The organism is Nonomuraea sp. NPDC001699 (assembly GCF_053596455.1).
Genome location: NZ_JBSFGF010000024.1, coordinates 55,388 through 110,549 on the forward strand (window position 1 = coordinate 55,388; position 55,162 = coordinate 110,549).

At 70.7% G+C, this 55,162-nt stretch carries 54 protein-coding genes and 3 pseudogenes (2 of these 57 cut by a window edge); 26 read left to right on the forward strand and 31 right to left on the reverse strand.

Features of this window, described 5'->3' with window-relative positions; genetic code table 11:
• A protein-coding gene (locus ACWCSU_RS42800; RefSeq protein ID WP_449942284.1) for an OB-fold nucleic acid binding domain-containing protein crosses the window boundary here: on the forward strand, positions 1-515 show its 3' portion. It extends 175 nt beyond the left edge of the window; 515 of the gene's 690 nt are visible here — the last part of the coding sequence; the start codon falls outside the window, past its left edge; it ends in the stop codon at positions 513-515.
• A gap of 71 nt (positions 516-586) precedes the next feature.
• The gene (locus ACWCSU_RS42805) at positions 587-1,711 is read left to right on the forward strand and encodes an NAD(P)/FAD-dependent oxidoreductase (RefSeq protein WP_449942285.1); all 1,125 of its coding nucleotides are present in this window, start codon (positions 587-589) and stop codon (positions 1,709-1,711) included.
• A 67-nt stretch (positions 1,712-1,778) separates the two neighbouring features.
• On the opposite strand, the gene ACWCSU_RS42810 is transcribed toward ACWCSU_RS42805, so the two are convergent.
• Positions 1,779-2,591 carry a MurR/RpiR family transcriptional regulator gene (locus ACWCSU_RS42810; protein WP_449942286.1) on the reverse strand — a complete coding sequence of 271 codons (813 nt, stop codon included), beginning with the start codon at positions 2,589-2,591 and terminating at the stop codon, positions 1,779-1,781.
• A 55-nt stretch (positions 2,592-2,646) separates the two neighbouring features.
• Here ACWCSU_RS42810 and thrC point away from each other — a divergent pair, with 55 nt between their 5' ends.
• Complete coding sequence (gene thrC, locus ACWCSU_RS42815) at positions 2,647-3,711, forward strand: threonine synthase (protein ID WP_449942287.1); 1,065 nt, start codon at positions 2,647-2,649, stop codon at positions 3,709-3,711.
• A 185-nt stretch (positions 3,712-3,896) separates the two neighbouring features.
• On the opposite strand, the gene ACWCSU_RS42820 is transcribed toward thrC, so the two are convergent.
• Both ACWCSU_RS42820 and ACWCSU_RS42825 read right to left on the reverse strand, forming a co-directional pair.
• Positions 3,897-5,564, reverse strand: a complete 1,668-nt coding sequence (locus tag ACWCSU_RS42820) for a hypothetical protein (protein WP_449942288.1) — start codon at positions 5,562-5,564, stop codon at positions 3,897-3,899.
• Between the two features lie 581 nt (positions 5,565-6,145).
• Positions 6,146-7,099: an NAD(P)-dependent alcohol dehydrogenase gene (locus tag ACWCSU_RS42825; RefSeq protein ID WP_449942289.1), complete on the reverse strand. Its 954-nt coding sequence runs from the start codon at positions 7,097-7,099 to the stop codon at positions 6,146-6,148.
• Positions 7,100-7,203: 104 nt separating this feature from the next.
• Between ACWCSU_RS42825 and ACWCSU_RS42830 the strand changes: the two genes are divergently transcribed.
• Positions 7,204-7,788, forward strand: coding sequence for a TetR/AcrR family transcriptional regulator (locus tag ACWCSU_RS42830; RefSeq protein WP_449942290.1), 585 nt, complete (start codon positions 7,204-7,206; stop codon positions 7,786-7,788).
• 78 nt (positions 7,789-7,866) lie between these two features.
• Positions 7,867-8,601 (forward strand): hypothetical protein, encoded by a 735-nt coding sequence (locus ACWCSU_RS42835; RefSeq protein WP_449942291.1) that lies wholly within the window; start codon positions 7,867-7,869, stop codon positions 8,599-8,601.
• 86 nt (positions 8,602-8,687) lie between these two features.
• Here the strand turns inward: ACWCSU_RS42835 and ACWCSU_RS42840 are convergent.
• Positions 8,688-8,885 (reverse strand): annotated as a pseudogene (locus ACWCSU_RS42840) (helix-turn-helix domain-containing protein); the annotation flags it as partial.
• 679 nt (positions 8,886-9,564) lie between these two features.
• Between ACWCSU_RS42840 and ACWCSU_RS42845 the strand changes: the two are divergent.
• Genes ACWCSU_RS42845 through ACWCSU_RS42855 form a run of 3 tightly spaced genes read left to right on the forward strand, consistent with a single transcriptional unit; the run spans position 9,565 to position 11,991 of the window.
• On the forward strand, positions 9,565-10,203 hold the full coding sequence (locus ACWCSU_RS42845) for a hemerythrin domain-containing protein (protein WP_364100634.1): 639 nt from the start codon (positions 9,565-9,567) through the stop codon (positions 10,201-10,203).
• Between the two features lie 34 nt (positions 10,204-10,237).
• On the forward strand, positions 10,238-10,642 hold the full coding sequence (locus ACWCSU_RS42850; RefSeq protein WP_449942292.1) for a DUF4267 domain-containing protein: 405 nt from the start codon (positions 10,238-10,240) through the stop codon (positions 10,640-10,642).
• Between the two features lie 38 nt (positions 10,643-10,680).
• Positions 10,681-11,991, forward strand: coding sequence for an FAD-binding protein (locus ACWCSU_RS42855; RefSeq protein ID WP_449942293.1), 1,311 nt, complete (start codon positions 10,681-10,683; stop codon positions 11,989-11,991).
• Here ACWCSU_RS42855 and ACWCSU_RS42860 read toward each other — a convergent pair.
• Positions 11,973-12,344 carry a hypothetical protein gene (locus ACWCSU_RS42860; RefSeq protein ID WP_449942294.1) on the reverse strand — a complete coding sequence of 124 codons (372 nt, stop codon included), beginning with the start codon at positions 12,342-12,344 and terminating at the stop codon, positions 11,973-11,975. The two genes, ACWCSU_RS42855 and ACWCSU_RS42860, sit on opposite strands and share 19 nt — an antisense overlap.
• Positions 12,345-13,011: 667 nt before the next feature.
• Between ACWCSU_RS42860 and ACWCSU_RS42865 the strand changes: the two genes are divergently transcribed.
• On the forward strand, positions 13,012-15,522 hold the full coding sequence (locus ACWCSU_RS42865) for an excinuclease ABC subunit UvrA (RefSeq protein ID WP_449942295.1): 2,511 nt from the start codon (positions 13,012-13,014) through the stop codon (positions 15,520-15,522).
• On the opposite strand, the gene ACWCSU_RS42870 is transcribed toward ACWCSU_RS42865, so the two are convergent.
• On the reverse strand, positions 15,499-15,699 hold the full coding sequence (locus tag ACWCSU_RS42870; protein ID WP_449942296.1) for a hypothetical protein: 201 nt from the start codon (positions 15,697-15,699) through the stop codon (positions 15,499-15,501). The genes ACWCSU_RS42865 and ACWCSU_RS42870 overlap by 24 nt on opposite strands.
• Positions 15,700-15,838: 139 nt before the next feature.
• Positions 15,839-17,188 carry an alpha/beta fold hydrolase gene (locus tag ACWCSU_RS42875; RefSeq protein ID WP_449942297.1) on the reverse strand — a complete coding sequence of 450 codons (1,350 nt, stop codon included), beginning with the start codon at positions 17,186-17,188 and terminating at the stop codon, positions 15,839-15,841.
• A 439-nt stretch (positions 17,189-17,627) separates the two neighbouring features.
• Here ACWCSU_RS42875 and ACWCSU_RS42880 point away from each other — a divergent pair, with 439 nt between their 5' ends.
• Both ACWCSU_RS42880 and ACWCSU_RS42885 read left to right on the forward strand, forming a co-directional pair.
• Positions 17,628-18,860, forward strand: a complete 1,233-nt coding sequence (locus tag ACWCSU_RS42880) for a sensor histidine kinase (protein ID WP_449942298.1) — start codon at positions 17,628-17,630, stop codon at positions 18,858-18,860.
• Entirely contained in the window at positions 18,857-19,555 is a 699-nt protein-coding gene (locus ACWCSU_RS42885) for a response regulator (protein ID WP_449942299.1), read from the forward strand. Before ACWCSU_RS42880 ends, ACWCSU_RS42885 begins: the two co-directional genes overlap by 4 nt.
• A 278-nt stretch (positions 19,556-19,833) precedes the next feature.
• Here the strand turns inward: ACWCSU_RS42885 and ACWCSU_RS42890 are convergent, their stop codons facing one another.
• The 6 genes from ACWCSU_RS42890 to ACWCSU_RS42915 are packed head-to-tail and all read right to left on the reverse strand — an operon-like array spanning position 19,834 to position 26,047.
• Positions 19,834-21,021, reverse strand: coding sequence for a GDSL-type esterase/lipase family protein (locus tag ACWCSU_RS42890; RefSeq protein WP_449942300.1), 1,188 nt, complete (start codon positions 21,019-21,021; stop codon positions 19,834-19,836).
• 11 nt (positions 21,022-21,032) lie between these two features.
• Positions 21,033-21,860 carry an endonuclease/exonuclease/phosphatase family protein gene (locus ACWCSU_RS42895; RefSeq protein ID WP_449942301.1) on the reverse strand — a complete coding sequence of 276 codons (828 nt, stop codon included), beginning with the start codon at positions 21,858-21,860 and terminating at the stop codon, positions 21,033-21,035.
• A 23-nt stretch (positions 21,861-21,883) separates the two neighbouring features.
• Positions 21,884-22,690 carry a carbohydrate ABC transporter permease gene (locus ACWCSU_RS42900; protein WP_357708137.1) on the reverse strand — a complete coding sequence of 269 codons (807 nt, stop codon included), beginning with the start codon at positions 22,688-22,690 and terminating at the stop codon, positions 21,884-21,886.
• On the reverse strand, positions 22,687-23,547 hold the full coding sequence (locus ACWCSU_RS42905; protein WP_357708138.1) for a carbohydrate ABC transporter permease: 861 nt from the start codon (positions 23,545-23,547) through the stop codon (positions 22,687-22,689). The genes ACWCSU_RS42900 and ACWCSU_RS42905 overlap by 4 nt, the downstream gene beginning before the upstream one ends.
• A gap of 29 nt (positions 23,548-23,576) precedes the next feature.
• On the reverse strand, positions 23,577-24,818 hold the full coding sequence (locus ACWCSU_RS42910; RefSeq protein ID WP_449942302.1) for an ABC transporter substrate-binding protein: 1,242 nt from the start codon (positions 24,816-24,818) through the stop codon (positions 23,577-23,579).
• Positions 24,815-26,047: a Gfo/Idh/MocA family protein gene (locus ACWCSU_RS42915; protein WP_449942303.1), complete on the reverse strand. Its 1,233-nt coding sequence runs from the start codon at positions 26,045-26,047 to the stop codon at positions 24,815-24,817. The genes ACWCSU_RS42910 and ACWCSU_RS42915 overlap by 4 nt, the downstream gene beginning before the upstream one ends.
• Positions 26,048-26,119: 72 nt before the next feature.
• Here ACWCSU_RS42915 and ACWCSU_RS42920 point away from each other — a divergent pair, with 72 nt between their 5' ends.
• Both ACWCSU_RS42920 and ACWCSU_RS42925 read left to right on the forward strand, forming a co-directional pair.
• A complete protein-coding gene (locus ACWCSU_RS42920; RefSeq protein WP_449942304.1) occupies positions 26,120-27,223 on the forward strand; it encodes an ROK family protein in 1,104 nt (367 codons plus the stop codon).
• A gap of 328 nt (positions 27,224-27,551) precedes the next feature.
• Positions 27,552-28,358 carry a hypothetical protein gene (locus tag ACWCSU_RS42925; RefSeq protein ID WP_449942305.1) on the forward strand — a complete coding sequence of 269 codons (807 nt, stop codon included), beginning with the start codon at positions 27,552-27,554 and terminating at the stop codon, positions 28,356-28,358.
• A gap of 206 nt (positions 28,359-28,564) precedes the next feature.
• Here ACWCSU_RS42925 and ACWCSU_RS42930 read toward each other — a convergent pair whose 3' ends face one another.
• Entirely contained in the window at positions 28,565-28,948 is a 384-nt protein-coding gene (locus ACWCSU_RS42930; protein WP_449942306.1) for a hypothetical protein, read from the reverse strand.
• 167 nt (positions 28,949-29,115) lie between these two features.
• On the reverse strand, positions 29,116-29,283 hold the full coding sequence (locus ACWCSU_RS42935) for a hypothetical protein (RefSeq protein WP_449942307.1): 168 nt from the start codon (positions 29,281-29,283) through the stop codon (positions 29,116-29,118).
• Between ACWCSU_RS42935 and ACWCSU_RS42940 the strand changes: the two genes are divergently transcribed.
• From ACWCSU_RS42940 to ACWCSU_RS42955, 4 genes and pseudogenes are all read left to right on the forward strand, one after another.
• Entirely contained in the window at positions 29,276-30,664 is a 1,389-nt protein-coding gene (locus tag ACWCSU_RS42940) for an MFS transporter (RefSeq protein WP_449942308.1), read from the forward strand. The genes ACWCSU_RS42935 and ACWCSU_RS42940 overlap by 8 nt on opposite strands.
• Before the next feature lie 38 nt (positions 30,665-30,702).
• Complete coding sequence (gene soxR / locus ACWCSU_RS42945) at positions 30,703-31,191, forward strand: redox-sensitive transcriptional activator SoxR (RefSeq protein WP_357708147.1); 489 nt, start codon at positions 30,703-30,705, stop codon at positions 31,189-31,191.
• A gap of 128 nt (positions 31,192-31,319) precedes the next feature.
• The gene (locus ACWCSU_RS42950; protein WP_449942309.1) at positions 31,320-31,862 is read left to right on the forward strand and encodes a DUF3841 domain-containing protein; all 543 of its coding nucleotides are present in this window, start codon (positions 31,320-31,322) and stop codon (positions 31,860-31,862) included.
• 218 nt (positions 31,863-32,080) lie between these two features.
• Positions 32,081-32,575: pseudogene (locus ACWCSU_RS42955) on the forward strand (IS5 family transposase); the annotation flags it as partial.
• Between the two features lie 15 nt (positions 32,576-32,590).
• Here ACWCSU_RS42955 and ACWCSU_RS42960 read toward each other — a convergent pair.
• Both ACWCSU_RS42960 and sigJ read right to left on the reverse strand, forming a co-directional pair.
• Positions 32,591-33,529, reverse strand: coding sequence for a hypothetical protein (locus ACWCSU_RS42960; RefSeq protein ID WP_449942310.1), 939 nt, complete (start codon positions 33,527-33,529; stop codon positions 32,591-32,593).
• Between the two features lie 49 nt (positions 33,530-33,578).
• Positions 33,579-34,466, reverse strand: coding sequence for an RNA polymerase sigma factor SigJ (sigJ, locus tag ACWCSU_RS42965; protein WP_449942311.1), 888 nt, complete (start codon positions 34,464-34,466; stop codon positions 33,579-33,581).
• Between the two features lie 143 nt (positions 34,467-34,609).
• Here sigJ and ACWCSU_RS42970 point away from each other — a divergent pair, with 143 nt between their 5' ends.
• The 4 genes from ACWCSU_RS42970 (at position 34,610) to ACWCSU_RS42985 (ending at position 38,214) form a co-directional block, all read left to right on the forward strand.
• A complete protein-coding gene (locus ACWCSU_RS42970; protein ID WP_449942312.1) occupies positions 34,610-35,773 on the forward strand; it encodes a serine hydrolase domain-containing protein in 1,164 nt (387 codons plus the stop codon).
• 9 nt (positions 35,774-35,782) lie between these two features.
• On the forward strand, positions 35,783-37,222 hold the full coding sequence (locus ACWCSU_RS42975) for an MFS transporter (protein WP_449942313.1): 1,440 nt from the start codon (positions 35,783-35,785) through the stop codon (positions 37,220-37,222).
• 86 nt (positions 37,223-37,308) lie between these two features.
• On the forward strand, positions 37,309-37,806 hold the full coding sequence (locus ACWCSU_RS42980; protein ID WP_449942314.1) for a carboxymuconolactone decarboxylase family protein: 498 nt from the start codon (positions 37,309-37,311) through the stop codon (positions 37,804-37,806).
• A gap of 201 nt (positions 37,807-38,007) precedes the next feature.
• On the forward strand, positions 38,008-38,214 hold the full coding sequence (locus ACWCSU_RS42985; RefSeq protein ID WP_449942315.1) for a hypothetical protein: 207 nt from the start codon (positions 38,008-38,010) through the stop codon (positions 38,212-38,214).
• A gap of 45 nt (positions 38,215-38,259) precedes the next feature.
• On the opposite strand, the gene ACWCSU_RS42990 is transcribed toward ACWCSU_RS42985, so the two are convergent.
• A complete protein-coding gene (locus ACWCSU_RS42990) occupies positions 38,260-39,138 on the reverse strand; it encodes a sigma-70 family RNA polymerase sigma factor (protein WP_449942316.1) in 879 nt (292 codons plus the stop codon).
• Between the two features lie 135 nt (positions 39,139-39,273).
• Here ACWCSU_RS42990 and ACWCSU_RS42995 point away from each other — a divergent pair, with 135 nt between their 5' ends.
• Together ACWCSU_RS42995 and ACWCSU_RS43000 are read left to right on the forward strand one after the other, a co-directional pair.
• On the forward strand, positions 39,274-39,732 hold the full coding sequence (locus ACWCSU_RS42995) for a carboxymuconolactone decarboxylase family protein (RefSeq protein WP_449942317.1): 459 nt from the start codon (positions 39,274-39,276) through the stop codon (positions 39,730-39,732).
• Between the two features lie 28 nt (positions 39,733-39,760).
• Complete coding sequence (locus ACWCSU_RS43000; protein WP_449942318.1) at positions 39,761-40,225, forward strand: DoxX family protein; 465 nt, start codon at positions 39,761-39,763, stop codon at positions 40,223-40,225.
• 50 nt (positions 40,226-40,275) lie between these two features.
• Here the strand turns inward: ACWCSU_RS43000 and ACWCSU_RS43005 are convergent, their stop codons facing one another.
• Together ACWCSU_RS43005 and ACWCSU_RS43010 are read right to left on the reverse strand one after the other, a co-directional pair.
• Entirely contained in the window at positions 40,276-40,665 is a 390-nt protein-coding gene (locus ACWCSU_RS43005) for an antibiotic biosynthesis monooxygenase family protein (RefSeq protein ID WP_449942319.1), read from the reverse strand.
• A 31-nt stretch (positions 40,666-40,696) separates the two neighbouring features.
• On the reverse strand, positions 40,697-41,368 hold the full coding sequence (locus ACWCSU_RS43010) for an NAD(P)-dependent oxidoreductase (RefSeq protein WP_449942320.1): 672 nt from the start codon (positions 41,366-41,368) through the stop codon (positions 40,697-40,699).
• Between the two features lie 425 nt (positions 41,369-41,793).
• On the opposite strand from ACWCSU_RS43010, the gene ACWCSU_RS43015 reads away from it, so the two are divergent.
• Together ACWCSU_RS43015 and ACWCSU_RS43020 are read left to right on the forward strand one after the other, a co-directional pair.
• A complete protein-coding gene (locus ACWCSU_RS43015; RefSeq protein ID WP_449942321.1) occupies positions 41,794-42,024 on the forward strand; it encodes a transposase in 231 nt (76 codons plus the stop codon).
• A 198-nt stretch (positions 42,025-42,222) separates the two neighbouring features.
• Positions 42,223-42,426, forward strand: coding sequence for a hypothetical protein (locus ACWCSU_RS43020; RefSeq protein WP_449942322.1), 204 nt, complete (start codon positions 42,223-42,225; stop codon positions 42,424-42,426).
• Between the two features lie 47 nt (positions 42,427-42,473).
• On the opposite strand, the gene ACWCSU_RS43025 is transcribed toward ACWCSU_RS43020, so the two are convergent.
• The 11 genes and pseudogenes from ACWCSU_RS43025 to ngcE form a co-directional block, all read right to left on the reverse strand.
• On the reverse strand, positions 42,474-43,271 hold the full coding sequence (locus ACWCSU_RS43025; protein WP_449942323.1) for a maleylpyruvate isomerase family mycothiol-dependent enzyme: 798 nt from the start codon (positions 43,269-43,271) through the stop codon (positions 42,474-42,476).
• Positions 43,272-43,382: 111 nt separating this feature from the next.
• Positions 43,383-44,819 (reverse strand): hypothetical protein, encoded by a 1,437-nt coding sequence (locus ACWCSU_RS43030; protein ID WP_449942324.1) that lies wholly within the window; start codon positions 44,817-44,819, stop codon positions 43,383-43,385.
• Positions 44,820-44,830: 11 nt separating this feature from the next.
• Positions 44,831-45,430, reverse strand: a complete 600-nt coding sequence (locus ACWCSU_RS43035) for a hypothetical protein (RefSeq protein ID WP_449942325.1) — start codon at positions 45,428-45,430, stop codon at positions 44,831-44,833.
• Positions 45,430-48,567 (reverse strand): ATP-binding protein, encoded by a 3,138-nt coding sequence (locus tag ACWCSU_RS43040; protein ID WP_449942326.1) that lies wholly within the window; start codon positions 48,565-48,567, stop codon positions 45,430-45,432. Before ACWCSU_RS43040 ends, ACWCSU_RS43035 begins: the two co-directional genes overlap by 1 nt.
• Entirely contained in the window at positions 48,564-49,001 is a 438-nt protein-coding gene (locus ACWCSU_RS43045; RefSeq protein WP_449942355.1) for a hypothetical protein, read from the reverse strand. The genes ACWCSU_RS43040 and ACWCSU_RS43045 overlap by 4 nt, the downstream gene beginning before the upstream one ends.
• A 147-nt stretch (positions 49,002-49,148) precedes the next feature.
• A pseudogene (locus ACWCSU_RS43050) lies at positions 49,149-49,271 on the reverse strand (double zinc ribbon domain-containing protein); the annotation flags it as partial.
• Positions 49,272-49,543: 272 nt separating this feature from the next.
• Positions 49,544-49,798: a hypothetical protein gene (locus ACWCSU_RS43055; RefSeq protein WP_449942327.1), complete on the reverse strand. Its 255-nt coding sequence runs from the start codon at positions 49,796-49,798 to the stop codon at positions 49,544-49,546.
• 201 nt (positions 49,799-49,999) lie between these two features.
• Positions 50,000-50,845 (reverse strand): SAM-dependent methyltransferase, encoded by an 846-nt coding sequence (locus tag ACWCSU_RS43060; RefSeq protein WP_357708167.1) that lies wholly within the window; start codon positions 50,843-50,845, stop codon positions 50,000-50,002.
• Between the two features lie 423 nt (positions 50,846-51,268).
• On the reverse strand, positions 51,269-52,171 hold the full coding sequence (locus ACWCSU_RS43065) for a carbohydrate ABC transporter permease (RefSeq protein ID WP_357708168.1): 903 nt from the start codon (positions 52,169-52,171) through the stop codon (positions 51,269-51,271).
• Entirely contained in the window at positions 52,171-53,082 is a 912-nt protein-coding gene (locus ACWCSU_RS43070) for a carbohydrate ABC transporter permease (protein ID WP_357708169.1), read from the reverse strand. The genes ACWCSU_RS43065 and ACWCSU_RS43070 overlap by 1 nt, the downstream gene beginning before the upstream one ends.
• A 12-nt stretch (positions 53,083-53,094) precedes the next feature.
• Entirely contained in the window at positions 53,095-54,483 is a 1,389-nt protein-coding gene (ngcE, locus tag ACWCSU_RS43075; protein WP_449942328.1) for an N-acetylglucosamine/diacetylchitobiose ABC transporter substrate-binding protein, read from the reverse strand.
• Positions 54,484-54,549: 66 nt separating this feature from the next.
• On the opposite strand from ngcE, the gene ACWCSU_RS43080 reads away from it, so the two are divergent.
• A protein-coding gene (locus tag ACWCSU_RS43080; RefSeq protein WP_449942329.1) for a hypothetical protein crosses the window boundary here: on the forward strand, positions 54,550-55,162 show its 5' portion. It continues 425 nt past the right edge of the window; 613 of the gene's 1,038 nt are visible here — the first part of the coding sequence; its start codon is at positions 54,550-54,552; the stop codon falls past the right edge of the window.

The following is a 55,162-nucleotide window of genomic DNA, read 5'->3' on the forward strand; positions in this document are numbered from 1 at the left end:
GCGAGCCCGGCCGGAGCAGCGCGTTCTCGACCGCGATCCCGCAGGGGGAGTGGGATCGCGCCACCCTGCTCGCCTTCGAACGCGAAATGCTGGGCCTGTACGTCAGCAGCCATCCGCTCGACGGAGTCGAACACGTCCTGGACGCCAACCGCGACACCACCATCGCCGAGCTGCAGTCCTCCGGGCGGCAGGACGCGACCGTCCGCGTCAGCGGCATCGTCTCCGGTCTGCAGCGCAAGATCACCAAGCAGGGCAGCCCCTGGGCGATCGTCACCCTCGAAGACCACGACGCCGCCGTCGAGTGCCTCATCTTTCCCAAGACCTACACCCTGTACGGCGAAGCGCTCGCCGAGGACCAGGTGATCTCCGTGCGCGGACGAGTCAACGTCCGGCTGCACCGCCAAGGAGCCAAAGGGCTGCTGCTGAACCTGCGGCCCTTCCAGGTCACCCTCGAGCCGGCCTTGTACAGCGAAGTCAAGGCGCTGCTCGGCCCCGGCGCCATTTGGGAGGACTGAATCAAGTGGTGCGGTAGGCCCCGGCATCGCATGGACGAGCGGAGGTCATCCGTTCATGAGAGAATCGGACCGTGGAGCAGCCTGGACGTGTTGCTGTCATCGGGGTGGGCGTTCTCGGAGCCTGTGTGGGCTGGAGTTTGGCACGGCACGGCGTCAAGGTCGTCTTCCTCGACGCGGGCCGGCCGGGTGAAGGGGTCACCGACTGGTCGTTCTCGTGGGTCAACGCCAGTGCCAAGACCGCGAGCAGGCCCTACTTCGACCTGAACGTCGCGAGCATGGCGGCGTACCGCGAGCTTGCCGGGATCATCGGGCCTGACCCATGGTGGCACCCCGACGGCCACCTGCGCTGGGCGGACGACCCCGCGGCGGAGGCGAGCCTCCTGGAAACGGCCGGGTTGCTGGCCGGCTGGGGCTACCGGGCCGAGGTGCTCACGGGAGCCGAGGTACGCCGCCACCTCGAACCCGCGCTCACAGTGTCCGACGAGGTTCCGGTCGTGTTCTTTCCCGACGAGGCCTGGGTGCACGGACGCCATCTCGTCGGCCGCCTGGTCGGTGAGGCCGTCGCGACCGGCGCCGAGCACCGGTTCGGCACCACGGTCCACGACGTCGGCACCGGCGCCGACGGCAGCGTACGGACCGTCGCCCTGTCCGACGGCAGCCGTCTCGACGTCGACGTCGTCGTGAACGCCGCGGGACCCGGCGCCGCCCACGTCGCCGGGCTCGTCGCGCGGCACCTGCCGATGCGCCGGGAGCCCGGCCTCGTCACCCGGATCGAGTGTGCTCAGGTGCCGATCCGCCGGACCATGCACGCGCCTCGCGTCGCGATCCGTCCTGACGGAGACGCTTCGGTGGTCCTCCACAGCCGCGAGGTCGACGCGCTCATCGACACCGGCGAGGATCCGGCGGCGCTCCAGCGGCTGCTCCACGAATCGGCGCGGTACGTCGTTCCCGGGTTCGTGGACTCCCGCATCGTCGGGACACGGGTGGTCGACCGGCCCATCCCGGGCGATGGATACCCCTCGGTGGGAGCGGTGCCTTCCGTGCCGGGCTACTACGAGGCCGTCTCCCACAGCGGCATCACGCTCGGGCCGGTGATCGGCCGGCTGCTCGCGTCGGAGATCGTCAGTGGGAGGAGGGACGAGACGCTCGCCGACTTCCGCCCGGAACGGTTCTCCCATGACCACCCGGCAAGTTGACGGTACGACCTCTTCGGCATCGTGCCCAGCCTCACACTGCTGGACTGCAGCTTCTTCTGCAGGCGGTTCACAACATCTCGGTGAGCGCGTCGAGGTCGGCCAGGCGTCCGGCCGGGTCGAGGCGGGCCGCCACGGCGACCAGCAGCAGCTCGGTGACGGCGATCTGGTGCGCGAGCGGCGCGATCGGCCCGGCGGCCTCGCGCGGCAGCCTGATCAGCACCTCTGCCCGTGTCGCGAGCGGCGACTCCCAGGCGTCGGTGATCAGCGCCAGCCGCGCCCCGCGGGCGCACGCGGCCTCGGTGAAGCGGGCCGTCGTGGGGGAGTAGCGCCGGAAGTCGTACGCGACCACGGCCGCAGAACCGCCCAGGTCGAGCAGCGTACGGGCACGCGCGGACGCCGAGTCGGGCACCCGATGCGCCCCCGGACGCAGGCCGGCGAGCTGCCTGATCAGGTATTCGGCGGCCAGCTCGCTGATCGGCCCGCCGAGCGCCCAGACCGACGTGGCTCCGGCCAGCAGGTCGCCGACGGCGTCGAGCAGGGGCTCGGTGACGGCGGCGAGGGTGCTGTCGAGCCCGGCACGCAGGTCTTCGGCGGCCCGCTGGGTGCCGGGCGGACGGGCGACGAACTCGCGTAGGCGCGACCGGTCGCGTACGCCGTCGCGCACGGCCGCCTGGAACCCGGCGAATCCCGCGTACCCGAGCCGGTCGAACAGCCGGGAGGCGGTCGGCGGGCTGACCCCGGCACGCTCGGCGAGCGCGCGCAGCGAGCCGAGCGCGGCGAAGGGGTGGTCGTCGAGCAGCGCACGAACGACGGCCCGCTCGCCCGGTGGCAGCTCGGGGTAGACCGCGCTGAGCCGGTTCGTCACCGGATCCTCATCCATGCTGACAAATGTTACACATGGCGGAGAACATGAAACGAATGTTACGGTCGCCGGTATGAGTTCCTGGAACGGACTGATCGACAGCGGGTACCGGCGCTGGCTCCCGGTCACCCCCGACACGCCCGCCGTCTCGCTCAACGAGGGCAACACCCCGCTGCTGCGCTCGGCGCACCTGTCCGCGGTGACCGGCTGCGAGGTATGGCTGAAGATCGAGGGCGCCAACCCCACGGGGTCGTTCAAGGACCGCGGGATGACCGTGGCGATCAGCAGGGCCGCCGAGGCCGGGGCCGAGCTGGCCGTGTGCGCCTCCACCGGCAACACCAGCGCCTCGGCCGCCGCCTACGCCGCGCGCGCCGGGCTGACGGCCGCCGTGCTCGTGCCGAAGGGGCGGGTCGCGCTCGCCAAGCTGGGGCAGGCGGTCCGTTACGGCGCGCGGATCGTCGAGATCGACGGCACGTTCGACGACTGCCTGCGCGTCGCCCGCGAGCTCGCCGCCCACCACCCGATCGCGCTGGTCAACTCGGTCGGCAACGAGCTGCGGCTCGCGGGGCAGCGCACGGTCGCCTACGAGATCGTCGACGCGCTCGGCGACGCGCCCGACATCCACTGCCTGCCGGTCGGCAACGGCGGCAACATCACCGCCACCTGGGGCGGCTACCGGGCCTACGAGCAGGAGGGGCTGTCCGGCCGGTCGCCGCGCATGTGGGGCTTCCAGGCGGCGGGGGCCGCGCCGCTCGTCCACGGCACGCCGGTCGCCGATCCCGAGACCGCGGCGAGCGCGATCCGCGTCGGCAGCCCGGCCACCTGGGACGGAGCCCTCGACGCCCGCGACTCGTCCGGCGGGCTGATCGCCGCGGTGACCGACGCGCAGATCTTCGAGGCGTACGAGCTGGTCGCGCGGCGCGACGGCGTCTTCGCCGAGCCCGCCTCGGCCGCCGGGATCGCCGGCCTCCTCGACCAGCACGCCCGGGGCAACCTCGCGCCGGGCCGGCGGATCGTGATCACGCTGAGCGGCAACGGCCTGAAAGACCAGGACGCCTCCCTGCGCGGCGGCTACACCGCCACGGAAACCAGTTCGGCCACCTCGGCCGTGGCCCAGGCCCTCGGCCTCGCCGCCTGATCCCAGGCATGTCCCATGCGTTGACGAGGTCCAGAAGACTCCAACGACAGGGGTTCACTGACCTGGGCGAATTCCGCTTCCGCTGGTCTGGGGCCTTTCGAGGATTTCGTGGTACTCGGGTGGCGGGGCGGCCCCGGCCGGCATCGCCGGGGCCTACGAGAGGCAGGCCCCGGCTCCCTGGGACGCTATCCCGCCGGCTCGACGACGGTGACCACGTGCTCGGTGCTCGTTCCCTTGACGGTCGAGCTCCCGACCAGCGTGACGGTGTAGGTGTGCTTCCCGGCCGTGGCCGGCGTGTCGGTGAAGGCGAACGTCCCGTCGGGGGCGGCGGCCAGTTTCTGACCCCTGGTGGTGACGGTGCCGTCCGGTGCGACGGCCCTGCGGCTGACGGTGACCGTCGTGCGCGGGTAGACGACGCCCTCGGCGGCAAAGGTGCCTCTGAACTCCAGCAGCTCACCGACGGCGCCCGTCGCGGGCCCTGTCACGGTGAGTGCCGGTTCGTACCTGGCCACCGCGACGGTCGCCGTCGCGTAGGCCCCGTAGTACCAGGAGTTGCCCGGCCAGGACAGGCGATATCTGAACGCCCCGAGGCCCGGTGGGGTGTCGGTGAACTCGTAGGTCCCGTCGGCCGCTGTGGTGACCTCCCGGAAGGGCCGGTCGGTGCCGTCGGGGAGCCAGCTGTACAGTTCCAGCGTCTGCGCGCCGGGGGTCGCCCCGGTGCTGAGCGTGAGTCGTCCGCTGATGGTCAGCGGCTTGAGCGCGTTCGCCTCGGCGGGCGCCGTCAGGGTCAGGGTCGAGGAGTGGTAGGGCGCGGGCGGCAGCCGCCAGAGGTGCATGCGCCCGGTGCCGGGCTCCTTCAGCACCGCGAAGGTGTAGATGCCGTAGAAGCCGATGCTGCCCGGCACCAGCGCCTTTCCCTGGTGGCCGGCCGTGTAGATCACCTCTCTCGTGGTCGCGTCGTAGACCACGAGCTCCGCCGCGTCACCCGCGGCGGAGTTCCAGCCGCCCACGACGTAGTAGCCGTCCTCGCTGGCCGCGACGGTGGCGGCCAGGTCGTGCCCGGCCGGCCCCTTCTGGTCGAAGGCGTGGGCCCGGTCGAAGGTCGTGGTGTCCCAGGCGTCGAAGCGGTGGGCGCCGGACGGCACTGGCAGCACCGCCGACCCTTGGTAGGCGAGGGCCAGGTCCTCCAGGGGCGGCAGCCCGTCCGCGTCGCCGACGATCTCGCCGACCGGGTTACCCGGGTCGCGGTTGACGTCGTACAGCCTGACGGTGGCGGGGCTGACTCCCGGCTCGGACACGGCGAGGAAGGCGCCGGCGACCGCGACCAGCGGAGGCAGGGTCGTGGCCGGCCCGACCTTGACGAGGGTGGGGGTCGCCCGCACCTCGAACGCGACGACCCCTCCCTCGCCCGCCCCGCCGCAGCCGTATCCGATCCACAGCCGGTTGTGGGCCTGCGCCAGCGTGGACGGGCACGGATACGCGGAGAGATCGATGCGCCGGGTGACGGCGACCGTGGCGGTGTCGATCTCGATCACCTCATGCGTGCCACTCAGCGTCGCGTACACCTTCCTGGCGCCGTCCGGCGCGGACAGGGCGGTGACTCCCGACAGGCCGCCGATCGTGGTGACGGCCTCGCCGTCCAGGTCCGTGACCACGATCCGGTCGTCGGCGGCGACGAAGACCCTGCCGTGGCCGGTCACCAGGTCCCCGCCCTTGCCCGCGACCCCGAGGTCGGCGACGAGGTCGGCGGCCGCGGCGGCGGGGGCTGGGGCGGCGAGCAGGCTCGCCGCCAGGAGCAGGGACCCGGCCGAGGCGACTAATCGGCCGATGCGTTCAGAGGCTGATGGACGCACATGCACTCCGTTCCGAAAGACGATCTCCATTCTTCGAACGTATATTCGCATATTGCGGCATCGCCGTGAAGGGCTGGTCGTAAGGCCGTGTAGTCAAGGTCCTGGCGGCGGAGTCCGGTGGCCGCAGCCCGGGCGCAAGCTGCAGGACATCGCGTGCCGGGCCCCGAACCGCTGGCGCCGCAACGCGCGACACACCAGGTCCTCACCGTGATCCGCCGATCCTGCGGCGCGTCACCAACGGCGAATACTCGGCCGAGTACTACACCGGCTTCCGCCGCCACCGGTGCGACCTCATCGAAGACTCGCATCCGGCCCGGATGGGCCTGGTCGACCCCGCCGCCTTCCGCGCCGCCCTGCTCGCCCCGCAGCGCGACCCCTCCGACGTCGCCGTCCCACAGATGCAGACGCTGGCCTGCGGGACATGGCTACCCGCCACGGACCCTGAACACCCGCAGACGCTGGCGGCTCAACACCACCGCGGCCACCATCCTGCGCGCCCTGCCGGCCGGCACCACCCCAGAGCGGTGGTCCATCCCGGTGCGGGGGACGAGCACAGGCGGGTTGCACCGGGCAATCGCGGGTCAGCGCTGCATGTCGATGATGAGCTTCCCGCGGACTCCGCCGGCTTCGAGTCGCCGGTGAGCCTCTGTGACGTCGCCGATCGGGTAGACGGTGTCGATCACAGGGCGGATGCTGCCCGCCTCGGCGGAGGCGGTGAGCTCGGCGATCCGCGCGGGGGAGGGGTTGTTGCTGAAGAGTTTCATGCGCCTGGGCGAGAGGGCGGCTCGCAGTCCCGTGGTGACCATGGAGGCCAGGATGCGGTCCTGGTCGAAGGCGAGCGCGACCATGCGTCCACCCCGGGTGAGCCGGGACCGGTAGGCCCCGAGGTCGGTGCCCACGACGTCGAGGATCACATCGTAATGACCGAGGTCCCGCGGCCGGGTCGTGCGGTAGTCCAGGGCCGCGTCGGCGCCGAGTTCGGTGACCCAGCCGAGATTGCGTGCGCCGGCGAGCGCGGTGACGTGGGCGCCGAGCGCCTTGCCCAGTTGCACGGCGATGCTGCCGACGCCGCCCGTGGCGCCGCGGACCAGGAGCCGTTCACCGCCGGCCAGGCGGGCCTTGTCGGTCAGGGCGGTCAGGGCGGTGGTGCCCGACGAGGGCAGGGCGGCGGCGTCCAGCAGGCTCAGGTTCTCGGGTGCTCGGGCGAGCCGCTGTTCGGGGACGGTGACGTAGTCGGCGATGGCGCCGAAGGCGAAGTGCGGCATCAACCCCCACACCTCCTCCCCCTCTCTCCAGGCGTGCACTCCGGAGCCCAGGGCCGCGATGCGGCCGGTGAAGTCGCCTCCCAGGCCGCGGGGGAAGCGGGCTCGGGCGACGCCGCGGAGTCTGCCTGCGCGGAAGGCGAGTTCTCCGGCGTCCACGCTCGCGGCGCGGACCTCGACGAGCACCTCTCCCGGCCCGGGCTCCGGCGTGGGCACGTCGTTGACGCGCAGCACCTCGGGAGGGCCGAAACGGGTGTATTGGACGGCACGCATGATCTCTCCCAGTCGTTCCGAACATAAGTGGGCTGGCGGCCCACTTACGGTTCGGCTACTCTAACCGGAGCGCCAGCCCACTTGTCAAAAACCTGGAGGAGGCCATGCCCCACACCACCCGGCGACGGCCCCTGCGTGCGGACGCCCAGCGCAACTACGACCGCATCGTCAGCGCGGCCCGGGACGTCTTCGCACGTGACGGCGCCGGCGCCGCCCTGAAGGAGATCGCCCGTCAAGCCGGGACGGGATCGGCGACGCTGCACCGCCTCTTCCCCTCCCGTCGAGCTCTGCTCGAAGCCGTCTTCCACGACCGCGTCGAGGAGTTGTGCGCCATGGCGGCACAACGCGCCGAGGAGAGCGAGCCGGGCCCCGCGCTCCTGGCCTGGCTGGGGGACCTCAACACCTACGCGGGCACCAGTCGCGGTCTGGCCGCCTCGCTGCTGCACGACGGCCGGGATGCCGACCTGCTGGAGCAGAACGAGGGCTGCCAGGCGATGATCACAGATGCGGCGCGCGAACTCCTGCGACGAGCACAACAAGCAGGCGCCGTACGCCCAGGGATCCGCGCCGAGGACCTGCTCGCGCTCATCAACGCCATCTCACTGGCCACCGAGCATCACGAGGACGACGATCAGGGAGACCGGCTGCTGGACATCGCGATCAAGGGCATCAGCGGCCGGCCGGCATGACGGATCAGGTGGGTCCGCACCCGGCCGGGGCGCAGGGTGTCAGTGGCGCATGGCACTGTGACGTCCATGAAGGTGAGCGTGCGTGAAGCCGTCCTCGACGCCGGACGGGCCCTTGACCTACCCGAGCCGGTGGCCGAGGCGTTCATCCGCCTCCTGCGCCCCTGTGTCTACCTCTGCCCCCATGACGAACTGCCGGAAGAGCTGAAGAAGAATGCCCGTCCGGCCGCTCGGGCCCTCGGGCTTCCCCATCTGCCCGAGGACCTGGAACTGCCCTCATACGTGCCGCACGTGGTGACCATCGACTGCGCCGCCCTACCCGCCGGCGTCCTCGACATCGACTTTCCCGCCGACGGCCACCTGGTCGTCCTCGCCGAGATCACCGACCTCGACGAAGGCGTCATCGTCCACCTGCCGCCAGGCACCGAGACCGTCGAACGCCACACGCAGGCGAAGGCTCACGAGTCGTTCCCGCTCTACGCGGTTCCTGGCACCACCTGGTCTGCCGATCTCCGCTGGTCCGACGTTGCGGAAGCGGCCGACTACGCCGAGGGGGACGCCGAGCGGGCCCGCCTGGTGGCCAAGTTCATCGATGACATAGGGGAGATTCCCGACGTCCGATGGAGATTTGACATCCAGCTCGGCGGCTACTCCCGCGCCTGGCACAACCCGGTGGAAGAGCGCGGGAAGGTGCTGTTCGCCTCCATCCCGGAAAGTGCGCTCTTCGGGGACGGCTGCATCACCCTCATCTCGGGGACCCGGGAGCAGATCGCGGAGTTCCGCTACAACGAGCTCGATTTCGACGTCGAGTGCTGACTTCCAAGTCGTGGGCTCAACCAGGCTGATCAAACATGCGGTCAGCGGCGGACGACGCGACGACCGCGCCGTTGCAGCCGTACGGTTCACGAACCTTGCGCCAAGGACGCGGAGGCGGCCTTGAGGAGGGTTTCGGCGGCGGCGGTGCGGGCGTAGAGGACGGAGCGACCGGCGCGATGCGCGCTGACCAGGCCCGCGTCGCGCAGCGCGGTGAGATCGCGGGAGACCCCGGACGCGGAGAGCCCGGTGCGGCGGGCCAGTTCGGTGGTGGAGGCCGGGGCCGGTGAACGCCGAAGGGATCAGCAGCAGCCCAGGGCCCGCTGCCTCCCGGGGCAGGGGTGAGGTGGCGAGGTCGAGCGCCTCGCGGGCCGCCGCCAGGGCGGTGGGGTCATCCTCGCCGACCAGTTCTTCGGCGTAGGCGGCGAGGAAGTGGCTGCGTGCCTCCGGGGCCAGGTCGGTGTGCTTGAGCAGGCGGCTCAGCCTGTCGACGATGGGCCGGTCCACCGTCCCGTACTCGCGGGACTGCCATGGTGCCGGCTCGGTCCAGGCCGTGAACGCGGCGATCATCAAGTCGTCGCGTCCCCGGGACTCGGCGTACTCGACGGCCCGCAGGCGGGTCTGGCGCGCGGCAGGCAAGGCGCCGGACCGGATCCGCGCCCGCAGCAGCCTGCCAGACAGGTCTATGCGCTCCTCCGGATCGTCGAGTTCGCGACCGCGTCGATGAGGAGATCGGCCGGCACGACCTGCCCGCGCGCCGCCACCAGCAACGCCGGCACGCCCCGCTGCCCGAGGCCCGCCCAGGGGCACGGGCTCGCCGCAGACCTCGGCCCCGAACGAGCCCAGCACCCGGACGAAGACCATGATCCGCACATCCCGCGTGGACGTTCCAAATCGCTTCCAAATGCCTTCCAAACACCCAGGAGCAGCCTGAACACATCGCAACCGACGAAGGAGCGGGAACAGATGAGCGTCAACACCCAGGACATGGAGATCGTCCACCGCGTGCTCCGCCGTGAGTCACGGCTGCTGGTGGAGCTCGTCGCGGCCGTCGCCCCGGGTGACACCGCTCGCGCCAAGGTGATCGCCGGCCACTTCCGCGTCTACCGGCTGGGCCTGCACAACCACCACGAGGGCGAGGACGAGCTGCTGTGGCCGCCGCTGCTGTCCCGGGTGGACCTGGAGGCCGACATCGTCCTGCGCATGCAGGCCCAGCACGAACGCGTCGCGGCCACCCTGAGCAGGCTGGACGCCGCGCTCCCCGCCTGGGAGGCCACCGCGGGCGCCGACGAACGCGACACCCTGGCGGCCGCCCTCTACGAGCACCGCGCGGTCCTGCTGGAACACCTCGACGACGAGGAGGCCACCCTCCTCCCGCTCGCGGCCAAGCACATCACCCAACAGGAGTGGGCCTCCCTGGGCGACCACCTGGTGAACAACACCCCCAAGCTCACCCTGCTCACGCTCTTCGGCGCCGTCCTGGAGGACGCGAACCCGGCCGAGCGCGCCCTCGTCCTCGGCGGCCTGCCCGCCCCGGTCCGCGCCATCTGGCACGTCATCGGCCGCCCCCGCTACGCCCGCCACATCCGCCGCGTCCGCGGCTGAACCCTGCCCGTCCGAACAACCAAGGAGAACGACCATGTCGCTGAAGAAGCTCAACACCGTCCTGGCCGCCGTCGTCGTCCTGTTCACCCTCTACCTCGGGTTGTCCTTCGTCCTGCCCCTAGGGACGACCTTCCCGGGGCTGGCGAACTGGCCCTCGGACGGCAGCGGCTTCTCCATCGTGAAGGGCAGCCGCGAGATCGGGATGGGCCTGGCCATGGGCATCCTGCTGGTGACAGGCCACCGCCGCCCGTTGGGCTGGGTCCTGCTGATGACGGCCGTCACCCCGTTCGGCGACATGGTCAACGTCCTGGCCCACCACGGATCCACGGCCGCCGCGCTCGGCGTCCACGGCCTGACCGCGGCGCTGATCGCGGTCACGGGGTTGCTGATCCTCCGGGAGACCAGCACCACCCCGGCGACCGCCGCGCAGCGCGCCTGACCTCCGCATTCTCTGACAACTCGAAAAGGGAGACGACAATGACGATCAACGATCTGCGCGGTGTCCTGAAGGGCCGCGTGCTCCTGCCCGGTGACGACGGCTTCGAACAGGCGGCCACCGCGTGGAATCTCACCGTCAGGCAGCCGGTGGCGGCCGTGGCGGAGGCCGCGGACGCCGACGATGTGGCGGCGCTCGTGCGTCACGCGCGGCGGGCAGGTATGACGGTGACCGCGCAGCCGAGCGGGCACGGCGCCTCGGGTGACGTGGACGGCCTGATCCTGTTGCGTACCGGCCTGCTGAACGAGGTGGAGATACGCGCCGAGGAGCGCGTGGTCCGGGTGGGCGCGGGTGTGAAGTGGGGGCAGGTGCTGGCGGCGGCCGGTCCGCTGGGTCTGACCGGCCTGTCCGGCAGCGCGCCGGGGGTCAGCGTGACCGGCTACACGCTGGGCGGTGGGGTCGGCTGGTTCAGCCGCAAGCACGGCTTCGCCTCCGACAGCGTCCGGGCCTTCGACATCGTGGACGCCGACGGCGAGCCGGGCCGGGTGACCGCCGAGTCCGACCCCGACCTGTTCTGGGCCCTGCGCGGCGGTGGCGGCGACTACGCGATGGTGACCGCCCTCGAACTCGACCTGTATCCCGCTCCGGCCCTGTACGGCGGGCGCGTGATCTGGCCGGAGCACCGCACCAGGGAGGTGTACGACGCGTTCCTGGAGATCACCGCCGAGGCGCCGCGTGAACTCAGCGTCTGGATCAACCGGTTCCAGCCGCCCGGCGCGCCGCCGATGGTGACGCTGGATCTGGCCTACCTGGGCGAGGCGGCTCAGGCTGAGGAGCTGCTGGTGCGCGTCGACAAGATCGGAGGCGCGGTCTTCGACAGCCGAGGCGTCGTCCCGGTCGCCGAACTGGGTGGCATCGCCGCCGAGCCGACCGATCCGGCCCCGTCCATCACTCGTGCGGAGCTGCTCACCGGCCTGGACGCGGACGCGGTGGAGCTGCTGCTGGCCAAGCCGGTCGAACCGCTCATCAACGTGCAGATCAGGCACCTGGGCGGGGCGCTGGCCGAGCCGGGCGGCGCGGCCGGTGCGAGCGGCGCGGTGGCGGAGCCGTACCTGCTCGGACTGGTGGGTCTCGGCCTGCCGCACACGGCCGACGCGACCCGCGCCAAGCAGGCCGAGATCGTGGCCGACCTGGACGCCTACATCGGCGGCCGCAAGCCGTACACCTTGCTGTCCCCCGGTGACACGGCGGCGCAGTCCTTCTCCGGCGGCACGCTCGCGCGGCTGCGGGAGATCAAGCGGGCCCGCGACCCGCACAACGTGTTCCGCGCGAACTACCCGGTGCTCGGATAGATCGGCTCCCAGCAGGTCATGGCCCCTCCGCCCGCCACGGCGGCGGGGCCGTACCGCACCCGCTCCCGCTCCACCGACAGCGCGGCCGGCAACGTCACCGCGGACGCCTGCGAACCGCGCGCACGGCGCCGCAGATGCGACGGCAACTCGACCGCAGCCCGCGCCCGCCAGCACCAAGGCATGGAACAACGAGGACGCGCAGGCCCTGGTGGCACGGTCCGGCCGGTGGCCCGCACCACCGCCTTGGCGATCACACAGCAGCGCGAGTGGTCGTCGACGCCGGTCACCACCTTGACCTCTCGCCCGTCAGCCGGCAGCACGCCACTGACGACGTCCGTCTGCCACAACTCCATCGGCGCCTCACGCCGCCAACGGCGCAAGACCCTCGCACCCGGCTCGACCAGCCCGTGACGCACCAGCGCCCGATGCACGCCACGGCGCCCGGCCTCGTGCGCCAGCCGGACCGGTCCCCAGCGCGCATGCTGACGCCGGAACTCACACACCAGTACCTCCACCTCCGCCCGCATCTGCGACGGAGACGAACGCGGCCGCCGCGAACGGTCCACCAGCCCGCCGAGCCCCGCATGGACAGCGCGACACCCAGCCCGACAACGTCTGCCGCGCCACCCCACCTGCCGGGCGACGCCGCAACGACGCAGGACAGACGGGCCGAAGACAGCGCCTGTCACCCAGGTCTTGGGATCGACGTGTCAAGCATGTCCCGGGACAGGACACGGATGAAACATGACACAAGGCGTCGGGTTTCAGAGTGATCATCAATGCACCGGTCGGCGCCGATGTGGGTGTGGACCGGGGGCCTCATGGATAGACAAGGACCTCAATGCGCGAAACGCCCGAGGAGCACAAGGAGCTTGAGACTCTCCTCGAAGCCTCCCGCAAACGGCCGCGTAGTGGCGGAATCAACTTGTTCGACATGGGTGGGAGTCCGTCCGCCCGTGTTCTGCTGTGTTGCGAGAGGGTGGATCAAGGTTGACTGCGTTCGTACGGGACGTCGCCAGTATGGGGCGAGAGGCCATCGAGGTGGTGGGGGCTCGTACCAACAATCTGCGGGACGTGTCGGTGAGCATCCCCAAAGGGTGGCTCACCGCCTTCACCGGGGTGAGCGGCAGCGGCAAGACCTCGCTGGCCATCGACACCCTGCACAACGAGGCCCAGTTGCGGTACCTGGAGGGGCTTTCGCCGTTCGTGCGGCAGTACATCACCCAGCGCAATCGGCCGAAGGTCGACCGCATCCTGGGACTCGGCGCGACGCTCGCAGTCGACCAGCGCCGCCTGAACCGCAACCCCCGGTCCACGGTCGCGACGATCACCGGCATCGACGGGCATCTAGGACTGCTGTACTCGCGCCTTCCGGGGATCGGCGCGGACCCGGCGGCGCAGAGCGTCAACGGGCCTCTGACAACCGCTCATTTCGATCGCAACTCCCCGGAAGGCGGCTGCGCGGACTGTCACGGCGTGGGCGGGCGCTGGCGGGCGCAGGAGGACCTCATCATCACCCATCCGGAGCTTCCCCTCTTCGAGGGGGCCTCGCCCTGGTACGCCAAGTGGCGGTCGGGGGAGCACGCGTTCGTACCGGCGCTCGCCGACAAGCGCGGCGTGGACCTCGGCCTGCCATGGCGGTCGCTGCCGGAGGAGTTCCGCCACTGCGTGCTGTACGGCACAGGTGAGGAGAAGGTCGAGGCGACCGTCGACATGACCAGCAAGAAGGAGACGGTCTCGGTGACCTACACCTCCAGCCAGCCGCTGCGGGGGGCGCTGGCCGAGGTGGAGCGGGTGTTCCTGAACGCCCAGACCGCCAGCGCCAAGCAGCGCTACCTGCCGTACATGCGCAAGCAGCCGTGCGGCACCTGCGGCGGCAGCGGGTACGACCAGGTGGCCCGGTCCGTGCGGCTCGGCGGGCTGACCTTTCCCGACCTGCTCCAGGTGGACGTACGGGAGGTACGCAGCTGGGCCGAGCGGGTGGCCGGCGACCTGGACGCCCGGCAGCGCGAGGTGGGTGAGCCGCTGCTGCAGGACCTGGGCCGCAGACTCGGGATCCTCGACCGCCTAGGCCTGGCCCATCTCCAGCTGTCCCGGAGCGCGGCGACACTGTCCGGGGGCGAGTTGCAGCGAACCCGGCTCGCCGCGCAGCTCAGCACCGAGCTGAGCGGCATCGTCTTCGTCCTGGACGAGCCCGGGACCGGGCTGCATCCGGCGGACAAGGCGCACCTGCTCGACATCGCCCTGGAGCTGCGCAAGGCCGGCAACACGGTGCTCCTGGTCGAGCACGACCCCGAACTGATCGCCCGGGCCGACTGGGTGATCGACATGGGGCCCGGAGCGGGCCGCCTCGGCGGTGAGATCCTGGTGTCGGGGCTTCCCTCCGACGCGGCCGCCCACCCCACGTCACTGACCGGACGCTACCTGGCCGGTGAGGGGCCACGGCTGCGCCGGACCTGCCGTCCGGCCGGGGATGACACCGGCTGGGTGGAGCTGCACGGCCTGCGTGCGCACAACGTGACCGCAGAGGTGGTGCGTTTCCCCGCCGGCCGGCTCACCTGCCTGACCGGGGTGAGCGGCAGCGGCAAGAGCAGCCTGCTCGGCGCGCTCGCGGCGAGCGTGGAGGCGGCTCTGAACGGGACGACGATCGACGCCGTGCGACAGGTGACCGGCCTGGAGGGGTTCGACTGGGTCGCCGTCGTCGATCAGGAACCGCTCGGGCGCACGCCGCGATCCAACCCGGCCACCTACAGCAAGGCGTTCGACGTCGTCCGTAAGCTGTTCGCCGAAACCGACATGGCACGCGCACGTGGGGTCAACGCGTCCTGGTTCAGCTTCAACACCGCGGGCGGTGGCCGCTGCGAACCCTGCACCGGCTATGGCCGCAAGCTGGTCGACATGCACTTCCTGCCGGATGTGTGGGTGGTCTGCGACGCATGCCAGGGGCGGCGCTACACGCCGGAGGCCTTGGAGATCAAGTACCAGGGATTGGCCATCGATCAGGTGCTGGAGCTGACCGTCGCCGAGGCGGTGGAGCAGTTCACCGAACCCCGGCAACTCGCCGAAACCCTGGGAGCCTTGCACCAGGTCGGGCTCGGCTATCTGCAGCTCGGCCAGAGCGCCACGGAGTTGTCCGGCGGCGAGGCGCAGCGGCTGAAGCTGGCGTCCGCCATCCAGCGCGGTGCCGCGGGCCGCAAGGCCGGTCTTGTCGTTCTCGACGAACCCGTCTCGGGCCTGCACCCCTCTGACATCCAGCGTGTGGTGGATGCGTTCGACGTGTTGCTCGACTCGGGCAACACCGTCGTCGTGGCCGAACATGACATCCCCGTCGCCGCGTCCGCGGACTGGGTGATCGACCTGGGGCCGGGAGCCGGTCCGGACGGGGGCGCGGTGGTCGCGGAGGGCACCCCGGACGCCGTCGCGACCGCGAACACCCCGACCGCCGGTTTCTTGCGGCGGTACGCGGCGGGCCTGCCGCTCCTGGAAGGGCCGCGGCTCGGGACCGTGTCACCAGACGCACAGTGGTTGTGAGGGACACCAGGCCGCGATGCCGTGCTGGAACAGGTCGTCGAGGACGATGAGCCCTTCCAGGAGGTTGCGGCCGAGCCGGCCGGGGGCGTTGGAGTTCTGCCACACGGCACCGGCGCGAAAGGCTTCCCCGACGAGTCGATCGGGGTGCGCGTCGGCCCCGGCGCGGATCTTGCGCACCGTCGTCGCCGGCTCCCAGGGGGCGCGACGTCGTCCACGACGGCGCGAGGGATCTCGTGCAGCCGGTTCAGCGAGGTCAGCGTAGAGAGCTTCGAGGCCCGGTTCCGGCAGGGACGGCTGGTGGTGGGGCGCGAACGTGTCAGACGTCCGGGCGGCCGCAGGTGACGTCCTCACCGGGCAGGACACCGTCGACCAGGTAGCTGGTGACCTTGGTGTCGACGCAGGCGTTGCCCGCCGCGAGGTAGACGCCGTGGCGGAAGGCGCCGTTCAATGTGATCAAGCGGGAGCCGGTCAGCGCCCGGTGCATGGCCTGCTGGCCCGGATAGGGCGTCGCGGGGTCGCCGGCCGCGCCGACGATCAGCGCCGGTACGGAGTTGCCGATCCTCGTGGGCGCTTCAAGCGGCTTGACCGGCCAGAACGCGCACGGGGAGATGTTGCGGACGAGCGGTCCGAACAGTGGTTCGGCCGTGCGGTGCCGCTGGATGTCGCGGTAGTAGGTCGCCGGGTCGCGGGGTGCGGCCCGGTCACCGCACAGGATCGCCGTGCCCGCCCGGTCCGAGGCATCTCCGGCGCCGGTGAACAGGCCGTCGAGGAACTCCTTCAGCGAGGCGGGCGGCGGTGTCTCGCCGCCGCGGCTCAGCGCCCGCGCCTCCTCGGCGAGGACGGCAAAGGACTGCGGGCCGTCGCTGTAGAGGCGTGCGAACAGCCAGTACGGCACGACATGGGCATCGACGCGGTATCCGCTGATCTTCACGGGATGCCGGTTGATCTTCTCTACGGTCGCCAGGACGGCGTCACGTGTCCCGCCCAGCCCGTACTCCTTGTCATGTGACGCGGCCCAGGACGCCCAGCGCCGCAGCGCGGCGTCGATCGCGGGGGCGGCGCGTGAGAACATGCGCGGGCCGTACACCCGCGGGTCGACGGCGCTGTCGAGCACCACCCGGTCGGCCCGCGAGCCGAACATCTGCAGGTAGGTCGCGCCCAGGTAGGTGCCGTAGGAGTAGCCGAGGTAGGACAGCTTCTGCTCGCCGAGCGCGGCCCGGATCACGTCCATGTCGCGGGCGGTGTTCCTGGTCGTGGCGTACGGCAGGGTCTGGAGATTGCCCTTGGCGCAGCCCGCCGCCAACTGTTCGGCGAGGCGCACCCCCTCATCGAAGGCACGCCGGTCGGGTCCCGCCGAGCGGAGGAAGGTGTCGGTCTGCCACCGGCAGCTGATCGGCGTGCTGCGGCCGACGAATCGAGGGTCCATGCCCATCAGGTCGTAACGGGCCGCGACCTCGGGCATCTCCTTGCCCAGGAGCGTCATCGGGAGGCCGGAGCCTCCCGGCCCGCCGGGGTTGAGCAGCAGGACGCCGCGGCGCCGGGAGGAATCGGTGGCCTTGATCCGGGAGAGCGCGATGGAGAGGGTCCGCCCCTGCGGTCTGCGGTAGTCCATCGGGACCAGGACGGTGGCGCATCGAGCACCGGCGGCGTCCATCTGTTCGCCCATCTGATCGCCGGGTCCGGTTGCGCAGGCGCGCCAGGTGATCGTCTGATGATGGAAGCGGTCCAGGGGGGTGGCCGCCTGCGCCGGTCCGGCGGCGCCCAATCCGATTCCGGCCGTGAGTGCTACTGCGGCAGCCGTTCCACTCTTGATGAGGAGCATGGGTCATTCCTTGGTGAAGGGGTTGTTTTCTGCGGATCCGGCACGCGTCGAATTCCGACGCTCCGGTCATGATGTGTCCGGTCTCAGGGGTGCCCCCTGTTGATCATTGATCACCGGCTGTATCCAAACTAGGGGCCTGACCAGCCCCTGGACATCGTGCGGAAGGTCGATCCGGGCCCTGCCACCGGCACACCAACCGCCCGCTTCTCTGCAACCGCTGCCCTAACGACGACTCCTCCCAAAGGAGGACAAAGCGGGTCACGCTGGCGGCTACCTTCGTCTCATGAACGTGGTGCGACGATGGGGCCGCTGGTGGCGCGGCTTGCCGGTGATGGTCGCCGACAGCCTGCTGGCCGGTGTGTCGACCGCGCTGGCGGTGACGCAGGCCGCCTCGTCCGCCCATGACCCGGTCGTGCTGGCGTACCTGCTGGCGGTGCTCACCAGCGCGCCGCTGGTGCTGCGCAGGCGCCACCCCGTCCCCGTCCTCGCGGTGATCGCGGCGGGCCTGATCGGCTGCGGCCTGGCCGGCTACCCCAACGGATTCCAGGCCCCGCCGGTGCTGGTCAGCCTCTACACCGTCGCGGCCTACCGCCGGGAGGGCTACCGCGACGGCGTCCTGGCCCTGGTGTTGATGGCGGGCATCCTCGTTCCCGACCTGATCAGGTCCGGACTGACCTTCGCGATCGTCAAAAGCCTGGTCGAGAACGCGCTTCAGCTCGGCGCGGCCTGGGCCATCGGGGAGGGGGTGCGCAGCCGCCGGCTGCGCCACCAGGACCTCATCGAGCACGCCCGCCACCTGGAGATCGAACGCGAGGAGAAAGCCCTGCGAGCGGTCGCCGAAGAACGCGTGCGCATCGCCAGGGAACTGCACGACGTGGTCGCCCACCACCTGTCGGTCGTCTCGATCCAGTCCGGTGCCGGCGGCCGCCTGATCGACACCGAGCCCGACGCCGCACGCGAAGCGTTCACCGCGATCGCCGCCACCACCCGCGAGGCACTGGCCGAACTCCGGAACATGCTGTCGGTACTGCGCCTCACGTCCGACACCGGCGAGGACTCCTACGCCCCGCAGCCGGGGCTGGCCCAGCTGGACACGCTGCTGGAACGCTCCCGCCTGTCCGGCCTGTCGATCCGGCGGGAAACCTCCGGTCAGGTACGCCCGCTGCCGCCCGGCGTGGACCGGTGCCTGTACCGCATCACCCAGGAATCATTGACCAACGTGCTCAAACACGCCCCACACGCCGACGTGACCCTCACCCTGAACTACCAGCCCGCCGCGGTCACGCTGCAGGTCGGCAACAACGGCCCGGCCACCACCGGGCGCAGCGCCGACGGGCACGGCCTGATCGGCATGCGCGAACGAGTCACCCTCTACGGCGGCACCCTCACCGCCGGCCCACGTACGGACGGCGGCTTCACCGTGACCGCGCACCTGCCCGCCTCCCCACTCGCCGAGCCCGCTTTCGCCACGGCCCACCCGCAGCAGAGCGCACCACGACCCGGGGCACCCCGATGACCGGCCCCGACACCGACCGCGGGATCCGCGTCCTGGTCGTCGACGACCAGGCCCTGGTCCGCGCGGGCCTGGTCGCCCTCCTCCGCACCGACGCCGCTCTCGCGGTCGTCGGCGAGGCCGCCGACGGCCACGAAGCCATCGCCCAGGCCGCGGCGACCGCCCCGGATGTCATCCTGATGGACATCCGCATGCCCAACCTGGACGGCGTCGCCGCCACGCGCCACATTCTCGCCCACGCCGCCGGCCCGGCACCGAAGATCCTCATCCTGACCACCTTCGACCTGGACGAACACGTCTTCGCCGCCCTGCGCGCCGGCGCCTCGGGATTTCTGCTCAAGGACACCCCCGCCGACCAGATGCTGGCCGCGATCGCCACGGTCGCCCGCGGCGAGGTGCTGCTGGCGCCCAGCGTCACCCGGCGCCTGGTCCACCATTTCGTCACGGCGCCCGAACCCGACCGGCGCCGGCCAGAGGAACTCGCCCGGCTCACCAGCCAGGAAACCGCCGTGCTCCACCTGGTCGGCCAGGGCCTGACCAACCAGCAGATCGCCACCCGCCTGAACATCGCCGAGGCCACCGTCAAATCCCACCTGGGCCGCCTCATGGCCAAGCTCAAGCTGTCCAGCCGCGCCCAAGCCGTGGTCATCGCCTACGAGACCGGCTTGATCGTCCCTGGAGCCGGAGACCGCACCTGATGCCCCGCAACTCACCGGTTCGAGGCCCCCTCAAGTGAGGCACTTCCCTACGGCTTCCCGCCCCCCAGGCGCCGGAACCCAGCGTGGGGATCACCGACCCGCAGTCACTGCGGGCCGCGGAGCCGTCGCCACCGGCTCCGGCCTGCTCAGCCCCGAGCTTTACCCGCTGTTCGTCCAGGCGCGTGGCTGGCTGCGCGAGGGCCGCCGGACCGGGCGGGGCGCGGTGTGCGCATCCCGCCCGCCGGTGTTCAGCGCGGCTGTGTTCAGCGCGGCCGGGTTCAGCGCAGCAGGTCGAGGTCCACGGCGGCGGCCATGGCCGCGAAGCCCGCGGCGTTGGGGTGGATGTGGTCGCCCCGGTCGTAGGCGGGCAGGTAGCGCAGTGGGTCCGCGGGGTCGGCCAGCGCGCTCGCGAAGTCCACGACCCCGTCGAACGCGCCGCCGGTGGTGATCCAGGTGTTGACGGCCTGGCGTTCGGCCTCCAACGCCTCGTCGTACCCGGCGCTGCCCTTCAGCGGCGGGAGCGTCCCGCCGATGATCCGCGCGCCCGCCGCGTGCACCCGGTCGGCGATCTGGCGGTAGGCGGTGACGAGCCGGCCGGCTGTGGCACGGTTGCGCAGGTCGTTCGTGCCTTCGAGGAGCAGCACGTACCTCAGGCCGTCGCGGGTGAGCACGTCGTGCTCCAGCCGGTTCAGCACGCTCAGGCCGTCCTGTGCGGTGTCGGCCAGCACGCGGTTGCCGCCGATGCCCACGTTCACGACGGCGGGGTCGCGTCCGGGGACGGCGGCGAGCCGGGCCGCCAGATGGTCCGGCCAGCGCTCGAACCCGTCGACGGCCGTGCCGGAGCCGTCGGTGACGGAGTCGCCGAGCGCGACCAGCGTCTCGTGCGTGGGACCGTGGGTGACGGCGACCGCGTTGAGGAAGAGCCAGCTCCTCACCGTGGTGGTGAACGAGCCGCCGTCCTCGTCGGCGGTGTGGTCGCCGGTCGTGAGGTAGTTGGTCTGCACGGCGGAGCGGTGCCAGGTGGCCGGCCCGGTGGCGTCCGGGAGGTAGATGCTGACGGCCAGGTCCTGGCCGCTCCTGACCTTCAGCTCCACCGGGTCGCTGGAGACGTCCTGACCGGCGGGGACCGTCACCGAGGGCGCGCCGCCGAAGGCGAGCCGCCTCAGTGTGCCCTCGGCCAGCGCCGGGCCGGAGCTGCGCAGTGCCACGGTGGCGGCGCCGAAGGTCACCGGCCGGTCGCCATGGAGGTTGGAGAGCCGGACGCGCACCTGGTCGCCGTCGCCGCGCATCCGTACGACCATGCGGATGCTCTGGTTCTCGTACGCGGGCGGCACGACGGCGGCGGCCGAGGAGTGCAGGGAGGTGGCCCAGGCGTCGGCCCAGTGCCCGCCGGCCCGCGCGGGAAGCGCGATCGGCGCGGTCAGCGCGACGCCGAGCAACGCGGTGAGCAGGCGCCGGGGGGTCATGGAGGCGTTCTTCACGGGAGCAGAAGGTCGGTGACCAGCGGCAGGTGGTCCGAGGCGTCGGTGCTCACCAGCCAGGCCGAGCGCACGTCGGAGCCCTTGGGCACGAAGACGTAGTCGAAGCGCCACGTGTTCGCCGCCGACAGGCCGGGGCCCACGCCGACCCGTGCCCACACGTCGTCGTACCGGTCGGTGAAGGTCTTGATGCCGGGGAAGGACGGAACGGCGTTGGTGTCGCCGAGCAGGATGACCGGCTGGGCCGACTGGGCGAGCCGGGCCGTGATGGCGTCGGCCTGCTCCTGCCACTCGGCGTCGCTGGTGTGCTGCATGTGCGAGTTGCCCAGCCGTACCTGCTTGCCCTGGATGTCGACGACGACCTCCAGCAGGCCGCGCGGCTCGCTGCCGGTGTACTGCGGAAGGCGGGTGTTGCTCGATTCGAGGATCGGCCAGCGGGACAGGAACGCGGTGCCGTACTGCCTGCGCGGCCGGCCCGGCTCCAGCGGGTCCAGGTCGTAGTTGGCGCCGTACGCCTGGTGCATGCCGAGCATGCCGGCCAGCTCGCCGGCGGTGTCGAGCCACTCGCTGCGCGCGCGGAAGTGCTTGTCGACCTCTTGGAGGCCGATGACGTCCGGGTCGATGGCCTCGATCATCTCGGCGGTGTGCCGGAGGTCGAAGACGTTGTCGGGACCGGCGCCGTAGTGGATGTTGAAGGTGGCCACGCGGATGACCCCGCGCCGGATCCTGCGCTTCTCCACGGTCGCGGAGGCGGGCATCGCGGCCAGTCCGACGCCGGCCGCCGCCACGGCGCCGGCGCCGAGCAGACCTCTCCTGCTGATGCTCATGATGGGGGGTTCCTTTCCGGGGGTTACTTGAGCGCGCCGGACGTGAGCCCGGCGACGATCCTCTTCTGGAAGACCAGGACGAGGATCACGAGGGGGATCGTGACGACGACCCCCGCGGCCATCTGGGTGCCGAACGGGGTGTCGAAGTCGGAGGCTCCGCCGAACTGGGCCACCCGCACGGTGGCGGTCTGCATGTCCGCCTTGCTGATCATGGTCAGCGCGATCATGAACTCGTTCCAGGTGGCGAAGAAGGCCAGGATGGCCGTGGTGAACACGCCCGGCGCGGCGATCGGCAGGATCACCCGCCGGAACGCGCCCCAGCGGGTGCAGCCGTCGATCGTGGCGGCCTGCTCCAGCTCGTGCGGCATCTGGCGGAAGAACGCGGTGAGCGTCCAGACGGCCAGCGGCAGCGCGAACGACATGCTCGGCACGATCATCGCGTGGTAGGTGTTGATCCAGCCCAGCTCGGTGAAGAGCTTGAGCAGCGGCACGATCAGCAGCGCGCCGGGGAACATCGAGGTGCCCATGATCAGGCCGAGCACGAGGTTCTTGCCGCGGAAGGTGAGCCGCGCCAGCGCGTAGGCGCAGCAGACGCCGAGGACCAGCGTCAGCGCGGTGGTGCCGGCCGACACGATCAGGCTGTTGAGCAGTGCCCGGCCGAAGTCGCTGTGCCCGGAGAACACCGCGGTGTAGTTCTCCAGTGACGGCGGCGACGGCCAGGGCGTGGTGGAGAAGATGTCGCCGGTGCGCCGCAGGCTGGAGACGACCATCCAGTAGAACGGCGCCAGACAGTACACCACGACGAGCCCGGCCCCCAAGGCCCTCTTCATGCCGTCCTCTTCCTTGATCGTGCGTCGGCGAGCAGGTCGGCGCCGAGCAGGCGGACGAAGACGAACACCACCACGGCCACGTACGAGATGAGCACGATCCCGTAGGCGGCGGCCGACCCGTATCGGAGCTGGGTGGCCTCGTCCCAGACCAGGGCCGACAGGGTCTCCACGGACAGCTTGCCCCGGCCGATCATCACGAACGGCAGGTCGAACATGGCCAGCGCGTCGAGGATGCGGAACAGGACCGCCACCACCAGCGCGGGCCTGACCAGCGGCAACGTGATGCGCCAGAACGTCTGCCAGGCCGAGGCGCCGTCCACCTTCGCGGCCTCGTACACCATCGTGGGGATGATCTGCAGCCCGGCGAGCACCAGCAGCCCGACGAACGGCGCGGTCTTCCACGTGTCGGCGATGACGACGGCGAGCTTGGCCTGGACGCCCTCGGTGGTCCACAGGATCTTCTCGCCGATGACGGCGTTGGCCACGCCGTCGGCCTGGAACACCCACCGCCACATCAGGCCGGAGATGGCGGTCGGCACCGCCCAGGGGATGAGGATGCTGGCCCGCACCAGGCCGCGGCCGCGCAGGACGTTGTGCATGACCAGCGCCATCGCGACGCCGAGCACGGTCTCCAGCGAGACGGTGACGACGGTGAAGACCGTGGTGTTGGCCAGGGCGTTGAGGAAGCGCTCGCCGACCAGCTCGGCGTAGTGCGCCAGGCCGACGAACCGTTCGCCCTCGACGACGAAACCGTCGGCGTCCAGGCCCTCGCCCCGGACGTACATCGACTCCCGCGCGGCCGCGACCAGCGGGTACAGGACCACCAGGGCGAGGGCGAGCAGTGTCGGGGAGATCATCAGTGCGGTGAACCACCGCGAGCCGCGCCTCATTGCTTGAGCAGCCCCGACAGTTGCTGCTGCAGCCCGGACAGCGCCTGGTCGACGGCCACCTCGCCGGACAGCGCCGGGTAGACGGCGTTCTGGATCGCCGCGGTCACGTCCCCGTACTTGACGGCGACCGGCCGGGGCTTGGCCGCGACGATGCCGTCCTTCAGGGAGGGCAGGTACGGGTACTGCTTGACGAGCTCCGGGTCGTCGTAGAGTGCCGCGCGGGCGACGGGTGTGCTGTTGACCGTGGCCCAGGTCTTCATCTGCTCGGGCGAGGTGAGGAAGGCCAGGAAGTCCTTGGCGGTCTCCTTGTGCTTGGAGAAGGCGGAGATCGCCAGGTTCGCCCCGCCGAGGGTGCCGCTGCCCAGGCCGTCGAGGCCGGGAATGGGGGCGACCCCGACCTTGCCCGCCACGGGGCTGTCGGCGGCGTTGGCGGTGCCGTACAGCGAGGCCCAGCTGCGGGCGAAGAGCACCTTGCCGCTCTGCAGGGCGTTCTTGACCTCGTCCTCCTTGAAGGTGATGCCCTCCTTGGGGATCAGGCCGCTCTTGAGCCCGTCGACGAGGAAGGCCAGTCCCGCCTTGGCGGCGTCGGTGTCCAGGTGCGGCACGCCGGACTCGTCGGCCACGGTGCCGCCCGCGGACTGCACGGCCTCGGAGAAGGAGACGGTCAGGCCCTCGTACTTGTCGAGCAGGCCCGCGTAGCAGGACATCTCCTTGTGTCCGGGCAGCACTTCGTCGCAGGTCTTCTTCATCTCGGCCCAGGTCGTGGGGGCCTTGTCGACCAGGTCGCCGCGGTAGTAGAGCAGGCCGGTCCCGGTGAGCCAGGGCATCGCGTACAGGGTGCCCCGGTAGGTGGCGGTCTGCAGGGTGGGGGCGAGGAACTCCTCGGCCTTGAACGTGCCGGCGGCGATGGGGTCCACCCAGCGGTTGGCGGCGAACTCGGCCGTCCAGACGGCGTCCAGCATGATGACGTCCATGGCGTCGGACTTGGTCTGCGCGTTGTTGATCAGGCGCTGCCGCTGGCTGTCGGCGTCCTTGGGCTGGATGTCCAGGGTCACCTGCTGGTCGGGGTGGGCCGCGTTCCAGGCGTCGATCACCTTTCTGGTCGCGGCCTCGTGGCTCTGGGTGTCGACGATGGTGATCGGGCCGCGTCCGTCGGCGGGCGATTCCTCCTCGTCGGCGCCGCACGCGGTGGTCGTGGCGAGTGTCAGCGCGCAGGCGAGCAAGAGGGTCTTCTTCATCGTGGTTCCTTCAGGGTGACGACGGTTCCGGTGAGGCGGGCTTCCTCGGCCGCCCACGCGATCTCGTGGCTGTGCAGGCTTTCCCGGGGGTCGGAGAGGATGGGGGAGGGGTCGTTGCGGGTGAGGGCGTCCAGGAACGCCGTGACCAGGCCCTGGTCGCCGCCGCTGTGACCGTCCGCGGGCGGGTTGGTGTCGATGACCTCGACGTCCCCGGTCACGAAGTCGGTGACGGTGAGCCGGGCGCCGTCCCCTTCGAGGGAACCGTGTGTGCCGAAGATGCGGGTCTGGCGCGGGGTCTTGGGGGAGAAGGCGGTCATGGTGAACGAGGCGGTCGCGCCGCCGTCGAAGTCGAGGTTGACCACCTGGTGGTCGACCACGTCGTTGTCGCAGGCGTAGACGCACCTGCCGTAGGGGCCCTCGCGCAGTGCGCGCAGCACGCCCGCCTCGGTGGTGTCCTCGCTCAGCACGGTCAGCGGCCAGCGGTCCTGGCCGCCCACGAAGGGCAGGTAGATGCGCTGCGCGTCGTAGGGGCAGGTGTCCGCGACGGCGCAGTCCAGGCAGCGCTCCGCCGCGCCCGCCGGCTGGTTGTCGGCCGTGAAGTGCTTCAACCCGCCGAACGACGACACCCGTGTCACCCGGCGGCCCATCACGTACGTCAGCCAGTCAAGATCGTGGCACGATTTGGCCAGCAGCATGAACGTGGCCTGATCGGTGCGGCGCCAGTTGCCGCGCACATAGGAGTGGGCGTGATGCCACCAGCCGACGGGCTCCAGGTGCTCGATGTTGACGATCTCGCCGAGCCGTCCGCTGTCGAGCACGTCCTTCACCCCGCGGGTGTAGGACGTGTAGCGCATCACGTGACAGACGGCGAACAACACGCCCGCCCGTTCGGCGGCCGCGACGATCCTGCGGCAGTCCTCCAGCCGGATCGCCATCGGCTTCTCCAGCAGGATGTGGTAGCCGAGCTCGGCGAAGCGCACCGCCGGTTCCACGTGGCCGGCGTCCAGCGTCGCGATCACCACCGCGTCCGCGAGCCGCGGCTGCTCGGCGAGCTCCCGCCAGTCGCCGAAGCCCACGGCGTCCGGGTGCTCGGCGAGCAGTCCCTCCCGGCGTCCCGGATCGGGCTCGGCCACGGCGGTGAGCCTGGCACGGCCGTCCGCCGTCGCATATCGCGTGTATCTCGTCCCTCGGTCGCCCGCACCGACCAAGGCCAGCCCAACCTGTCGCATATCCCCAACTCCAATTATGAGAAGACGCGACGTAAAGCTAGAGTTCGCTTAGTCCTACCGTCAAGGGGCCTTATGAGAAGTCTCGGTGTTACCAACGACACCGCCCTGCTGCGCCGCCTCAACACGCGCGCCACCCTGCACGCCCTGCGCCAGGGCGGGCCGCAGACACTGACCCAGCTCGCACGCGCCGCCGGCCTGTCGCGGCAGACGGCTGAGGTGGCGCTGTCCGACCTGACCGAGCGGGGGCTCGCGGAGGAGGCCGCGCCGACCGAAGGCAGGGCCGGGCGGCCCGCCCGCCGCTTCAGGTTCAGGTCCGAGGCCGGTCACGTCGTCGGCCTGGACGTGGGGCCGCGGCGGATTCTCGCCATGCTGGCCGACCTCGACGGCGACGTGATCGAGGAGCGGCGGCTCGACGTGGACGAGCACCTGCCCGCCGCCGAACGCCTCGCGCTGGCCGAGCGGGCCGCCACCGCGTGCGTGGAGGCGGCTGAGCTGGCCCGCGGAGGCGTGTGGGCGGCCACGGCGGGCACCTCGGGCGTCGTGGACCGGTCCGGCCGGGTGTCGGTCTCGCACCTCATCCCCGGCTGGACCGGGCTCGACCTCGGCGGCCTGGTGGGGCGATGGTTCGGCTGCCCGGGGTTCGCGGCCAACGACGCCAACCTGGCGGCCGTCGCCGAGCACTGGCGGGGGAGCGCGCGGCACGTCGAGGACCTCGTCTACGTGTTGTCCGGGTACCGGGCCGGGCACGGCCTGCTGCTCGACGGGCGGTTGCGTACCGGCCGCACCGGGAGCGCCGGCGAGCTGGGCAGGCTGCCGCTGACCGGCTGGGAGGACTCCTCCGTCGTGCTCGCCGAGGCGGGACGGGACGCCGAGGAGGTCTTCCGGGCGGCGCGGGCGGGCGACGAGCGGGCGCTCGCGGTGGTGGACCGGCTCGCGCACGGGCTCGCGCGCGGCGCGTCCGCGCTCGTCCTCGTGGTGGACCCCGAGCTGGTCGTCGTGGGCGGTGGGTTCTCGCGCGCGGGCGAGTTGCTGCTCGGGCGCATGCGGGCGCATCTGGCCCAGATGTGCCTGAACCCTCCCGAGGTCACGCTGTCCACGTTCGGCGAGGAGAGCATCGCGCTCGGCGCGGTCCGCATGGCACTCGACCACGTCGAGCGGGAACGGCTCGGGCTGTGACCGGACGAGGCGGCCCGCCGTGCCCTTGTGCTCGCGGCCGTCTTCGCCCTGGTCACAGGCATCAACGACGGGCCCCTTGGCGCGGCCCTCATTTGTCTGGGAAGCGTCCGGACACGGTGGGCGGGGAGATGCCGGTGCGGCCGGCGAAGCCACTGCGCGATCCGGCGGTGGTGCCGGCCACCGCGCCGCCGGCCGAGCAGCATGTCACAGCAGCACTGTGACGCGAGTGGCGTAGCGTCATCGACGTGGACGTCGTCACTGTGCTTGACCCGCCGAACACGCTCACCACGGGTGGGCGGAACCTCCGCTGCAGGCAGTAGGACGAGAGGTGACCTTGAGCGGTGCAGTCGACAGCACGATGTTCGCAGCCCTGCATGGCGAACTGACGCCTTACCCATGGCGAGAGCCGACTCCGGCTCCCGACGCCTACAGTCTTTTCGTTGCTCGATCGTCGGCGATGGGGTGGCTCATCGAGCCGACCGGAGAGCACTGCGGCCTGTGGGGGATGAACGACGCCGGGTTCGACTCTTCGGCCGGTCCCCGGCACTCCCGTGCTGCCTGGTTCCAGGTGTCGCTGCCGACGCCGACCGCGATCGATCGGCCGCTGCCTGTCCAGCCGTTCCTGGCCTGCGCAGAAAGCGTCGCCGCTCGCGTGGGCGTGCTGCAGCTGAAGGCCGTTCAGGTCTTGCTGCCGGTGCAGAGCCTGCCCTCGGCTGAAGGCGAGTCCCGGCGCGCCGGCGCCGTAGTGCGACTGCTGCAGGAGATCGGCTGGTTCGGCGACCTCCCTCCGCAGGAGAGAACAGGCGTACGAGTGACGTTGGACGGCGGACAGAACCCGACGATCCGGTCAGTGGCGCCAGACCTGCTCGGATGGTTGCGAGAGCTGAAACACGATGTGTTCGGCGACTTCTTCCTCACCGACAAGCCCGTCATGCTGCGCCCCGCCATCACCGACGAGTTGTGGCGAGGGCCGGCCCGGCACAGCGTCACCATCGACGGCACCTTGGCCGAGTGGTCGCTGGACGGACTCGGTTGGCTGGCCGCGCTTCTCGCCGAAGCGGGCCGCCATCATCGGCTCGACTCCCCGCTCATGCTGTCAGCGGCTCCCATCCTCGATTCGGTATCCGCCCCGTAACGTCGAGCGTCTCGTACCGCACGACCGCGTCGAACGCCGGCAGCGCGACCGCCATGTCAGAGGCATGGGTGGCCGGGGCAGCTCGGGGCCCAGCCGAGGATGGCCGGCCAGCACCGCCTGGCTCAGTGCCGGGTAGCGCCGCCGTACCTCGGGGTGGGACGAGATTGGTGCCGCCACCCAGTACCGGGCGCCGCCGTCGGCCGCGATCAGCGCGTCACGGACGTCCGCCGCGTCCAGCGCCGGCGTGGGGCCGTCCGGGGACACGTCGGCGGTGACCGCGCCGGGCCGGCCCGCCGCGTGCTCGGCCAGCATCCCGACCGCCGAGCAGAGAGCTGCCCGGACGTGCGGTATCCGCATGGGAAACCGTCGAGCGCGATGAACGCCCGCTGCAGCGGCGGCAGCTCGCCCTCACCGGCCGGCCCTTCGACGATCGTGACCGCGGCGCCCTCGGCGGTCACCGCCGGCGTCAGGCAGGCCACCACCCGCCGGCCGTCGAGCAGCACGGTCTTCATGGAGGCGACGGCGACGGTCTCGTACTGATCTGCCCTGACGGCTACGTCGCCCTCGCAGGTGGCACCTGGGAGGACCATTCCGTGTCCGAACACCTCAACCGCGTGGTCGGCGATCGGGCGCATGACCACGAGAGCGCCTGCGGCTCCAATCCCTCGACGGTGCCTCCGAAGCCGCGGCTGCGGGTGACCGAAAACGCAGCCCCTTCCTTATCCGAGTGGCCCTGACATGGGCCTTTGACCTCAACTTAGGTTGAGCTGATGGGATGTTCGCCGTCGTCCGCAGAATCAGAGGGAGCGAACACCATGGACACCACGGCCACCGGCTCATCCCGACATCCGACCGCGACGAACCGGCCGCCGCGGTTGACGCTTCCGGTGGTGTTGGTCGGCGTCGTCATCGTGGCGATGTCCATTTCGGGGACCGCGGTCGCGCTGCCGAGCATCGGCCGCGACCTCGGCGCCTCGGGAGCCTCGCTGAACTGGGTCGTCGCCGGATACAACCTGGCCTTCGCGGCGATGACCCTCATCGCGGGGGCGGCCGCCGACCGGGTCGGCCGCCGCCGGGTGTTCATCGTCGCGGCGCTGGTGTTCGCGGCCGGATTCCTGGTGACGGCGCTGAGTCCGTCGATCGTCGTCATCGACGTCGCCCGCATCGTCTCCGGCGCCGGCGGAGCAGGGATCATGGCTGCCGGTGGAGCCATACTCGCCTCCAGCTACGACGGCGCGGCCCGCAACTGGGCCTTCGCGCTGATGGGGACCATGGCCGGCATCGGCATCGCCATCGGCCCCACCCTGTCGGGGCTACTGATAGACGCCACGGGCTGGCGGGGCGGCTTCGCCGTCTACACCGTCGTCAGCCTGCTGGTGAGCCTGGGGGCCACCCGTGCCCGCGAGTCCCGGGCGGACGTCAGCGGCCCGGTCGACTGGGCAGGCAGCGCCCTGTTCGTCGCCGCGCTGTCGCTGCTGATGTTCGCGCTGCTGGAGGCACCCGCCCTCGGCTGGCTGCACCCGGTCATCCTGATCGCCGAGATCGCCGGCCTGGCAGGGCTGGCCCTGTTCGGCGTCCTGCAGCGACGCAGCCCCGCTCCGGTGCTGGCCCCTGCCCTGGTCGCCAACCGGGGCTTCCTGGGCTGGAGCCTCGCGACCCTGACCACCTCGATCGGCTTCCTCGGCGTTCTGGTCTTCCTGCCGACCTACCTGCAGTCGGCGGCGGAGCTGTCCCCCTCGGCCGCTGGGGCGGCGATGCTGCTGCTGACCGCGCCCGTACTGGTCGTGCCCATGGTGGCGGTGACTCTGGTGAACAAGGGGATGTCGCCTCGCCTGCTGATCATGATCGCTCTGACACTGGTCGTGGCCGGGAACCTGTGGCTGACGGCGCTGAACGCCGACCATGCGGTCACGGTCGTCGCGGCCCCGATGGTGATGATCGGCATCGGCATGGGCGCCTCCTTCGGCATCACCGACGGCCAGGCGATGTCCCTGGTCCCGGCCGAGGCTGTCGGCATGGCGGCCGGATTCCTCAACACCCTGCGTGGAGCGGCAGAGGCACTCGTGATCGCCGCGTTCGGCGCCTCCCTGGCCGGCCTCCTCTCCGTGAAGCTGGGCGACACCTCACGTGCCGCCGCGGTCGGCGCAGGACGCCTCACCCCTGGGGCCGAGGCCGAGGAACTCGACGCGTTCACCTGGTCCTGGCAACTGACCCAGCTCGGGATCGGGCTGCTCTGCCTCGTACTGTCGGTCATCGTGATCGTCCTGATCCGTGGCCGCGCCGCGACGCCCGGAGAAACCACCTGACCACCCCGCCGTCTCGATCGCGACGAAGGAGAGTGACCATGCGCGCCAGCCCGGAGGACCACCTGACGATCGGCGAGGTCATCCGCCGGACCGGCGTGCCGGCCTCCGCGCTGCACTTCTACGAACGCAAGGGTTTGATCATCAGCGAACGCGGTGCCGGCGGCCAGCGGGTCTTCTCCCGGCACATGCTGCGCCGGATCTCCCTGATCATCGTGGCCAAACGCCTGCACATCCCGCTGTCGGACGTCGCCGAGGTCTTCACCACCCTGCCTGCCGACCGTGCCCCCACCCACAAGGACTGGCAGCGCGTCTCCCGCATCTGGAAGAAGCAACTCGAGGAACGCCGCCGCGCCATCGAGAACCTCGAACAGGAACTCATCGGCTGCATCGGCTGCGGTTGCCTGTCGATGAAGGCATGCCTGCTCCTCAACCCCGACGACGCCCTCGAAGGGCAGGGTCCCGGCCCGGTACGACTCCAACAGCCCGAATACGTGCGGGGAGCGCTGCCACGACCTGGCACACCCTGAAGGGTGTCAAAAGCCAGGACCGAGGCGTTGACCTGCGCATTCGTGACGGTACCTCGTTGGTTGGCCAGCGCGCTGGTACTAGGGCGTGTCCCGTGGATCATCTGTCCTGTGCTGACATAATTTGTCCGGTGCGTTTGTGGACGGTCCAGCATCGAATGGTTCTCGAGTCACTGCAGGACAGCGGTGAACTAGTGGGGGACTGGACCAGGGTGCTGAGCCACTCATGCCGTCCTGCTTACGAGGAGATGGTGGCGGAGATGGCGCGGCGCGGTATCGACTGCGCGGGCCGACCGCCGCTGTGGGCATGGCCTGGGCCGGACACCCGCGATGATCGGGTGGCGTTGACAGCGGAACTCCTCCTCAATCCTGATGGCCCAGAGGAGTATGACCGCTATGTCGTCCTTGACCTGGAGGTGCCCGATGAGTTCGTGGTACTCAGTTCATATGGGCGGTGGAACAACTTCCTGGAAGAGATCTTCTTCAGAGGCGACAGTTCACCGCGCATGGACTGGTCGATCGACCAGGACGAGCTCGATGAACAAGCCGATGGGCGCGTCCAGGCATGCCTTCCGCGTGTGGCAGGCCCATGGGTCCTGAGCGTTCGCCCACTGGAGCCGTCGTCGTTGGATGAGCCCGAAGAAACGCCGTGCACGGTTGAAGCTGGTGAATAGATGATGCTCCGTCGTCATGCGACTGGGTCGCGGAGCCAGATCCTGATCGAGGCGATGTCGAACGCCCAGGGCATAGTGGACGGGGACATCTCCGTGCCTCCACCACCGTCCGGGCGCACCAGCACGCCGCCGCCCGTCCCCGCGCCGCCCGGCCGGCAAAAGGGGGACGCGGCGGGGACAAACCGGGGTGATCCGGTGCTGGCCGCGCTGGCCGCCCGGCTGGCGGAGGTGGCCGGACCGGGGAATGCCCAGGCCGGTCCCGTGGCGGGTTCACCACCAAGATCCACCTGGCGGCGGACGGCAGGTGCCGGGCGCTGTCGCTGGTCCTGAAACCGGGCCAGTACGGCGACAGCCCCCGGCTGGAGCGGGTATTGCGGGCCGTTCGGGTTCCTCGGCCGGGGCGGGGACGCCCACGCACCCGACCTGACAGCGTGGCCGCGGACAAGGCGTACTCCCGCGCCAGCCGCCTGTACCTGCGCCGCCGCAAGATCCGCCACACCATCCCCGAACCCCACGACCAGCGTGCCAACCGCCGCAGGCGCGGCTCCACCGGGGGGCGGCTCACCCGCTTCGATGCCGACCGCTACAAGGCACGCAACGTCGTCGAACGGGCGATCAACCGGCTGAAGAACTTCCGGGACGTGGCCACGCGCTACGGCAAGCGCGCCTGCACCGCCACCCTGGCCACCGTGCTCATCTGGCTCCGAACTTGATCTGAGAACCAGTCCCTAGGACGCCCTCTCGGCCGCGATCAGGGCGGCGCGCAGCCGTTCGTACGTCGGAGCCAATCGGCGCAGCCCGGCCGCCAGCGCCGCGTCGTCGCCCGCCACGAGCGGACCCTGCAACCCACCGACGATGCGGGCCTGCTCGGCGGCGACGGCCGCGCCCGCGTCGAGGCGGAGGGACGACAGGCAGGCCGCCAGGTCGTTGAGGCGGCGGGCGCCCACCCGCACGGCGAACGCCTGCCACAGCGTCCTGATCTCGGGATCCAGCCCTTCCTCCACCAGCTCGGCCGTGCGCTCGGCAGCCTCGGCCAGCCCCAGCGTGCCGGGCGGGACCTCCACATCCGTACGGCCCGCCAGCCAGGCCAGTCCGGCGGGCAGCGAGCGCCGCAGCGCCTCCTCCGTGCCGACCTGCTCGCGACGGGTGAAGCCGTGCCGCATCCGGAACGGCCGCTCCAGATAGGGGATCAGCGCTCCGCGCCACGCCTCGGCGAAGGCGTCCACCGGCAGAGTGGCGTACGGGTAACCCTGCGGGTCGTGCACGAGCACGGTGTCGCCGGCCACTTCCAGCACCACCAGGTAGTGGTCGGCGCCGACCGCTTCGCCCGACCCGGGCTGGTAGGCCAGCAGGCCGAGCTCAAGCGGGCCGGCCAGCACCGGGCCGCCCTCGCAGGCCCGGCGTAGCCGGTCGAGCGCCGCCGCCGCCGTCCCGCCGTCCGCGCGCTCGCACTCCCAGCCGAGCAGGCCGAGCGCGGCGTCGACCCCGATCTCGGGGTCCCAGCCGAACGCGTCGAACAGCGGTATCCGGCCGCCGATGAGCTGCATCCCGTACGGGGAGCCCGTCAGGACCTCGATCACGGCCGGAGTCGGCGCCTCGCCGCCCAGGACCATCGCGAGGGAGTTGGCGTAGCAGTACGGCCCGGAGCCGACATAGGTGACTGACATGCTCCGCACCGTGCCACCTGACACGGTTTCAGGGTCAAGTCCATCCTCGTCACGGCTCCAGTTGGGTGAGGTCGAGCTGAGCCAGCCGGTCGGGATCGGACAGGATGTCGATCGTGGCGATCCTGCCGTCGCAGACCGTGAAGCTCATGACCGAGATCAGCTCGCCGTCGATGGTGTTGACCAGGCCGGCGAGACCGTTGACGAGCGCCGGGTGGGTGGTGGCGCTCGTGGCCATGCGCTGGAAGGTGGCGAGCTGTCCCGCCACGGCCGCGGCGCCCCTGATGACCCGCATGCCGCCGGTGAGCGTCCCGCCGTCGGCGCGCAACGTCACGTCGGGGTTGAGGATGGACACCAGCGCGGCGAAGTCGCCGTCGCGGGCGGCGGCGAGGAAGGCGTCCACCATCCGGCGCTGACTGCGCAGATCGGGGTCGGGATTCGGGGTCGCGCCGCGGACCCGCAGGCGTGCCCGGCTGGCGAGCTTCTTGGCCGCCGTGGGAGTGCGGTCCACGATGGGTGCGATCTGCTCGAACGGCATCCCGAACATGTCATGGAGCACGAACGCCAGCCGTTCGGCGGGGGTTAGGGATTCCAGCACGACCAGGAGCGCCAGGCCCACAGAGTCGACCAGCAGCACTTCCTGCTCCGGGTCGGCGGCATCCGCGCGGCTGATCATCGGATCGGGCAGGCGTTCCTCCAGCGACTCCTCGCGTCGAGACCTGCGGGCGCGGAGCATGTCCAGGCACACCCGGCCGACCACGGTGGTCAGCCAGCCGCCGAGGTTGTCGATGTCGCCCGAGTGCGAACGTGCCAGCCGCAGCCACGCCTCCTGGACCGCGTCCTCGGCCTCGCTCAGCGAGCCGAGCATGCGGTAGGCGACCGCCTTCAGATGAGGGCGGTGCCCCTGGAACCGGTCGGCAAGGAAGTCCTGGGGTGTCACGGTTGCATTCCTCTCATGTCAGCCACGTCAGAGCGCTGACGCATCAAACCGGTGAAAGGTGACCGTGAACGCGTCCGGTCACCTTTCCTGCGGACCATCCGTCATGCCGGCGACCAACACTCACTCACGAAGGGTTGCCGACGATGAGCAGGACGGATGTCCACGGAACGGTCGCGGACGGCTTCGAGCAGGTGCGCGAGGAGTTCGCCGCGATGGTGGCCCGGCAGGACGGCCAGGCGGGCGCGCAGCTGACGGCCCATGTGTACGGCAGGCAGGTGGTGGACCTGTGGGCCGGGGACGAGGTGAGCGGTGACACGCTGACCGGGGTCTACTCCTCCACGAAGGGTGCCGCGACGCTGGTGGTGGCGCTGCTGGTGCAGGACGGGGTCCTCGATCTCGACGAGCCGGTGGCCCGGCGATGGCCGGAGTTCGCCGCCGCCGGCAAGGACGGGATCACGCTGCGGGACGTGCTCACCCACCGCTCCGGCGTCATCGGCGTCGACGGCGGACTGTCGGCCGCCGAGCTGGCCGACGACGCGGTGATCGCGCGCCGCCTGGCCGGGCAGCGGCCGTACTGGAAGCCGGGCTCGGCTTACGGCTACGGCGGGTTCGTCTCGTTCGCCATGGTGAACGAGGTGATCCGGCGGGTCACCGGCCAGTCGCTGCAGCAGGTCTACGACGAGCGCCTCCGCGCCCCGTACGGGCTGGACTTCTACCTGGGGCTGCCCGAGGCCGAGGAGCGCCGCTTCCGGCCGATCCGGTGGTGGGCCACCACCCCGGAGGAGGAGGCCGCGTTCTGGGCGGACGTGCCCGGCCCGCACAGCATCCCCGGCATCGGGTACGGGCTCAACAGCACGCCGCCGCTGGACCAGGTGGCCTTCGCCAACACCCGCGCCGTCCGCGCCAACGGCCAGGCGTCGGCCGGCGGGGTGGGCAGCGCCCGCGGCCTGGCCGGCCTGTACGCGGCGGCCGTCTGGGGCATCGACGGTCACCCCCCGCTGCTCAAGCCGGACACCGTCGGCGAGTTCTCCATGTTGCACTCCACCGGCGGCGACCTGGTCCGCGGCGACCAGGGCAACTACGCGCTCGGCTTCCAGGCCAAGGGCCTGCGTTACCCGTTCCTCAGCGCGAACGCCTTCGGCCACGACGGCTCGGCGGGCTCGGAGTCCTTCGCCGACCCGCGCAGCGGCATCGCCTTCGGCTACACCCGCCGCCGCTTCGGCTTCGGCTGGTCCTACCCCGAGCACGACCGGCTGGCCGCGGCGGTGCACGACGCCGCGGCACGCCACCGTGCCACCACCTCCTGAGGACCTCACATGAGTACACACACCGCACCCCGCCCTGAGCGAAGCGGCCTCGCCCTCCTGGTGATCGCCGCCGCGCAACTGCTGATGGTGATGGACGGCACCATCGTGACCGTGGGCCTGCCCGTCATCGGAGCCGGCCTGCGCATCGACGAGGCGGACCTGGACTGGGTCCTCACCGCCTACGCCCTGGCCTTCGGCGGCCTGCTGCTGGCGGGCGGCCGGGCCGGTGATCTGTTCGGCCGGCGCAGGCTGTTCCGCGCCGGACTGACCGTCTTCCTGGCCGCCTCGCTACTGGGCGGCCTGGCGGGCAACGAGAGCGTGCTGATCGCCGCCCGCGTCCTGCAGGGCCTCGGCGCCGCGATCGTCGCCCCGGCCGCGCTGTCCCTGCTCGCCGACACCTTCCCCGCCGGGCCCCGGCGCAACAAGGCGCTCGGCGTGTACGGCGCCATGGGCGGCCTGGGCTCGGTCGCCGGACTGCTCCTGGGCGGTGCGCTCACCGAGTACCTGGGCTGGCGCTGGATCATGTTCGTCAACATCCCCATCGCGCTCCTGGTCCTGGCCGGCACGTTCGCCCTGGTGCCCGGCACCCGTGAGCGCGGCGGGCTCGACCTGCCCGGCGCGTTCACCGCGACCCTGGCCCTCGGCTCGCTGGTCTACGCGATCAACCGGGCCGGGTCCCACGGCGCCGGCGACGGGCTCACCCTGGCCTTCGGCGCGGTGGCCGTGGCGCTGCTCGTCGCGTTCGTGGTCATCCAGCGTGGCGCGCGCAGCCCGATGCTCCCGTCAGGCGTCCTGGCCGACCGCGGCCGGCTCGGCGCCAACCTGGTCATGCTGCTCATGGGCGCCGGGCAGCTGGCCACCTTCTACTTCCTCACCCTCTACATGCAGACGGTCAAGCAGTACTCCCCCATGATCACCGGCCTGGCCTACCTGCCGTTCGCCGTCGGCATCGGCATCGGCTCCGGCCTCGTCGGGCCGGCGCTGCAGGCCCGCACCTCCACGCGGACCGTCCTGGCGACCGGCATGGCGGTGGCCGCCGCGGCGATGGGCTGGTTCGGTCTCCTCACCCCGGACCAGAACCCCCTCCTCGTGCTGCTGCCGGCCCAGCTCGCCGGGGGCGTCGGCCTGGGCATCGGCTTCGTCGGCGCCACCATCGGCGGCGTCCAGGGCGTGGCGTCCCGCGACTCCGGCATCGCCTCCGGCCTGGTCAACACCAGCCAGCAGATCGGCGGCGCACTCGGACTGGCCGTCCTGGCCGGCATCGCCGTCACCGCCACCGCGAGCCGGCCGCCGCGCACGTCCCCGCACGACGCGCTCACCAGCGGCTACACCGCCGGCATGCTCGGCGCGGGCGCGTTCTACCTGGCCGCCATCCTCGCCGCCGTCCTGCTCCTGCGGCCGCGCCCCGTCAGCCGGAGCGCCGAGCCCCTCGGCAGCACCCCTCGCTGACCTCCATCGCCCCGCCGGTCACGTTCGGCCCGCGGGATCCGTCATAGCGCCGGAACACCGTTGAACCAGAAAGGAACCCCACCACCATGACCAGCACCGAGCAGCAGCACCGCCAGTCGCGCCTGTCCAACCCCGCCGTGCTCGTCCCCGAGCTGAAGGAGATCGGCGGAGCCATGTTCAGGGCGACCGGGAACGGCTCCGTCCCGGAGGTCACCATCAGCCTGCTCCAGTTGCGCGCCGGGCAGATTGTCGGCAACACCTACCTTACGGTCCTGCACACCGGCAACCTCCGCAAGGCGGGGGAGACGGAGGAGCGCATCACCGCCGTGGCGTCCTGGCAGGACGCCCCCTACTTCACCGACGCCGAGCGCGTCGCGCTCGCCCTGGTGGAGGCCGTCCTCACCGCGAACCCGGCCGCCGAGCGCGTCTCCGACGAGCTGTACGAGCGGGCGCGCGGGCACTACGACGAGAAGGCGCTCGCCACGCTCGTCATGGCCATCGGCCAGGTCTGCTTCTTCATCCCCCTGGCCCTCATCGGCAAGCCGCTGCCCGGGGTGTCGCCGACGGAGCAGTGGAGGCAGTAGCCGGCGGACTCGCTCAGGGTGAGGACACGGTGTCCGCGCCTCACCCTGAGCGCTCCCGGTGCACCGAGTTCGCGAAAAGGAACGAATCATGCAAGCACGAATGACCTACCCCGCCAACCTGGTGCCGGACGCGGAACCAGCGATCCAGGCCCTCTTCCAGGCCTGCCGGAACGACTTCTCGCGAACCGATCACGGTTTCTGATGGACTGGCACTACGGCATCGGGCTCGTCGACCGAAGCTCGGTGACCGACCGCGACAGGGCCGTCTACGCGCGCGTTTACGAGGGCACACTGCCCCAGGTGGCCACGGGCGTCCGCGACATCGTCACCGTGGACAAGGCGCTGCACTGGTTGTGTGAGGAAGACCCCGAACTGGTATCCCGGTCGTCGGCCCAGTTCTTCGCCTGACGGCTCCGCGCCGGGAACCGTGTGGTCGGTGGCCCGGCCGGACGCCTACCCACCGAGCATCACCAGTTCGATGTCCTCCAGGTATTCGGGGTCGGCGAGCAGGCCGACGTGTGTGATCCGGTCGTTCGCGATGGTGAAGGCGAAGACGATCCGTGGCCGTCCACCGGGCGCCCACACCAGACCCGGCACCCCGTCGATGAGCGCGAGCTCGGCGGCCTGAGCCCGGCCGGCGAAGGTCTCGGCCACGCCGTCCGCCCCTCGTACCAGCCTCGACGCGCCGGAGAGCACGGCGGTGCGGTCCGCGCTGATCTCCACGTCGGGGTCGAGCAGCGCGAGCAGGGCCGCGAAGTCACCGTCACGGGACGCGGCCCGGAAGGCGGCGACGATCTCCCGCTGTCTGACGGAGTCGGTCCCGGCCTCCGGGGCCGCCGGGTGCTGTACGCGACGGCGGGCGCGGCTGGCCAGTTGCCGGGCCGCGGCCGGCGAACGGTTCACGATCAAGGCGATCTCGCCGAACGGCACGGCGAACATGTCGTGCAGGACGAACGCGATTCGTTCCGCCGGCGCGAGCATGTCGAGCACCACCAGCAGAGCCAGGCCGACCGAATCGGCGACGACCACCTCGTGCTCCGGATCGTCCGTCCCGCGAAGGCCGGCCATCGGGTCCGGACCGGAGACGCGTAGCGGCTCCTCGCGGCGCGTCCGGCGATCGCGCAGCATGCTCAGCGCCACCCGTGCGACGATCGTGGTGAGCCAGCCCGGCACGTTCCGAACGTCCTCCACGCCGGCGCGGCTGAGCCGTAGCCATGCCTCCTGGAGCGCGTCGTCGGCCTCGCTCGCCGAGCCGAGCAGCCGGTAGGCCACCGCCCACAGATGGTCGCGATGCTGCTGGAACCAACCGGCCAGCAGGTCTTTCTCCTCCATGACGCCGTCCCTCTCGTGCTGTCCGTAACAGATGACGGAAACGACCGCGCAGATGTGACAGGCGGCGCGCTGTCACAACCTCCCCTCGCGGCGAGTCATCAGGGCGGAAGTCCAGCCGATGAAGCGGAGAAACACATGCAGACACGGATGAAGAATCCCGCCGCCGTCCTGCCGACGGCGATGGCGCCCATCCAGGAGCTCTTCAAGGCCGCCCGTACGGGCGGCGTGCCGGAGACCACGCTGGGGCTGGTGCACCTGCGCGCCAGCCAGATCAACGGTTGCGGCCCCTGCGTGGAGTCGGGGGTCCGTAGCGCCAGGAAGAGCGGCGAGAGCGACGAGCGGACGGGGCTGGTCGCCGCCTGGCGGGAGACGCCGTACTTCACCGACGCCGAGCGGGCCGCGCTGGCTCTCACCGAGGCCGCCACCCGGCTCGCCGACCGCAGCGACCCGGTCCCCGACGACATCTGGGACGAGGTGGCCCGGCATTACGACGAGGCGGGACTGGCCGCGATCATCCTGATGGCCGCGGTAACGAACCTGGCGAACCGGCTCAACGTCACCACCCGGCAGCTCGCCGGCCAGAAGTGGGGCTGAGTCGCATGGCGAACACGACGGAGGGCTCATGACCGCGCGTACCTTGCCGCGACGGCTCGCCACAGTCCTCTACTGGTATCTGGCCGCGTCGTTCTTCATCGGCTTCGTCACCAAGTTCTGGCCCGGGCCGACCTTCTTCGGTCCGGCCTACGCGGAGAAGTTCGTCGACTGGGGCTGGCCGCCGTGGATGCGGTTCGTGGTCGGCGCCCTGGAGCTCGTCTTCGGGCTGATGATGCTCGTCCCGCGGCGGCGGGTCAGGTTCGTCGGTGCGGCGGGGCTGGTGTTCGTGCTGATCGGCGCGGTGACGACCCACCTCATCGACGTCGCCCCCTTGTATGAGGAGGTGTCGGCGCCGCTGCACCTGATCATCATGATCGGCGTGGCGCTGGCGAACTGGCCGGCGGACTGGCGGGACCTTCTCCACCCCCTCGACGACCGGAGCGTCCGCGCGGCGCCGGGCCCGCCGGTGGGACGGGCGTCGACCGTTCGGTAGGAGAAACCGGCACGGCCATGATCAGACACGTGATCATGGCCGTGCCGGCTTCAGCGCGTCACTGGCGTGGTGCTTCCGTCGCGGGAGGGCTGGAGGTCGACGATGACCTCGTAGATGCTGGGCCGCGCGGTGACGTGCAGGCCGGGGTCATTGAGCAGCCGCTGCGCGCTCTCCTGCCATTCGGGTCTGGCCAGCGCCTCTTCGAGCCGCCTCCCGCTCTCCCAGTGAGCCACGTTGACGAACCGCAGCTCGGCGTCGTCGATCAACGATCGGTGCAGCCGCGCCCGGACGAATCCCGGCTGTCTAGCCATGATCTCGGCGTTCTCCATCCACAGCGGCAGGAACGTCTCCGACTCCTCCACCGGGACGGTGAAGGCGTTGATCATGGTGATCGGCTCGTCGACCGGTGTCTCGGTACGGGTGATCGGTACTTCATTCACGATTTCTCCCTTGTGATCGGTGAGGAGAGGGTCAGTTCGCCATGCCGATGACCTGCTCGACCGATTCCGGCCGGTCGAGCACCGCGAGCATGGCGTGGGCCACGTCGGCGCGTGAGACGTACCGGCCGCCCGGCACGTTCTGTCCCACCGCCGTCCGGTAAGCGCCGGTCAGCGGCTTGTCGGTCAGTTGCACCGGCCGGAGCACCGTCCAGTCCAGGCCGCTGTCGCGCACGACGTCCTCCATGACGGCCAGGTCGAGGTACTGCGGACGGAGCGTGGCCTTGACGATCGGATACACCACGTAGCGCAGGAACGGCCCGTCGCCGGGGTCGTGCCGGGGCGGGTTGGGTCGGCCGGGAGAGGGGGTGGTGCCCACCGGGGCGGCGCTCACCACGACCAGCCGACGGGTCCCGGCGACCTGCATCGCCGCGAGGATCGCCTTGGTGCCCTTGGAAGCCACCCCGGCCGCGGCGTTGTTCGGCGGGCCGAGCGCCGACAGAACGACATCGGCTCCTTCGACGGCAGGCAGCAGCGTCGTGACGTCGGCCGTGGCCAGATCGGCGGCACGCACGACGCGGACCGGCTTCCCGTCCAGCTTGGCCGGACTCCGTACGACGGCCGTGACGTCGTGCCCCTTGGCCAGAGCCTGGTCGAGCAGCTGCCGGCCGACGCCGCCACTGGCGCCGAAGACGGTGAGTTTCATGGACGATTCCCTCCGGGTTCGTGAAAGGGGGTTGCCGAGGCAGGCGATCCCTGCGTGGGCGGCGACGGCCGGCGGGAGAGCCTCGAAGACGCCCCAGTCGCTGACATATACGGACACCCACTTGCTCGCGTTTCGTCTTCGCCTGTACGACGACGCGGGCACGGCGAAGGTGACGACTCTCGCGAGGTGTCGGCGGCCGAGCCCGTCCCGTCGCCTCCATGACCCGGCGCACGGCGAGAATGTGACAGCGGGAGTGGCCACATTCGTCGGATCTCGGGAGTCATGGTCATGACCAGCAGACGACCAAGCAGGCCGGCCGATGGTGCGTGACCTACAAGCGATGCTGGACGCGATCGGCGATGTGACCCGGTATCGGGTCGAGTGGCGGGCCCCGCCGGTCGACTTCCCACCACATGAGGCGGTGTATGCGTTCTTCCTGCGCCGGTCGCGGCGTGGTCTGCCCGAGCGGCTGGCCGGGAGGTTGCGGGGGTTGCGCCTGCTGGCTCAACGGGCAGAAGCGGCATGTCGTGGTGGATACCCTCGGGCTGCTGTTGTGCGTGATGGTCACCGCCGCGTCCGTGCAGGACCGCGACGGCGCATCCGGTCCTGTCGCTGCTGCGCGAGAAGTTCTCCACCATCACGCTGGTCTGGGCTGATGGCAGCTACGCCGGACGGCTGCAGGTCTGAACCCGGCAGATCCTCGGCCTGGCCGTCACGATCGTCAAGCGCAACGACGACCTGCGAGGCTTCGCGGTGCTGCCCCGCAGGCGGGTGGTGGAAAGGACGTTTGCCTGGCTGGTCCGCTACCGCCGCCTGGTGCGTATCTATGAACGCTCGGGAGGGCGGCCGCGGGCGTGGTGAACGTCCTGGCCGTACGGGCGCTGGCGGTGATCGGCGAGAGCCACGTGCTGTGGCCGTATCTGGAGCCCGGGTTCCGGCCGGCGGTGGAGAGCGGCGTGCTGTCGGGAGTGGAGATCATGGTCCGCCCCTGGGACGACAGCGGCCACGCCCGAGGCGCCGCCACCCTGGCCCTGTCGGCGACGGTCGCCGCGCGCTGACCGGTGGCTCCTGCTCCGCGTCCGGCGTGCGGACCCGAGCGCCGGGTCTACTCCTCCGGCTCCCAGGCGCGGAGCAGGTCAAGCAGCCCTGCGTCTCCGTCAACGTGCAAGGAGCCGGCCGGGATACGGTCGTACAGGTAGAGGACCAGTTCACTGGCCGTGCCATGGATGGAGGCGCCGGCTGCGTCCGATTCCTCGCCGGTCGCGGCAGCGGGCGCGGGGATGCGGGTAGAGCGTGCGCCGTCGCCGTCGACCGTGAGGCGCCAGGAGCGGCCCTCGGCGGCGTGGAAGTCGAAGGCCGTGGGCCTGTGCGGCCAGGCGCTGGGCGTCGCGACGCAGGTGAACAGGAACTCTTCGACACCGTCGAGGGCGACCTCGGCCGGCACCGGCTGCGGGGCGTCCGCGGCGAGCTGGGCGTCGTACGTGTGCACCGCGCTCTCCTGAACCCTGTGCCGGGCGACTCCGCCGGAGGTCCGTGGCGTCTGCAGGGCACTCCACCACGCCCAGCAGCCGGCGTCCGGGCCCGCCTCCCGCAGCACGTCCAGCAGAAGTTGCGTCGACTCCTTCAGCCAGGCCAGCAGGGCCTCGCGCTCCCGCGGCACTTCCAGAGCGGCGCGCGCGGCGGCGGCTTCGGCAGGGGGAGCGTCGGCAGGCCCCGCGCCGACGATGGCGGCCCAGAAACGGTCTCCCCCACCCAGGTGCTTCACCAGATCAAACAGCTTCCACTCGGGGCAGGTCGGCACCTGTGCGTCGAGACTGGGTGCGGCGGCGACCGCGGCCCGGAAGGCGGTCGACCGTTCATGGATCAGTCGCAGCAGGTCAGGGAACTCAAGAGTCTTTTCCACGCGGGATGTCTATCACCGTCGATCCCGAGACCGGTAAGCGGAGCGGTTCACTCAATGCGCACGAGGGTGTCCCATCCCGGCTCTGCGTGAGCAGGACCGTCGACGCGCGGTCTACCGGAAACGGTAGTCGGGCCGGTCGAAGGTGTGCACGTGGTCGTTGCCCAGCACCTTGCCGGCCGCTTCCAGGACGGCCTTCGGAGTGTCCCTGGTGAAGTACGCCTCCGCGTTGACACCACGGGACTCCGCCGCCCGCTGCAGATGTGTGAGGTCGCCGATGGTCTTCGACAGATTCTCAGCCTTGGCGGGGCCGCCGACCTGGATCAGCTCCCCTTTGGGCCCCAGCACGTCGACCTTGGCGACGCCACCCTGCCCGTTGGGCAGGGTGTAGCGGATCTCGGTGTCCTTCAGGGCACCGCCTGCACTGATCGAGGCGGCCCGGTTGTCCCTGGCCAGGCTGCCGCCGGTGAGGTCGGCGACCGCCTTCTCGTTCTGGAAGCCCTTCGCGGCACGCATCTCGCCCGCGCTGGGGCCTGCCATCGAGCGTACGGTCGAGGGCGCCTCCGGCTTGTAGGCTCCCTGCCTCGGTTCGTACGTCTGGGCCGGTCGCGGCTCGTAGCCGCGTGAGACCTCGGGCGCGGGCTTGACCAGCCCTTCGGAGGCTGAGCCCGGCCTTCCCCCTGCCATGCCTCCGGCGACTCCGGACACGAAGTCCTTGCGAACGGCTTCCTGCCCGGCTTTGGAGGCGGCCTCGACCTTGGACTCGGGCCCCACCCGGCCTTCGGTGACGTACCGGCCGGCCTGGTATTCATGCGGGACCAGGACATTGCCGATGACGGTCGGTTCCTTGGTGTCTCTCGTGGGCAGCGCCTTCTTGCTCTCCAATTCCTGCTCCACCTGCCGGGGCGAGATCTTGGCGGGGTCGAGAGGGCCGCGGCCGAGTTCCATGACGAGCTGGGAGTAGCTCTTGCCGGACCGCTGTTCGAGGTCGGCTCGGATCTGGGACTCGGTCCGTCCGTCCGGGCCCGGGGTTTCCGGTTTGCCGGCCTTCTCGCCGGTCTTGCCGGGGTTGCCGGTTTCTGGGCCCTTGCCCGGCGTACCGGCGTCCTTGGACTGGCTCACGCGCGGATCGGCGGTCTGCGTCGCATCTGCCGGAGAGGTGCCTTTGGAGGAGGTGGCCTCCGGGCCGCTCATGCCACCGGCGCCGGTGGGCTGCTGTTCGCCGCACAGCTGTACGGCGTTCTCCGAGACCGGACCCCGCTGGACCGCGTCATCCCACTGCGCAGGTTCGTTCAGTTTGCCGGGCAGCGTACGGTTCTCCGGGCTCGCCAGCCCTCCGGCGTTCCCGGAGGCGTGACTCGGCGTGTCAGGCAGGTCGGGACGATCACGATCGTCGGGCCCGGAGGCGGACTGTTCGCGGCCCTCCGGCTTGGGCTGCTCGGTGGTCGATTCGCGGGAGTTCAGGCTGGGCCGTTCGGAGCTGGCCGCGCTCTCCGTCCCTTCCGGTTTGTCGGTGGAGTGTTGGGTCTGCTCGAGATCTCGTTCCGACATGGCCGCTCCTCCTATCCCGTGCCGAGTTCCTTCTTGCGGAAGGAGTCGATCTGTTCGGGGTTCGCCGACGCCTCGGCGGGGCGGGCCGCCAGCCCCGGCTCGGGCACCTGGGTGGAGGTGTCCGACTTGTCGGGAAGGGAGATGGTCCCTTCCTTTGACTCGTGCTGCTCGTGGTCGGAGCCTGGGGTGCCGCGCTCGCTCAGGTACTCGAATCCCAGCGTCTTCTGCTCGAAACCTTGCGGTGCGTCAAGGCGGGCCCCCAGGTCGATGCCCTCACCGAACTGCGTCTTCGACGACCCCTCCGCGAGCATGGAATTACCCAACGCCTTCTCGGCGGAGACGTCGGCTTTGCCGCCGACTCCGATGTCGAGGCCGCCGGTCCCGCCTCCGCTGGCGCAGAACTTCTGCGCCTCGGCCAGCTGTGCCCCGGCCGGATCGTAGGCGCGCCGCATCGCCGCCGCGGTCTCACTCGCCCATGGCATGCCCGATGCCTCTATCGCGTCGGCGGCCCGTTCCATGCCCTCCCGATGGAACTGTTCGAACTCCGCCTGGCGCTTGTCCCGCTCCTGCAGGGCGCGATCGCTGTCCTCACCTGAGCGCCGGCCGGCCATCACAGACCCGCCTCCTCGATCACCCTGGCCACGATGCGCCGGCCGCTGCGTGGAGCCTTGCGGCGGTCGTCGGCGAGCATCTGCTGCTCGAAGCAGAGGCACACCCTGCGGGCCGCCGTGTCCAGTGCCGTTCTGGCCGGTTCCGGCAGCTCATCGGAGGGGAATTCGATCAGTTCGTACGCGGCGTCCTGACAGACCTCCCAGGTGCGGCGCCGCCGCTTGTCCTCCGAGACGGCGTCGATGCTGTCGGCCTCCAGCCATCCGGGCTGATAGCGGCCGCTGTTGACCAGATCGGCGACCGCCGAGCGGTACAGGCACAGGGCCGGGTCCTGGGTGCACACCAGATGACAGGCCGGGTACGGCTCGCCCTGTCGGGCATGCAGGCGGTGGGCCGTCTGCTGCAGCGCGCCGATGAGCGCGGCCTCGTCGCGGCCCTGGTTGTCGAGCCGGTCCAGCAGGACGGCGCGCAGCCGGTCGCGCAACTCGGCGGTGTCACTGTAGGACCAGGCGCGCTGGGCTCCGCGCCGGGTGGCCAGCCAGTCGGTCCCGTGCCCGGCGAACGCCCGCAGCAGCGCGTCGGCGGGAACGGTGGGCGGGCGCCGGGCGCCAAGGGTGGAGACGAGGTCGTCCCACAGGCGGTCCAGGGCGCCCGCCTCGTCGATGACGGAGGTGACGAGGCGGGAGGTGACACGCTGGACGTACTCGTCGCCGGCCAGCAGCCGGGCGGTGTCGCACGTCGCCGGATCGGCGCACGTCTCGGCGCAGAACGGCCGCGGCAGGAAGAGCGCGGCCAGCGAGCCTTCCTGCCGCCAGCGCGCCATGTGCTGCTGCACCCGGTCGTCCTGCGGGGGCTGCGGCGACAGCGGGTCCTTCACCAGCGGCATTCGTACCAGCAGGGGCGCGTCGTCGCCCCCGCCGAAGACGGCGGCCTCGCCGGTCTGAAGGGTGATCAGGGCCTTGGCCTGCTGTTCGTCCATCGCCATGGCTCCGGCCAGCGCAGTACGGTCATCGGCTGCGATGATGCGATGCGCGATCTTCAGGTTGGTGTTCTTGATCACGTCGGGCGCCAGCCGGACCGGCACCTGGTCGGCGATGACGACCCCCTGGCCGTAGGCGCGGATCTCCGACAGCAGGTTGGAGAAGGTCTCCACGGCCTGACCGCGCGGGTTGCCCGACTCCTCCGAACTGTCCGTGCGCACGTTGGCCAGCAGCCGGTGTGCTTCCTCCACGACCAGGAGGTGCACCAGGTCCTGGCACTGGCCTCGGGCGCGGCGATGCTCGGCCAGGCGGATCAGCAGCAGCCCGGTGACGAACGCCTTGTCCCCCTCGTCGCCCAGAGCGTCGAGTTCGACCACGGTCGGCCGGTCGAACAGCACCTCGGGCGGCAAGGACCGGGCCACGTCGAGCATCGCGCCCTTGGCGCCGTGGCGCAGCGACTCCAGGCGGGTGAGCAGGGCGGCGCGCATGTCACCGGCGATGCGGTCCTCGTAGCCCAGTGCGGGGATGACCTCGCCGACCTTGGCGATCAGATCGGTGAGAGAGGGGAAGGCGTCGTGCGTCCCGGTCAGCTCGCCGAGCCGGATGTTGGCGTTGGTACGCAGATCCCAGCCCCGGTCGACGTACACCTCGTGCAGGCACCGTTCAAGGATCTGGGGGAGCGGGGTCCACATCCCGAAGGCCGCGTTGAACACGGCCCTCAGCAGGTCGAGATGCTCGCTGACGGTGGTGCCCGCCGGCACCTCGAACGGGTTGAGGACGAACGGCGCGACGGTGGCCTTGCCGGCGGTGAAGATCTGCACGTCCCGGCCGAGAGCGGGATGGTCGATCAGAGCGCGGTACTCCGTCTTGGCGGGTTCGATCACCATGAACGGAATGCCCTGCGCGCCCGCTTCCACCAGCAGGCCCATGATGGTGTTGGTCTTGCCCGAACCGGTGGTGCCCGGGACGAAGACGTGGCGGGTGAGCGAGCGCAGCGGCATCGTGTAGGCGCCGCCCATCGGCTGACGATGCTGGAGCACCTGCCCCAGGGGCACCTGCGGCTCCCCGCTGTCGACCCGCGGGACCACCGTGTCGAAACGTGCCGCTCGGGTGATCGCGAAGCCGGGCGTCTCCAGGTTCGGCAGGTGCACGTATGCCGACAGCTGCGCCGAGCTCAGCAAGGTCTGTGCTCCGTAGGGGTGCTGGTAAAGGTTGGGTCCAGGCTGCTCGGGGGCGTCGGGCAGCGCCCAGCGGGCTCCCAGCTCGGCGGCCAGGGGGTGCGGGATCGTACGCACCGGCTCGGGGATGGACCTGATGCCCGAGTGCACCGCCCGCCATGCGGCGGCCAGGGCGGTCAGGTCGCCGGAGGCGGCACCGAACAGGTACACGGCCGTGCGCCAGCCGCCTCGGGCCTGGGCGTCGGACAGTGCGTCCAGGCGCGCTTGCAGCATGCTCAGGTAGTGCTCGGCCAGCGGGCTGCTGATCCCCGCCGCATCCACGGCCACGGCGACCGCCCGCATCTCGTTGAGCACCCGGTTCCGGTCGGCGCCGAGGGTGTCGGCGTCGACCGGCGTGGCGAGCACGAGAGCGGCCCACCGCAGGCCGTTCATCGACCGCACCAGCCGGTCGATCGGCAGCCCTCCGTCTCTGGGGTCCACCGTGGCCGGGCTGGGCACGCCGAGCACGAGCGCGCCATGGTCCAGCCGTGGTGTGGCGACCCCGGCGGCGTTGATGCTCAAGGCTGGGTAGCAGCCGTCCAGGACGGCCAGCAGCATGGCCTGCCGTGCCTCGGCTGCCGCCTCGACCGCGGTGTCGTCCGCCGCTCCCGGCCCGTCGCCGGCCCAGGTGCCCATCCGCACGGACACGTCGTCGCCGTGACCGTCCAGCAGGAACGCCACCGGCGTGCCCGCGCCGGCCAGGCCGACCAGGAGAGGCAGCGTGGGAAGGGTGAAGCCGGGCTCGGGAGCCCGCTTGCCGTCCGGCGGCGAGAGGTCCGGCTCCGGTACCGATTCACGCACCGGCTGCCCGGTTCCGGCGATGTGGACGAGGCGGCGCGCGGCCAGGGGCGCCATGCTTCCCGTGGCGCCGGGCAGTGGTGGCATGAGCCGCACCCGCTGGAGATAGTCGACGGCGGCCGTGCTCACAGGATCGACGGTCATGACAGCTCCGGTGGCCATGGAGATGAACACATGGAGATGACGCTGCTGAGGATGATCGTGACAATGATCACGAAGAAGGTGATGACCACGACGGCCACGACGATGCGCAGCCGGCGATAGGACTTGGCGCGGACGCGGGCGTTGGTGGTGAGGTTGGCGACCTCCTCGACTCGTAGCGTGCCTTCGCGCCACTTACCCTCGACGGTGACGTGGTCGCCGTTGCTCAGAGCGCCCACGAAGGACAGGCCCGTCATCTCCACGGGGATCGGGGTCAGACGGTTGCCGCTCGGGTCGTACCGTTCGATACGGAAGTGCCAGATTTCTTCTTCGATATCGGTGTTTCCCAGCGACCGATCCCGGCGTTGCTGGAAGTCGCGGACAATGCCGGTGAACCGGGCGGTCTGACCGGCTTGACCTTCCGCCGGGGCGGGCATGTCGCGGGCCGGCGTGGAAGGTGCCGCCGGTTGCGGCGCCGGCGCTGGTGCCTGGGGCCGCGCCGGTGCTGATGCGTGGAGCGGCGGGGGTGGTGCGGGCGGGGGTGGGCGCTGCTGGGCGATCGCGGGCTTGGCACACGCGGGACAGCGCTCCGCGTCCGATGGGACCGGTTCGCCGCAGGAGTGGCATGGGCGGGTCAGCGCCGCTCGGCAGCGTTCGCAGTATGCCGAGTCGGCGAGGCTCTCGTACCCACAAGATCGGCAGTGCATTGTTCCCCCAGGTCAAGGATAGCCCGTGCCTCTTGGGAGGGTCACGTCCACTCCTTCTTGGACAGGCTGCCTTGGGTACGTCGTTCCATGGAGGCGCGGGTGCGGGGGTCCCAGTGCAGGGGGACCGGGACGATCGGTCGAGGGCGCCTGCTTGGCTGCGCGGGAACGTGGCCCAGGTGGTGGCGGTCCGGTCGGGAGACGGATCAATGTCGTACGAGTTGAGGGTCTCCCGCACGGTGGAAGCGGCAACCTTGATACCGGGCGCGGCCGGCTCATCGTGAATGCGCCGGTAGTCCCACGAGACGTTCTCTCACCTGCCGTTGCATCACCATCAGCCGGTGCCGCGACACCAAGATTTCGATTTCCTTGTCACGATCGGTTCGGGGGAGCAGCCCCAGGAAGGAGAAGGCGGTCGTGACCGTGAGGTCAAGCGCAACAACGTGATCGACCCGCCATCCAGGAGATCGCCCGTTTGAAGGCGGGCGAACATCCACATCGACCCGCACGGCCCTCACGACATCGACCACCACGCGATCCTGACCGGCCACCGCTGAACTGCCTCGCCTCGCCCCGGGGCCCTGGCCTTACCCGGCGTTACTCGCGACGGACACCGCCTTCTCGACATCCACCCCCGGATACTCGCCGCGGCGATCGGCGCCGCCCTCTACGCCCTGGCCGCGCGAGTCATGCGCATCACCGAGTTCAGACCACCGCCCTCCAGACGCCGGTCAGGCCTTGACGGCGAGCCCGCCGTACATCGAGACCATGGAGTCCTCCACGAGCAGCGCCTGGTCGTCGGGCCGCCACCGGTGCACCGGCACCACACCCGGCTCGATGAGCTCGAACCCGGTGAAGAACTCCTCGATCTGCGCTCTGGTACGGGCCTTGGACATGATGCCGCGCCGGTTGTACTGGGCGACGGCCTCGCTCACCAGCCTGCTCGGCGCGCTGTCGAGCGTGATGGTGGACAGGGCCAGGAAGCTGCCCGGCGGCAGCGGCTTCATCAGGTGCTCGATGATCGAGCGGACGTCGGAGTCGTCGCGGATGAAGTGCACCACGGCGATCAGGCACAGCGCGACGGGACGGGTGAAGTCGAAGGTGTCGCGGACCTCGGCCGAGCCGATGATGGCGTCGGGGTCGTTCAGATCGGCCTGAATGTAGCGGGTTCTGCCCTCCGGGGTGCTGGTGAGCAGGGCGCGGGCGTGTACGAGGACGAGCGGGTCGTTGTCCACGTAGATGACCCGGGCGGCGGGGTCGGCCTGCTGGGCCACCTCGTGCAGGTTGGGCGAGGTGGGCAGCCCGGTGCCGATGTCGATGAACTGGTCGACGCCGCGCTCGGCCGCCAGATGGCGGGTCACCCTGACCATGAAGTCGCGGTTGGCGCGTACGGACGTCGGCATGTAGGGGGCTATCTTGATGACCTCCTCGGCCGCCGTGCGGTCGGCCGCGAAGTTGTCCTTGCCCCCCAGGAGGTAGTCGTAGACCCGCGCCGAGTGCGGCACGTGCGTCCTGAGATCGACCCCCGTCCGCCTGTCGCCGGCCACCCCCGCACCTCCATGTTGATCAACTGCCATGTGTCCCACGTTAGCGGGATTCAGGGGGCGGGATCCGGCGAATCCCACCTGGAACGACAACATCCCTGGCTCAGCGAGAAGAGGGCTCGCTCTTCTTGCGGGTGTGGCGGTCGGGACGGGGGAGCGGCCCGCGGAATGGTCGGCGGACGTCTCGGCCGCCCTGGCGGGGTCGCCGTCGAAGAGCGGGTCGGCGGTGGCGCGCAGCGCGTGCAGGCTCGGTTCGAGGACCTCCCACCTTGTTCACGCGCATGGGGCCGAGGATTGCGCTTGGGACTTGTGGCCGGGTTGAGGCTGACTGGCGACGACCGCCGAGCGCGCGGCCGGCAGCGTCGGCCGTACGTGCGCTTTCATGGCCGCCCACGCTGGGAAGCGGCCCCTTTTCCCGGTCTCCCTCCCGCGAGTGAGAGTGCTTTCTCGCACGGGTCACTTCAGCGCGCCCGCCGTCATGCCCGCCTGGATCCGGCCCTGGAGGAGGGCGTAGACGATGAGGATCGGCGCCATGGCGATCGTCAGGCCCGCGAACAGCCCCGAACGGTCACCGGCGTAACCCTGCTCGACCGCCAGGTTGGCCAGCCCCTGGGACAGGACGAACTTGTCGTCGTCGCTGACCAGGACCAGGGGGATCAGGTACTGGTTCCACTGGCCGATGAAGTTGAAGATGCCGACGCTGATGAGCCCCGGCCGGGCCAGCGGCAGCATGACCCGGAAGAAGATGCGCGCCTCGCCGCACCCGTCGAGCTTGGCGGCCTCGGCGACCTCCTCGGGCAGCGTCCGGAAGAAGGCCACCAGGAAGAACATCGAGAACGGCAGCGAGTACGCCGTGTACACGAGGATGAGTCCGGGCAGCGAGTTGCCGAGCCCGAGGTTCTGGACGACGAAGAACAGCGGGACCAGCGCCATGAAGACGGGAAAGGTCATCCCGGCGATGAAGAAGTAGTATAGGACGTTCTTGAGCCGGAACTCGAAGCGGGCGAAGATGTAGGCGCCCATGGCCGACAGCAGCAGCGTCAGCGCGACGCCGCCGCCGACCACGACGACCGTGTTGCCGAAGTACGTCCCGATCGAGGCGGTCTCCCAGGCGCGGGCGAAGTTCTCCCAGCGCAGGGCCCCGGGCAGCGACCACGCGTCCGCGACGATCTCGGGATCGGACTTGAAGGCGCTGACGACCGCCCAGACCAGCGGCAGGACCGACACCACGGCCCACAGGACGAGGAACGCCTGCGCGACGGCGACCGTCGGGCCGACGGAACCGCGCCGCCCGGACCGCGACCCGCGCGGGCCCGCGGCCGTCCGCCCGCTCACCCGCTCATGCGTGGCGATGGCCATCAGAATTCGATCCTCTCTCGGCGGGTCGCGGAAAGCGTGAACGCGGACAGGGCCAGGGTGACGCCGAAGAGCACGACGCCCATCGCCGAGGCGTAGCCGAACCGGCCGTAGGAGAACGCGTTCTGGTAGAGGTAGAACGAGCCGACCTGGGTGGAGTCGTTCGGCCCGCCGCCGGTCATGATCTGCACGACGGCGAAGGCGTCAAGGGCGGCGATTCCCAGGTAGACGGCGGCCGTCCTGATGTTCTCCCAGATCAGCGGGATCGTGATGCGGAAGAAGACCTGTGTCCTGGAGGCGCCGTCGAGCACCGCGGCCTCCAGCAGTGAGGCGGGGATGGCCTTGATGCCGGCGGTGAACAGCACGACGTAGAAGCCGACGCCGTTCCAGACCAGCACGGCGAGCACGGCCCAGAAGGCCAGCCGTTCGTCGCCGAGCCACGACGGCTGCACCCCGCCGAGGCCGACGGCCCGCAGCGCGCCGTTGAGCAGGCCGTTGATGGGGTTGTAGACGTTCATCCACAACACGCCGATGATCGCGATCGACAGCACGTACGGGAAGAAGTAGACGACCCGGTAGAAGGCGGCGCCCCTGACGCCCCGGATCTCCCCGCCGCGGGGGCCGCCCGCGACGTTGAGCATGAAGGCCAGGAACAACGCCAGCCCGATGGTGACGAGTGGCAGCGTCACCAGGAGGATCACGTTGTTGCCGAGGGCCTTCCAGAACACCGGGTCGCCGGCCAGTTCGGCGAAGTTGCCGAGCCCGACGAAGCCGAGCTCGGCCGACAGGCCGCGCCAGTCGGTCAGGGCGATGTAGAACGCCTGGACGTAGGGCGAGGCCACGAACACCGTGTAGAGGAGGACGGGCGCGGCCAGGAAGCCGATGATGATGCGGCTCTGGTGCCGGTTGCGCATGGTTCGTCCGCCTCAGCGCCGGGCCGCGTCGGTGAGGCGCTGGGCCTCCGTGGCGAGCTGGGCGGCCTTCACGTCGCCGTTCATGAAGCGGCCCATCACCTTGGCGATGTCGTTCCACAGGCGGCTGTTGCGGGTGTCGAGCTTGACCCCGAAGACGTTGTCGCCGGCCTCGGCCAGCGCGGCGTTGATCGACGTGAGCCCGTGCTTGGCGTCCCCGGGCAGCTCGGCCCTGCGGTTGGCCGACAGGGTGCCCGCCTGGGCGATGAAGCCGGCGGCGCTGTCGTCGGCCAGCATCGCCCGCAGGAACTCCAGGCCGCCGGCGGTGTTGGCGGCGTCGCGCGGGATGACGTACGGCTCGCCCGCCTTGGCGCACAGCGCGCCGAACGGCCGGTCGTCGGCGGTGGTGATCGACGGGACGCGGCAGATCGACATGTCGAAGCCGGCCGGGACGCTGTCGCCCATCTCCTTCTCCAGCCACGAACCGCCCGGCACGAACCCGGCCTTGCCCTGGAGGAACTGCATCTGGGCGTCGGTGTGGTTGAGCCCGGAGCTGCCCTTCAGCACCCAGCCGTTGGCGGGGACGGCCTCGAACGCCTTCAGCGCGGCCACGGCCCGCTCGTCGGTCCAGGCGTCCTTCTCCATGTTGTTGATCTTCTCGACGACCTCCTTGCCGGCCACCTTGTAGATCATCGAAGCGAGCCACCAGAACATGTAGTACGGGAACTGGCCGGGGTAGACCCAGGGCGCGATGCCCGCGGTGGCCATCTTCTCGCACAGGTCGAGGTAGGCGTCCCAGGTCTGGGGGTAGGTCCAGCCCTTCTCCTTGAACAGCGACGAGCTGTGCCACGCGCCGTAGGCGCCGTAGGAGATGTTGAGCACCAGGAACTCGCCGCCGTGCGTGCCCACCTCGACCACGCCGGGCCGCAGGGTGTCGGCCACGGTCACGTCTGGAGCGCTCCACGAGGGCGCGGCCAGCAGCGGCGCGAGCGGCAGGAGAGCCTTGTCGCCGACGAGCGCGCCGTAGTCGATGGCGTTGGAGCCGGAGTTGTTCACCACGTCCGGCGGGTTCTTGGCGACGAAGCGGGGTTGCAGACTCTGCTGGATCTGCTGGGTCGCCGACTGCTTGATGTCCGCCTTGGGGTGCTTGCTGCGGTACAGCTCGATCGGGCGCTTGATGTAGGTCTGGCCGTAGCCACCGTCGAAGACGACGATCTCCACGGGCGCGTCTGACGCGACCCCGAACGGGTTGCCCGCGACGGCGCGTCCCGTCGGGGTCGCGGCGGGGGCCTGGCGCCCGCCCGGCGTGGCGCACGCGGCCAGCGCGCCCGCCACGGGGGCCAGGGTCATGAACGCCAGGACCGAACGGCGGGTCGGGCTGGGCTGCGACGGACGGTCGTTCATTCGGTACACCTCCACAGGAATCGTGCTCCTTTGACGATCCTGAGTAAGGTAAGCTACCTTACTAACATGGCTACAGCAACAGGCAGTTCTTCCGCTCCACCGTGGAACTCCTTCGACCAGGCGTTCCGCGGCCAGCCCGAGGCTCTGACGGCCCTCGCCGCCGCCCTGCCGGAGCAGCTCGGCCGCCATGGGGGCGCCGTCGCCGACCGCCTGGTCGTGTTCGGGATCGGGGCCAGCAGGGCCGCCGCCCACGTGCTGGTGGCGGGGCTCACCGCCCGCGGCGTCCCGTGCGAGCAGCTGACCGGGGCCGACTTCACCGCGGCCCAGGTGCGGCCGGGGACGACGTACCTGGGGGTCTCCCAGTCGGGCCGCAGCGTCGAGATCGTGCGCGCCCTGACGGCGGTGCCCGAGCGGTCGCGCATGAGCGTCGTCAACCAGGTGCCCTCGCCCGTGGCCGACCTGACGCCGCGGAGCCTGTGGCTGGGCGGCGTCGCCGACTCCCGGGTGTCCACCGTCGGCTTCACCGCGACCGCGCTCGCCATGGCCATGCTGGCCGGGCACCTGACCGGCGACCTCGACGCCGAGCGCTGGGCCGCCTTCGGGCCGCGGCTGGCCGAGGTGATCGACCGGCGGCGCGCGGACGCCGCCCGCATCGCCGCCGACGTGCTGGCGGCCGGTC

Coding starts and splice junctions, on each gene's coding strand:
- ACWCSU_RS42810 (WP_449942286.1), bottom strand. CDS start 2,591: ATGGATGAGGATCCGGTGACGAACCGGCTCAGCGCGGTCTACCCCGAG.
- thrC (WP_449942287.1), top strand. CDS start 2,647: ATGAGTTCCTGGAACGGACTGATCGACAGCGGGTACCGGCGCTGGCTC.
- ACWCSU_RS42825 (WP_449942289.1), bottom strand. CDS start 7,099: ATGCGTGCCGTCCAATACACCCGTTTCGGCCCTCCCGAGGTGCTGCGC.
- ACWCSU_RS42830 (WP_449942290.1), top strand. CDS start 7,204: ATGCCCCACACCACCCGGCGACGGCCCCTGCGTGCGGACGCCCAGCGC.
- ACWCSU_RS42845 (WP_364100634.1), top strand. CDS start 9,565: ATGAGCGTCAACACCCAGGACATGGAGATCGTCCACCGCGTGCTCCGC.
- ACWCSU_RS42850 (WP_449942292.1), top strand. CDS start 10,238: ATGTCGCTGAAGAAGCTCAACACCGTCCTGGCCGCCGTCGTCGTCCTG.
- ACWCSU_RS42855 (WP_449942293.1), top strand. CDS start 10,681: ATGACGATCAACGATCTGCGCGGTGTCCTGAAGGGCCGCGTGCTCCTG.
- ACWCSU_RS42860 (WP_449942294.1), bottom strand. CDS start 12,344: ATGGAGTTGTGGCAGACGGACGTCGTCAGTGGCGTGCTGCCGGCTGAC.
- ACWCSU_RS42865 (WP_449942295.1), top strand. CDS start 13,012: ATGGGGCGAGAGGCCATCGAGGTGGTGGGGGCTCGTACCAACAATCTG.
- ACWCSU_RS42875 (WP_449942297.1), bottom strand. CDS start 17,188: ATGGGCGAACAGATGGACGCCGCCGGTGCTCGATGCGCCACCGTCCTG.
- ACWCSU_RS42880 (WP_449942298.1), top strand. CDS start 17,628: ATGAACGTGGTGCGACGATGGGGCCGCTGGTGGCGCGGCTTGCCGGTG.
- ACWCSU_RS42885 (WP_449942299.1), top strand. CDS start 18,857: ATGACCGGCCCCGACACCGACCGCGGGATCCGCGTCCTGGTCGTCGAC.
- ACWCSU_RS42890 (WP_449942300.1), bottom strand. CDS start 21,021: ATGACCCCCCGGCGCCTGCTCACCGCGTTGCTCGGCGTCGCGCTGACC.
- ACWCSU_RS42895 (WP_449942301.1), bottom strand. CDS start 21,860: ATGAGCATCAGCAGGAGAGGTCTGCTCGGCGCCGGCGCCGTGGCGGCG.
- ACWCSU_RS42900 (WP_357708137.1), bottom strand. CDS start 22,690: ATGAAGAGGGCCTTGGGGGCCGGGCTCGTCGTGGTGTACTGTCTGGCG.
- ACWCSU_RS42905 (WP_357708138.1), bottom strand. CDS start 23,547: ATGATCTCCCCGACACTGCTCGCCCTCGCCCTGGTGGTCCTGTACCCG.
- ACWCSU_RS42910 (WP_449942302.1), bottom strand. CDS start 24,818: ATGAAGAAGACCCTCTTGCTCGCCTGCGCGCTGACACTCGCCACGACC.
- ACWCSU_RS42915 (WP_449942303.1), bottom strand. CDS start 26,047: ATGCGACAGGTTGGGCTGGCCTTGGTCGGTGCGGGCGACCGAGGGACG.
- ACWCSU_RS42920 (WP_449942304.1), top strand. CDS start 26,120: ATGAGAAGTCTCGGTGTTACCAACGACACCGCCCTGCTGCGCCGCCTC.
- ACWCSU_RS42930 (WP_449942306.1), bottom strand. CDS start 28,948: ATGGTCCTCCCAGGTGCCACCTGCGAGGGCGACGTAGCCGTCAGGGCA.
- ACWCSU_RS42940 (WP_449942308.1), top strand. CDS start 29,276: ATGTCCATTTCGGGGACCGCGGTCGCGCTGCCGAGCATCGGCCGCGAC.
- ACWCSU_RS42935 (WP_449942307.1), bottom strand. CDS start 29,283: ATGGACATCGCCACGATGACGACGCCGACCAACACCACCGGAAGCGTC.
- soxR (WP_357708147.1), top strand. CDS start 30,703: ATGCGCGCCAGCCCGGAGGACCACCTGACGATCGGCGAGGTCATCCGC.
- ACWCSU_RS42960 (WP_449942310.1), bottom strand. CDS start 33,529: ATGTCAGTCACCTATGTCGGCTCCGGGCCGTACTGCTACGCCAACTCC.
- ACWCSU_RS42970 (WP_449942312.1), top strand. CDS start 34,610: ATGAGCAGGACGGATGTCCACGGAACGGTCGCGGACGGCTTCGAGCAG.
- ACWCSU_RS42975 (WP_449942313.1), top strand. CDS start 35,783: ATGAGTACACACACCGCACCCCGCCCTGAGCGAAGCGGCCTCGCCCTC.
- ACWCSU_RS42980 (WP_449942314.1), top strand. CDS start 37,309: ATGACCAGCACCGAGCAGCAGCACCGCCAGTCGCGCCTGTCCAACCCC.
- ACWCSU_RS42985 (WP_449942315.1), top strand. CDS start 38,008: ATGGACTGGCACTACGGCATCGGGCTCGTCGACCGAAGCTCGGTGACC.
- ACWCSU_RS42990 (WP_449942316.1), bottom strand. CDS start 39,138: ATGGAGGAGAAAGACCTGCTGGCCGGTTGGTTCCAGCAGCATCGCGAC.
- ACWCSU_RS42995 (WP_449942317.1), top strand. CDS start 39,274: ATGCAGACACGGATGAAGAATCCCGCCGCCGTCCTGCCGACGGCGATG.
- ACWCSU_RS43000 (WP_449942318.1), top strand. CDS start 39,761: ATGACCGCGCGTACCTTGCCGCGACGGCTCGCCACAGTCCTCTACTGG.
- ACWCSU_RS43010 (WP_449942320.1), bottom strand. CDS start 41,368: ATGAAACTCACCGTCTTCGGCGCCAGTGGCGGCGTCGGCCGGCAGCTG.
- ACWCSU_RS43015 (WP_449942321.1), top strand. CDS start 41,794: ATGCGTTCTTCCTGCGCCGGTCGCGGCGTGGTCTGCCCGAGCGGCTGG.
- ACWCSU_RS43030 (WP_449942324.1), bottom strand. CDS start 44,819: ATGTCGGAACGAGATCTCGAGCAGACCCAACACTCCACCGACAAACCG.
- ACWCSU_RS43035 (WP_449942325.1), bottom strand. CDS start 45,430: ATGGCCGGCCGGCGCTCAGGTGAGGACAGCGATCGCGCCCTGCAGGAG.
- ACWCSU_RS43040 (WP_449942326.1), bottom strand. CDS start 48,567: ATGACCGTCGATCCTGTGAGCACGGCCGCCGTCGACTATCTCCAGCGG.
- ACWCSU_RS43045 (WP_449942355.1), bottom strand. CDS start 49,001: ATGCCCGCCCCGGCGGAAGGTCAAGCCGGTCAGACCGCCCGGTTCACC.
- ACWCSU_RS43060 (WP_357708167.1), bottom strand. CDS start 50,845: ATGGCAGTTGATCAACATGGAGGTGCGGGGGTGGCCGGCGACAGGCGG.
- ACWCSU_RS43065 (WP_357708168.1), bottom strand. CDS start 52,171: ATGGCCATCGCCACGCATGAGCGGGTGAGCGGGCGGACGGCCGCGGGC.
- ACWCSU_RS43070 (WP_357708169.1), bottom strand. CDS start 53,082: ATGCGCAACCGGCACCAGAGCCGCATCATCATCGGCTTCCTGGCCGCG.
- ngcE (WP_449942328.1), bottom strand. CDS start 54,483: ATGAACGACCGTCCGTCGCAGCCCAGCCCGACCCGCCGTTCGGTCCTG.